Origin of the sequence: Streptomyces sp. NPDC056580, from assembly GCF_042793175.1 — a bacterium.
Taxonomy (GTDB): Bacteria; Actinomycetota; Actinomycetes; order Streptomycetales; family Streptomycetaceae; genus Streptomyces.
Genome location: NZ_JBHTVE010000003.1, coordinates 57,672 through 114,694, shown reverse-complemented (window position 1 = coordinate 114,694; position 57,023 = coordinate 57,672). Strand labels below are relative to the sequence as shown.

Here is a 57,023-nt window from a genome sequence, read left to right as displayed (position 1 = left end):
AGCCCGAGCGTGCCCATGAGCACCTGGAGCAGACCGGTGGCGAGCACGATCACGCCGAGCGCCGGCAGCCCGAACTCCTTGACCGCCTCGAAGACGAGCACGGTCAGTCCGGCGGCCGGTCCCGACACCTGCAGGCTGCTGCCGCGCATCAGCCCGGTGACGAGGCCGCCCACGATGCCGGTGACGAGCCCGAGCTCGGCCGGCGCCCCGGAGGCGACGGCCACGCCCACGCACAGCGGCAGCGCGACCAGGAAGACGACGAGGGAGGCGGCGAAGTCCCGCCGCAGATGGGGGAAGCGGGATATGAGCCATGCGTTCGTCATCGGCGCGCTCACAGGGCTTCGAAGGTGTCGGTCTGCGGGCGGTGCGTCCGTACTGCGCCGGTGTGCACCTCGTAGTACCAGGCGTGCAGGGCGATCCGGCCCTCCGCCAGCCGCCGCTCGACGCACGGGTACGAGCGCAGCCGCAGCAACTGGGTGAGGACATGGCTCTGGACGCCCTCGGCGACCTCCGGGTCCTCGGCCCCGCCCGCCGGGCGGGCGGCGGCGTGCGCCAGCCAGTCGCGCACGGCGGGTACGGCGGTCAGGTCGTCGCCGCGCACCAGCGCGCCGACGGCGCCGCAGTGCGAGTGGCCGCAGACGACGACGTCGCGGACGCCGAGCACCTCCACGGCGTACTCGATGGTGGCGGCCTCGCCGGTGGGCCGCTGCGAGGCGTAGGGCGGGACGATGTTGCCCGCGGTGCGCAGCTCGAAGAGCTCGCCGGGGCGGGCGCCCGTGATCAGGGCCGGGACGACCCGGGAGTCGGAGCAGGTGATGAACAGGACGTCCGGGGACTGGCCCGCGGCGAGGTCGGCGAACTCCTCAGGGCGCTGTCCGAACGCACGGGCGTTGTCGATGAGGGGCTGCATGTGTGTGGTCTCCTCCTGGCGCGCCGCACCGGCGCGTCGGGCTTGCACGACGGTCGTGGGGGGACGAGCCGGCTCTCAGCGGCGGAAGACCTGGAGCGCTGCCGGGGAGTGGGCTCTCGATGATCTCGTGGTGCTCAGGTGCGGGTCACCGGCCGGGGCCGGTGGCCGCGGGGCGGCCGTGCGCCGGGATATGAGCGGGTGCTCCCGCGCGCATCCGGCTGCGGGCGCGCGGTGCCGGTCCCGGATGCGCGGGGTGCCGGTGGAACCCTTCGCGGCGCCCGGCTCACGGCACGGCTCCGCCTGCTCGGCGGGCGGCTGCGCGGAGGACGAGGTTCCGGCCCAGGCCTTGGCCTCTGCCTCACCATGGGTGTGCGCGGCTGCGAAGGTTCCGGCGGCGGCGAAGAGCTGAAGGGCGAGCAGGGCGGCGGCGAGGAGGGGGAGCGCGGTCCTGGCCGTCCTGCCTCGGAACATGCGCCCCCCTCTCCGGAATTCACTCCTCTTGCGCACACCAAGCGTTGGTCAACAGATGGTCAAGAAACACGTTAACCCCGCGAAGCCCTTTGCAGGGTTAACAAGCGGTTAAGCGCGCAAGAGAGCGTGAAAAGTGCGGGTCGGATGGCGTGAACCGGTCCCTGACCCGCCGGGGTTCGAGCGGACGTTCGGCCCCGCCCCGAGGTCGCGGGCTACCGGTCGACGAGGCCCTTGGCGTCCCGGGCCAGCGCGGTGAGCCGGGATATCGCCCGGAAGTACTTCTTGCGGTAGCCGCCGTTCAGCATCTCCTCGCTGAACAGCCGGTCGAACGGCAGCCCCGAGGCCAGCACCGGCACCTCGCGGTCGTACAGCCGGTCCGCCAGCACCACCAGCCGCAGCGCCGTCGACTGGTCCGGCACCGGGCGCACGTCGGTGAGGCACACCGCGTCCAGCCCGTCCGTCAGCGCGCCGTACCGGCTCGGGTGCACCTTCGCCAGGTGCTCCAGCAGGTGCGGGAAGTCGTCCAGCGAGGCGCCCGGGGTGGCGTAGGCGGCCTTGGTCACCTGCTCGTCGGTGAACGGCGCCGGAGCCTCGGGCAGGCCCCGGTGGCGGTAGTCCTCGCCGTCGATCCGCAGCGTGCGGAAGTGGGCGGACAGGCCCTGGATCTCGCGCAGGAAGTCGGCGGCCGCGAACCGGCCCTCGCCGAGCTTGCCGGGCAGCGTGTTGGAGGTGGCGGCGAGCGCCACGCCCGCCTCGACCAGCCTGCCGAGCAGCGTGGAGACCAGCACCGTGTCGCCCGGGTCGTCCAGCTCGAACTCGTCGATGCACAGCAGGCGGTGGTTGCTGAGCGTCTGCACCGTCTGCTGGAAGCCGAGGGCGCCGACCAGGTTGGTCAGCTCCACGAAGGTGCCGAACGCCTTGAGCGCGGGCTCGGCCGGAGTGGCGTGCCACAGGGAGGCGAGCAGGTGGGTCTTGCCGACGCCGTAGCCGCCGTCCAGGTAGACCCCGCGCGGGCCGGCCGGGGCCTTGGGCGCCTTCGCCCGGCCGAGACCGAAGAAGCCCCGCCTGCCGGCGCCCGTGGCGTGTGCGCCGCCGAGCCCGGCCGCGAAGCCCTCCAGCACCCGGACCGCCTCGGTCTGGCTGGGCTGGTTCGGGTCCGGGATGTAGGTGGCGAAGCGCACCGAGTCGAAGCGCGGCGGCGGCACCATCTCGGCGACCAGCCGGTCCGCGGGGACGTGCGGCTCGCGGGCGGCGAGGGAGATCGGGCCCGCGTCGGTCAGGGGGCTGGAGCCATGGGCTGCGGTGGAGGACGACACGGTTACCCATGCTAAGCGCCGTGTCACACTGCACGGCATGCGACGCCTGTTCCCTGTGACCGACGAAACAGCAGCCCAGGCCGGGGAGTGGAGCCTCGCCGAGCTGGCCGCCGCCTACGCCTACCCGCGGCCCCCCGCCGGCGCCCCGCGGCCGTGGCTGCGCGCCAACATGGTCTCCACCCTCGACGGCGCCGCCCAGCACGAGGGGCACTCCCAGCCCATCTCCAGCGCGGCCGACATGCGTGTCTTCGGCACCCTGCGGGCGCTCGCGGACGTGGTCGTGGTCGGCGCGGAAACGGTACGGCAGGAGGGGTACCGGCCCGCACGCGCGCGTGCCGAGTTCGCGGCGGCCCGGCAGGCCGCCGGCCAGGGCCCGGCCCCGGCGGTCGCCGTCGTCACCGCCGGTCTTGAGCTGGACTTCTCCCTGCCGCTGTTCACCTCGCCGCTGGTGCCGACCCTGATCCTGACCGGCGCCGCCGCGGCCCCGGACCGGGTCGCCGCCGCCGAGAAGGCCGGCGCCAGGGTGGTCGTCGCCGGTGAGGGCATGGGCGTCGACCCCGCCCGCGCGGTCAGCGCCCTCGCCGGCCTCGGGTACACCCGGCTGCTCACCGAGGGCGGTCCCCGGCTGCTCGGTCAGTTCGTGGCCGCGGACGTCCTGGACGAGCTGTGCCTGACCGTCTCGCCGATGCTCACCGCGGGCGACGCGCAGCGCATCGCCGGGGGGCCGTCCGTCGCCGTCCCGCGCCGCTTCTCGCTGGTGTCCCTGCTGGAGGAGGAAGGGTTCCTGTTCAGCCGGTACGGCCGGTCCTGAGGCGGGGACGGCCGGTTCCGAGACGGCTGCGGTGGGCGCTGGAACGGCGGAATGCCCCGTTCTGTCCCGTCGCGTCGAGGGCAGACTGGGGCTGTCCGGTGTGATCCACCGGACAGCCCCCCAGTGCGGTCTACCCGTGCGATCACGGGGCAGGATGGTTTCCGCAGGGCCCCGCAGGGCCCACGGGAGGAGAGAGGCGCCGGGTGTTCACTAGCGTTCTGATGATCGAGAAGGCCTTGTCGTCCGTCGACGTGGAGTTCGTCACCACGCTGCACGGGGACGAGCCGGTCTCGTTCCACGTGCTGCTCCAGCCGCGCGGTGACCAGGACCGCCTGCTGCGGGCCATCGACGACATCGCGCTCGGCGAACTGGACGACGCCGTGCGCGAGGGCAGGACGCCGGAGGGCGAGGCGGCCAAGGAGCCCGCCGAGAAGGCGCTGGCGGTCTCCCTGCGCGCGCTGCGCGCCGCCGGCAGCGAGGCGCAGGGCCGGCTCGTGGAGGACCATCCGCTGGACGCGCTCAAGTCCCTCGTCGGCGAGGTGGGCGCGGACGAGGTGATCGTGCTGACCGCTCCGCACTACGTGGAGGAGTTCTTCCACCGGGACTGGGCCTCCCGGGCCCGGCACAAGGTGGGCGTGCCGGTGCTGAAGCTCTTCGCGCACGGCGAGGACTGACCCGGCGGCGGCCGGGGTCCGGCGCCCGCCTGCGCCGGGGGCCGGGCGCGAGCGCATAGGCTAGGCACGCTCAGCCCGTACCGGATCTTGGGAGAAACGCGCATGGCACCCGGACTTCCTGCCGCCATGGACCGACCGCACTTCATCGGCATCGGCGGCGCCGGGATGTCGGGGATCGCCAAGATCCTCGCCCAGCGCGGCGCCGAGGTGGCCGGCAGCGACGCCAAGGACTCGGCGACCGCCGAGGCGCTGCGGGCGCTCGGCGCGACCGTCCACATCGGGCACGCCGCCGGGCACCTCGCCGACGACGCGAGCTGCGTCGTGGTGTCGTCCGCGATCCGCGGGGACAACCCCGAGCTGGTGCGCGCCGCCGAGCTGGACATCCCGGTGGTGCACCGCTCCGACGCGCTCGCCGCGCTGATGGAGGGGCTGCGGCCGATCGCCGTCGCCGGCACCCACGGCAAGACCACCACCACGTCCATGCTGGCCGTCTCCCTCGGCGAACTGGGCCTGCGGCCGTCGTACGCCATCGGCGGCGACCTGGACGCCCCCGGCTCCAACGCGCTGCACGGCGAGGGCGACATCTTCGTCGCCGAGGCCGACGAGTCGGACCGCAGCTTCCACAAGTACGCGCCCGAGGTCGCCATCGTCCTCAACGTCGAGCTGGACCACCACGCCAACTACGCCTCGATGGAAGAGATCTACGAGTCCTTCGAGGCCTTCGCCGGTCGCATCGTGCCCGGCGGCACGCTGGTGATCTCCGCCGACCACGAGGGCGCCCGCGAACTCACCCGGCGGCTGTCCGGCACGGTGAAGTGCGTGACCTACGGCGAGGCCGCGGACGCGGACGTGCGGGTGCTCTCCGTCGTCCCGCAGGGGCTGCGCAGCCGGGTGACCGCGGTGCTCGACGGACAGGAGCTGACCTTCACCGTCTCCGTCCCCGGACGGCACTACGCCCTCAACGCCGTCGCCGCGCTCACCGCGGGCGCCGCGCTCGGCGTGCCGGCCGACGGCCTCGCGTCCGCGCTCGCCGCGTACACCGGCGTCAAGCGGCGCCTGCAGCTCAAGGGAGAGGCGGCCGGGGTGCAGGTGATCGACTCCTACGCGCACCACCCCACCGAGATGACCGCCGACCTTGAGGCCATGCGCGCCGCCGCCGGCGACGGGCGCATCCTGGTCGTCTTCCAGCCACACCTGTTCTCCCGCACCCAGGAGCTGGGCAAGGAGATGGGCCAGTCGCTGGGGCTCGCCGACGCCTCGGTCGTGCTGGACGTCTACCCGGCCCGTGAGGACCCGATCCCCGGGGTGACCAGCGAGCTGATCATCGAGGCCGCGCGCGCGGCCGACGCCGACGTCACCGCCGTCCACGACAAGGCGGAGATCCCGGCGGTGATCGCGGGAATGGCGAAGCCCGGTGATCTCGTTCTCACCATGGGCGCGGGCGACGTGACCGACCTGGGCCCGAAGATCCTGGACCGCCTGTCGCAGCAGTGAAGGGGCTGAGACTCATGTCGTACAGCGTCGAGAAGCCGGACGAGCAGTGGCGGGCGGAGCTGACCCCGGCCGAGTACGCCGTGCTGCGCCAGTCCGCCACCGAGCCGGCGTTCACCGGTGAGTACACGGACACCAAGACCGAGGGCGTCTACTCCTGCCGTGCCTGCGGCGCCGAACTGTTCACCTCGGACACCAAGTTCGCCTCGCACTGCGGCTGGCCGTCCTTCTACGACCCCAAGGACACCGACGCCGTCGAGCTGATCGAGGACCGCTCGCACGGCATGGTCCGCACCGAGGTGCGCTGCGCCCGCTGCGGCTCCCACCTCGGCCATGTCTTCGAGGGCGAGGGCTATCCGACCCCGACCGACCAGCGGTACTGCATCAACAGCATCTCGCTGCGGCTGGCGCCCGCCGAGGGCTGAGGCCACGGCCCGGCGCGCCCCCCGGCCGCCGGGCCTCGGGCGTGCCGGGCGGGCACCGCTCCGGCCGCCCGCGGTGACGCGGAACCAGCGTCACCGGACCGCCGACTGGACGGCCGGATGCAGCGCCGGGCTCCAGCAGTTCCAGGGCCAGGCCGCCGCGGCCCTGCCCGCGGCGCGCGAAGCGGGCGCGCCGCCGAACGCTGACCGCCGCGCCCTCCCGGGAGCGGACGCCACGGCGAGGACGCGAGCCGTCCCCGGCCCGCCCGGCCGGCGGACCACCGTACGGAACGCGGGCGTGGGGCCGGTTCGGGCACCGTCCGGGCGTGGCCGTATGTCGTGGTCCCGGCGTGCGGCCATCTTTCGCAACCCGTTCGATTGGGTAACCATGACAGGGGACGGGTGTGCTGTCGTCAAAAAGGGGGACGAGCCGTGGATCTGTCGGCAGCCGATGTCGAGACCGAGTTGGTGGATCTCTCGGAGGTGCCGTTGGCGGCAGTCGGCTCCCTGGCGTCCGCGGGTCTGACCATGGAGGCCCGGCGCCTGCTCGCGCTCGTCGACAACCCGCCCACGCTGGGGAGTTCGTCGAGCGCCAACTGCTAGCGCGGGCCCGGGACAATGTGTCGCCGGACGGCCGCGCGGCGAGGCGCCGTGCCGGGCGGCGCGAGCCGGTGAACCCTTTCAGGTCACAGCACCGGGCGGCACTCGTCCTGAGCCGGTCCATGGTGAGGAGAACCATGACGGACGCGGGCACCACCCTCTCCGGCGGGAGGAACGGAGCCGGATCCGGCTCGCGACCGGCCGCCGGGCCACGGCACCGGCTGCGGGGCGGGCACTTCCTGCAGCTCGCTCAGGGCGGCGGCGGCCGGGACGCCGTCGCCGCCCTCCGCTCCGCGCAGCGCAGCCGACGGCTGGTGCTGCTGCGAGCGCTGGTGGAGAGCGCGGACCGGTGCGTCCCGTGGCACGCGTCGCTGCCCGCAGCCCAGGAGGCCTGGGACCTGCTGGCCGCCGCCGAGAACGCCGACCGCGAGGCCGTGGAATCCGTCCTGCTCCACCCCAGCGTGGGCGGCTGGCTGGCCCGCACCCTGCGGGAGCTGCGCGCCGAGGGGGAGGCCGGGCCGGCGCCCTCAGCGCTGCGGGACGCCGCCCGGGTGCACGCCCTGGCCGCGGCGGCGGCCCTCCGGGCCCGCGTGCCGTTCCGCACCGCCGTCCCGCTCACGGAGCACGGCGTGGTGCTTCCCGCACTGGGGTACGTGACGCTTCCCGGGCACCCCGCGGACCCCGTCGCCGAGGTGTTCCGCGACCACCGCGGCTCCGGCGTGCGGTGTTCCTCGGGAACCGTCCCCTTACCCGCCGACCTCACCCGTGACGCCCCCGGCTGGTGGGCGCTGCGGCGGCTGGGGTCACCCGGCGCCGAGCCGGCCGGCGCACCGCTGCTGGACGATCTCGATCCCTGGCGGCACTTCCTGCGCAGACTGCCGGTCGAGCGGCTGGACGAGGACGAGGCGCGGGACTGGCGACGGCTCTACGCGGAGGCCTGGCCGCTGGTGGCCGAGCAGCGCCGGATCGATCCCGAAGGCCTGGCGGACTGCCTGCTGGCCATCACCCCGCTGCCCGACCGCAGCCCCGCGGAGGTCTTCAGCGGCAGCGACCCCGAGGCCTTCGGGGGTCTGCTGCTGACCAGACCCGCCCAGCCCGTGGACCTGGCCGTCGCCCTGGTCCACGAGGCACAGCACAGCAAGCTCAGCGCGCTGATGGACCTGGTCACGCTGGTGCGCGGCGGACGGGAGGAGACGCACTACGCGCCCTGGCGCGCGGACCCCAGACCGCTGCGCGGGATGCTGCACGGCGTCTACGCGTTCCTCGGCGTGGCCGCCTTCTGGTTCGCGCTGCGGGAGCGGCCCGGCCTCACGGACGCCGAACGCGCGACCGCGGACTTCGAGGGCGCGCTGCGCAGGGGGCAGGTGGAGGAGGGCCTGGGCACGCTGTGGGCACGGGCGGAACTGACCGAAGCCGGTGAGCGGTTCCTGCGCGCCGTGGAGGGCTCGCTCGCCGCCGTGCTGAAGGAGACGGTGCCGGCGGCGGCGGCGCGGGCCGCCGAGGAGGCCCGCGACGACCACCGGATGGTCTTCCGCCTCTCCCAGTTGCGCTGCGACGGCGCGCAGGCCGAGGCCTGGGCCGACGCCGTCGCCGACGGCACACCGGCACCGCCCGCCTTCCCCGGCGTCTCCCTGCGGACGGGACCGCTCACCCCGGACGTCCGCACCCGGCTGGTGCGGATCCGCGTCGGCGACCGCGAGCGCTTCGACCGCCTGCGCGCGGATCCGGGCAGCGTCGGCGCGTCCCCGGCGGACTACGCGTGGGCCGCGGGGGACCGCGCCGCGGCACAGGACGGATACCGCCGGCTGATCGCCGAGAACCCGGCCGACCCCGCCGCCTGGGCCGGACTGGCGCTCAGCCTGCCCGAGGGCCGGGCCCGCGGCCTCCTCCTGCACCGGCCGGAACTGGTGGCCGCCGTGCACCGGCTGCTGCTGCGCCGGGGCCGCCCACTGCCGCCGCAGACGCTCGCCGCGCTGATCGCCGAGGCGGCCGCCTCCGGCGGAACACCCGACTGAACGGCGACACGGGCGCCGAGTCGGTGGGACTTCCAGCCGAACCGGCGGACCGCCCGGCTGAACGGCGAAACGGTCGGCGAGCAGGTGGAACGCCCGGCTGAACGGCGAAGCGCCCGGCGAGCAGGTGGAACGCCCGGCTGAACCGGCCGACCCGGCGGACTGCCCGCCGACCAAGTGGAGCGTCTGGCTGAACCGGCGGACCGCCCGGCCCGAACCGGCGGGCGGCCCGGCTGAACCGGCGCAATGCCCGGCTGAGCGGCGCAGCGCCCGCCGAGCATGTGGAACGTCCGGCTGAACCGGCGGACCGCCCGGTCGGGCAGGCGGAGGGTCGCGTCGCGGGGGCGTGGCGAGGCTGCCGGGCCGCCCGGTGCGCCGGGCGGCCCCGCGGTCAGCGGTGCACCTCCACGTCGCAGTCCGCGCGCATGCCGCGGGCGCATCCCACGGTGGCCGGGTGGCTGTTGCCCAGGACGGAGCGGTAGCGCTCCAGCGTGTCCGCGTGCAGGCGCTGGGCCTCCTCGACACGGCCGAGGGCCCGCAGGTCGAGCGACAGGTTCATCGAGCACGCGAGCGTGGCCGGGTGGTCGTCCCCCAGCCGCGTCCGGCACAGGGGCAGCGTGCGCTCGTCGATCGCGAGCGCCTCGGCGTAGTCGGCGAGCGTGTAGTGGTCGCTCGCCAGGTTGATCGCGATGCCCAGCGAACCCGGGTGCTCCGCCCCCAGGGCGGCACAGTGCGCCTCGTAGGTCTCCTTGTCCGCGGCGAGCGCCTCGTCCACCTCGCCGATCAGCCGCCGCGTCACCGCCAGGTCGGCGGCGGCGGCGAGCGTGTAGGGATGCCCCGGCCCAAGCAGGTCCCGCAGCGTGTTCAGGCACTGTTCGCCCACGGCACGGGCCTGCTCCAGGTCCGCGTTCTGCCGCAGGTCCATCGAGAGGTTGAGCACGGTCGCGGCCACGTTCAGGTTGCGCTCGCCGAACTTGCTCCGGTACTGCCGCAGGGTCTCCTCGTTCAGTTCCAGCGCGCCGGCGTGGTCCCCGGCCTTGCGGCGGGCCACGGCGAGGGTGCGGGCGGCGATCAGACTCACCGGGGCGGCACGGTCCTTGATGACGCTGCGGACCCGGTGCAGGGTCTCCTCCTGCATCTCCCGGCTGCGCAGGTAGTCGCCGGACTCCCGCACGTCGATGGACAGGTTGCTGTTGATCAGCAGGGTCAGCAGGGCGTCGTACCCGAGCGACCTCAGGGCGGCGTCCCGGGCCTGGGAGTCGATGTCCCGGGCCTGCGCGTACTTCCCGACCAGCCGCAGCGCCAGGGCGTAGTCGTTGGCGGCCGCCAGCAGCGTGGGGTCGCCGTCCTCGAACACGCGGACGGCGCGGCGCCAGCGGTCCTCCTCCAGCTCCACCGAGGCGCCGAAGTCGCCGCGGATCTGCATGCTCTGGGACACCGAGCCGATGGCGGCGAGCGTGTCCGGGTGATCGTCCCCGACGCTGTCGCGCAGCAGCCGCAGACTCCTGTCGTTGAGTTCCGAGGCCTCCCTGAAGTGGCCCAGGGCACGCAGGGTGTGCCCGAGCGTCCCGGCCACGTTGAGGGTCTGCAGGTCGGTCTCGCCGCGGCGGGCGTTCCAGGCCTCGACCACCTCGCGGCCGTACTCCGCGCAGGTCAGGTTGTCGCCCGAGCGGTGCAGGTAGCGGATGATGTTGACCACCATGTCCCGCACCCAGCCGTCGTCGCACTCCAGGGCGCGCGAGAAGCGCGCGTGGACGAGCAGTTCCGCGTAGCGCGGCCAGTTGGCGGGGGCCACGTCCACCGGGTCGTAGTTGGCGAGCAGGATGTGCGCGGCGTGGCGCATGTCGGCCTGCTCCTGGAGGGACATGCGGCCCACGAGGACGGCGCGCACCAGGCGGTGCATCTGGACGGTGCCGTCGCGGTGGTTGATCCTGATCAGGGAGTACCGGTTGATCTCCCGGATCGCCTCGCCGAGTTTGACCGGGTTGCGCAGCACCTGGGTGAGTTCGGCGGGCAGTTCGACCCCGCGGACGCCGGCGAAGATCCGGCGGGGGATCGGCTCGGGCGCGAAGAAGGAGCAGACCTGCAGCAGCTGATGGGCCCCGGGATGCCGCTCGGCCAGCCGGCCGAGGGACATGTTCCAGGCGGCCGCGACCGGCTCCGGGTAGTCCACCGGCACGCCGGCGGCGAGGAGTTCGCTGCGCTGGGAGTCCAGCTCCGCGCGTTCGTCCTCGAAGATGTGCAGGTACTCGTCCGCGGGCATGCCGGTCTCCGACAGCCAGGCGGCGGCCTGCTCCAGGGCGAGGGGGAGGTTGCCGAGGGCCTGGGCGATCCGTGCCGCCTGCTCCCGCTGCAGCTCGGGGCCGCGCCGCGCGAGCAGCTCGATGCTCTCCTCGGTGGTGAACACGTCGATGTCGACCGTCCGTGCGATGCGGCCCCACTGTGCGTTGCGTGAGGTCACGAGGATCTTGCCGGCGTTCTGCGCGGGGAAGAACCGCCGTACCACGTCGGGGTCCTCGGCGTTGTCGAAGACCAGCATCCAGCGGCGGTAGGGGCGGCCGGAACCGAGCGCGGAGAGCACCGTCGCGATGGTGATCTCCTGCTCGCCGCCCGTCTCCAGGCCGAGCGCCGCGCCGAGCTGGGTGAGCGACTGGCGGATCTGCTCCGGGCGCTCGGCGGAGATCCACCAGATGACGTCGTACTCCAGCGCGTGCTGGTGCACGTACTCGATGGCGATCTGCGTCTTCCCCACGCCGCCCAGACCGTGCAGCGCCTCGGGCAGCACCGCGGTAGCGCCCTCCGTGGTCAGTCTGTGGTGGAGCGCCGCGAGTTCTCTCGACCGCCCGGTGAAGCTCGGGTTCCGGGGCTGGACGTTCCACACGGCCGGGTCTCCGGCCCGACGCTCCTCCGTCGGCGGAGAGCTCCGGACGAGGGGGACTGACACTGGTGCTCCTCTTATCGAATCATCTGACGCATCGGGCACGTCACGTATGCCGGTCGATGGCGCATCCGCCGTGCGATCGCCCGCCGCCCCGACCTGGGGTTGATCCATGCCCGAATTACGGCTGTTTGTCACGTCTATCACCTCGGACTGGTCGGTCTGAGCCGGGAATGCGGAAGCGGACTGGTCCAAACGGCGTCCGAGCACGCGCGACGATTCCAGGTAGGGACCGCTCAGCGCCCGGGTCACCTTCACCTGGACGTGCGCGTAGGGGATGAGCCGTTCGGGTAACGGGAGGTCGCCCGGGGAGGCCCGGGGGTCGTCCAGCAGGGCGCCGAGTTCCCGCAGCGGCTGCCACCTGCGGCCCAGCCGTTCCAGGGTGCTGCGCAGGAGGTAGCGGGTCTCGTCCCTCGACTCGGCTGCGGACAGCATCAACTCCCGCACGCCGTCGTGGAATTCGTAGGCCACGTCCAGCTCGTCGAGCGGGTCGGGCCCGACCCTGCGCAGCAGGCCGCCCAGCATGACCTCGGCCAGTTCGCCGGGGCCCGTCCGCGCTCCGCCGGTACGCAGCAGGTGTTCCATGGTCGGGATGTTGAGCGGGATGGCGGCCAGGCGCGCGGCCAGTTCCCAGGCGGCCGGGCTCGCGTCGGCCCGGAACCGCGACACCCGCTCCAGCGGGTCCCGGGGCGGCTCCCCGGCGGCGGCCGGGTCCGGATCGCGGCCCGCGCCGGGCGAGGTCACCCACACGTCGTGCGCGCCGGGCGCCAGCCCCGTGGCCAGCCGGGCCCAGCGGCCGAGCCACGCCGGGGCCAGTTCCAGCACCGGGACGACCGCCGTGTCCGTGCCGCCGCGCACCTGCCAGACGCTGTTGGGCGCGCCGGGCCCCGGGACACGGACCCGGGCCAGGCGCGCGGGCAGGCCGGTGCGGTGCCACAAGGCCTCGCCCAGCACGTTCACGACGGCCACCGAGGCGTGCCGGGTCCACTCTGAGAGCAGCCGGGCCGCCCGTCCGCCGCGCCAGCCGGGCCCGACGCCGTCGGTCACCAGGAACACCACCTGGCGTCCCCGGTCGGGCAGCCGCACGGTCAGCGGCGAACGCCCGACGCGCCAGGGCGGCCCGGACTCCTCCATCCGGTCCCCGTCGAGGGTGTGCACCCGGATGTCGCGGAACGCGCCGGTGTGCCGCAGGACCTGCTCGAACTCGGCCACGGTGCGCCGCCAGACGGTCATCGACGAGCTGACGTCGGCGACCAGCACGGCGTCCATCCACCGCTCCCGCAGCGGCCGGAACTGCGGCACCCAGCGCAGGCTCAGGGCCGTGGACTCCGCGGTCGCCTCCTCGTCCAGCTCGGTCCGCGTGGCCGACGCGGTGGCCCGCTTGAAGGGGCGTAACGCCCGGGTCAGCTCACGGGCCCGGATCGGGGGCCAGGCCGCCCGGTGCGCCGGCGCGTGCGGTCCGCCGCCGGACGCGACGCCGTCCGGCGCCGGTCCGGCCGGGGCGCCGAGCAGCGCGTCGGCCCGCGCGGCGCCGTCCGGGTCCGGGGCGTACGCCGGCGGGTCGCCCTCCTCCCGGGCGGCGCCCGGCTCGGGCGGCGCGGGGGAGGGCGGAGCGCCGTTCTCCTCCTCCGCTCCCCGGGCGTCGGCCGGCGGGTCGTCCGCCTCCGGTTCCGGCCGGGCCGGCGGCGGGCCGTCCGCCCCGTGCTCGCCGGTGCCCTCGCCCGCCCCGACGGCCAGCAGGATCAGCGCGTCGGCGATCTCGGACCAGGAGGCGCCGAACGGCCCCGGCTCCACGGGGGCCGGTTCGGCGCCGCCGCCTCGCGTCACGGCTCTCTCACGCCGTCGAGCCGGTGCCAGACGGCCCGCAGCAGTGCCTCCCAGTCGGCGCCACGGGAGTAGGCGCCGGACGTCGCCAGCCAGATGGAGTTGAGCAACTGGTCGGTGGCCAGGCCGTTCTCCTGCGCGCTGCGCTCGGCGAACAGGCGGATGAGCTCCGCGACCCGGGGATCGTCGTCCCGTGACCCGAGATGCGCGGTCACGATGTCGGCCAGCCGGTCCCGCTCGGGTTCCCTGACGTGCAGGTGCAGACAGCGGCGCAGGAAGGCGGGCGGGAACTCGCGTTCGTCGTTGCTGGTGATGACGACGAGCGGGAACTCCCGGCACCGGACCCGGCCGTCCCGGACCGCGACCGTGCGGTCGGGGTCGTCGGACCGCACCTGGACCACCGGCCGGTGGCCGCGCAGCCGGGCCAGCTCGGGGATCGTGAACTCGCCCGCCTCGAAGACGTCGAGGAGGTCGTTGGGCAGGTCCATGTCGCTCTTGTCGAACTCGTCGACGAGCAGCACCCGGGGAAGCGCGTGCGGCAGCAACGCGGTTCCCAGCGGGCCGAGTTCGAGGAAGGCGCCGATGTCGGACGACGGCGCGTCACCGTCGCCGGACGGCCCGCCGGCCGGCGCCGTGGCCCCGGAGTCCGACGTGGCGGCCGCGTGGATCCGGCCCACGGCGTCGTAGCGGTAGAGACCGGAGGAGAGGGTGGTCCGGGAGGTGACCGGCCAGCGCAGCACCCGTCCCAGCCCCAGCTCGCGGCTGATGCGGTAGGCCAGCGACGACTTGCCCGTGCCGGGACGCCCGGTGACCAGCAGCGGACGGCGCAGGATCAGCGCCGCGTTCACCAGGTCGACCTCGGTCGGGTCGGCCACCATGCCCTCGCGGGTCGCCCCGAGCCTGCGCCGCAGCTCGGCCTCGTCCTGCGGCGGCGCGGGCGGTTCCAGCGGCGCCCGCCCACCGCCGTCCCCGTGCCCGTCCGCGGACGCGGCGGAACCCGTGAACGTCCGCCAGGGCGGGGCCGGGGGCAGTACGTCGGCCAGCTCGATGTCGCGCAGCGGCAGGCCGGTGCCCCGGTAGATCCACCAGGGCCGCGGAAGGCGCGCCGAACCGGCCCCCGTGCCGTTCCCCTCGAATTGGGCAGCGCCGGTCATCGACCGTCCACCCCCTGGTCCGGTCCCGTCAACGGCTGAGGGTTCTCGACCGGCCTCGTCGGGTCGTCCCACAGGAGTACCAGATGGCGCCCCGGATGATCGTCGCGGCCGGTCAAGGAACCCCCGTGGGCTTCGGTTCGCAATTCTGTCACGGCCTCGCGGAGCCCTGAAAGGTCGCGGAGCAAGGCGTTGTCGTACTGCACAACGTCCGGCGGTGCGCTCAGGTCACGTGTGTCCCGCGAATCCCACAGGAGGGCGGGCACCCCGCACCGCAGGGCGACGAGTGCTTCCCGCGCCCCCTCGCCCGCGCCCTCCGGCGGCCGGGACAGCACGAGGCAGCCGACCGACCTGTCCCCCTTCAGCCGGGCGTCGAGCCCGGACACGTCCCCGCACCGCGGGTCCTCGGGCCGCCGTCCGCCCACCACGAGCGGCCGGGCCAGTTCGGGGGTGTCCCGGACCGCCGCCCAGCGCTGCCGCCAGGGGCGGGCCCAGCGGGGTGTCCTGCTGCGCTGCAGGCTGCGCACGACGACGCAGTACCCGACGCTCAGGTAGGACACCGGATCGCTGTCGAGCTCGGTGCGGAAGCGGTGCACCGGCAGCGTCAGGTCGTCCGTGCCCAGCAGGAACTCCACGTGGATGCGGTCGGCGTCCCGGGCCCAGTCCTCGTCGGCCGCGAACACCAGCCGCTCGACCTCGCGTTCCGCCTCGGCCAGCGTCACCTCCACGCTCCCCTCCTGCCGTGGACGCCAGGAGTCCGGGGCGTCCGGGTCGTAGTGGCGCCACGAGGTGAGGAGGTAGCGCCCCGGTTCCTCCCTGCGCAGCAGCCGCACCACCAGGTAGGCGTGGCCCGGCTCCGGGCTGGAGGCGTACGCGGCCTGCTGCCGCAGGCTGCGCAGTTCGGTGAGCAGGGACAGGGCCTGCGCCTGGGTGTCGTTCCAGGCCCGCAGCGCGAAGCTCCGGTCGTGCGGGGCCTCGGCGGCCACGAACTCCACGAAGGCCAGGGTGGGGGGCAGCCCGTCCGGGCGGGCGTTGAGCCGGCTCAGCCCCTCGAAGGCGCTCCAGGCGTCGGGATAGGGGGGCACCGCCCGCAGGTCGGCCACGGCCCTGCGGCACAGCGAGGGCAGGTTGGGCGGCGCGAACCCGAGGAGCAGCGGCCGCAGCGAGAGCACCTCGTCGACCGGGAGGGCGGGGTCGGCGAGCAGGTCGTCGGTCAGCGCACGGATCTCGTCGACGTCCTCGTCGAAGGCGGTGAGCGCCTCCAGCAGCGCCCGCATCGTCCTCGGGTTGTCCAGGCACACCGAGGCCAGTTCCAGGAGGAAGTAGTGCGCCACGTCGTACTCCCGGACCGGCGGAGGGGTGCCGAGCTCCTTGGCCATGAGCCGCAGGCACAGCGCCCTCGAGCCGCGCTCCTGTAAGCTCGCACACCTGCCCAAGGCTTCCGCAAACTCCCGTACGAGTCCGAGACCGCCGCCCCCGTAGGCAGTCATCTCTCATCCCTTCGTGGCCGTGCACTCTTCCACAGCCCTCGACCCGGGCCAAGCGATTCGGGTGAACGCCCGGCAACTGTTCATCTTCCCGACTCACTTGCCGTTCAAATGAGTTGACGGTCAATCAGGTACTGCCGCACCTCCTCGACCGCCGGGGTCCCGGGCCACAGCGCGTCCAGCGCCTCCATCAGCGGCTCCCACCCCCGCGCCGACTCGCAGGTCCGCAGCAGCGACAGCGCTTCCAGGCGGACGCTGTGCTGGCGGCTGGTGAGGACGCCGATGCCGGGCAGGGCGTCCAGGAGCTGCTGCCAGGCGGCGGGCGCGCCGATGCCGGGCACCTCCAGCAACAGGGTTGCGAGTTCGCCCAGCTGGCGCGTGGACAGGGCCGGCGTCCGGGGAGCTCGCACCGGGGCGTCGAGGGAGGCCAGCAGTTCGAAGGCGAACGCGGCCGCGTGGCGCGCGGCGACCGGCTGCCAGTGGCGGTCGTGGGCCGCGTCCTTGTCGCCCAGCAGGTCGGACACGCCCCGGACGACGAGGGCCTGCACCCCGGGGTTGGCCCGCGCCGCCGTGAGCAGGCCGAGCCCTTCCGTCTCCACGGCCAGCGTGTCGCCCGCCACCTCGCCGAGCAGCCTGCCGGACGCCGACTCGGCGTGCGCGACCACCTTCGAACCGGCGGCCAGCGCGCCGACGTGGGCGGCGGGCGGTTCCCCGGGCGGCGGCGCGATCCGCCGCTGCCAGCACCGGTCGGCCGCGACCAGCCGGGCCCGCTGCACCAGGGCGAGACTCGACGGCCAGGACTTGATCCGGGGCCGGAAGGCCTCCCGCTCGTCCCGGCCGCCCTCGTAGCCGTAGACGGTGTCCGCCACGACCACGTCCCCGAGCCGCGCGTCCTTGCGTCCGCCCGCGACCCCCACGAGGAGCAGTACCGAGGGACGCAGCCGGGCCACCGCGCGTTCGGCCAGCACCGCCGCCAGCTCGTTACCCGGGCCCGCGAGCTGCACCCCTACGGTGAGCCGGCCGTGCCGTCCGGCGAAGTGGCCGATCTCGTGGACGGCGCCGTCGGCGGTGCGCCTGTCGCGGCCGGGCCCGAGATGGCCGACGACGGCCCGGTACTCGCATTCGATCGCCGTCAGCACGAACGCGTCGACCTTCTCCGCCTGCACAGACCGCCCCTCCCCATGCCCGGATCCCCCATGGTGGGGTATCCGGGTGGCCAGGGGGAACCGTCCGGGAGGCGGGCGCTCGTCCGCCGACGTGGCGGAACGTCCGACGTCTAGACTCTCCCGGCAACGGCCGAGGCTCCGCCAGAAACCGAAGGGTGCGCAACGTCTTGATACGGATCGACGCAGTCACCAAGCGATATCCGGACGGCACGGTGGCCGTCGACCGGCTGTCCCTCGACGCCCCGGACCGCGCGATCACCGTCCTGGTCGGCCCCTCGGGCTGCGGAAAGACCACGACGCTGCGCATGATCAACCGGATGGTCGAGCCCACCGAGGGCAGCATCCTCCTCGACGGCGAGGACATCCGGCGGCAGCCGGTCAACACCCTGCGCCGCTCGATGGGGTACGTCATCCAGAACGCCGGTCTCTTCCAGCACCGCACCATCGTCGACAACATCGCCACCGTGCCCCGGCTGCTCGGCTGGAACAAGCGGAAGGCCCGGGACCGGGCGGCGGAACTGATGGAACGGGTCGGGCTCGACACCGCGCTCGCCAAGCGTTACCCGTACCAGCTCTCCGGCGGCCAGCAGCAGCGGGTCGGCGTGGCCCGCGCCCTCGCCGCCGATCCGCCGGTGCTGCTGATGGACGAGCCCTTCTCCGCCGTCGACCCGGTCGTGCGCAAGGGGCTGCAGGACGAACTGCTGCGCATCCAGAACGAACTGGGCAAGACCATCGTCTTCGTCACCCATGACATCGACGAGGCGATCAAGCTGGGCACGACGGTCGCCGTACTGCGCACCGGCGGCAGGCTCGCCCAGTTCGCCCCGCCCGCCGAGCTGCTCACCGCCCCCGCCGACCCGTTCGTGGAGGACTTCCTCGGTGCCGACCGGGGCATCCGCAGGCTGTCCTTCTTCTCCTCCGCCGGACTCGAGCTGCAGACCGGGCCCGTCGTCCCGCTCGACGCGGACGCCGGGCGGCTGGCCTCCGGCGGCGCCGCCCCCTACCTCCTCGTGACGGACTCCGACGGCAGACCGCTCGGCTGGGGCGCGCCGGACGAACTCACCGCCGGGCGGATCGACCGGGACCGGCTGCTGCCGCCCGGGAGGCCGTTCGTGCCCGGCGCCGACTCGCTGCGCACCGCGCTCGACGGGGCCGTCCTGTCGCCGTCCGGCTGGGCCGTGGCGGTGGACGGCGACGGCCGCGCCGTCGGCGTCGTGTCCCAGGAGGTCATCGGCGAGGCGATCCGCGCCGCCCACACGAAGGACCGCCAGGACGCGAAGGCGGCGCGGTGAACGGCTTCTTCGACATCCCGAGCGACCTCCAGTACGGCTGGTTCGGCCTGATCGGCCTGCACCTGCGCGAGGCGCTGCTGCCGGTGCTGGCCGGGCTGCTCGTGGCGCTGCCGGTGGCCCAGCTCTGCGTGCGGTTCCGCTGGCTTTACGCCCCCGTGTTCGGCGTGACCACCGTGCTCTACGCCGTCCCGTCGCTGGCGTTCTTCGTCCTCCTGATCGACTACACCGGCATGACCGAGACCACGGTGATGATCCCGCTGGCCGTGTACAGCCTGGTGGTGCTGGTGCCCGCGATCGTGGACGGCGTCCGCTCGGTGCCGCCGGAGACGCTCGCCGCCGCCACCGCCATGGGGCTCGGCCCCGTACGTCGTTATCTCCAGGTGCAGTTGCCCATCGCCGTGCCGGCCATCTTCGCGGGCCTGCGGGTCGCGGCCGTGTCGAGCATCTCCCTGGTGAGCATCGGCATGCTGATCGGCAACCAGGGCGCCCTCGGCAACCTGCTGAACGACGCGCAGATCTACCACCGGCCCCCGCTGGCCGTGAACTCCGTGCTGACCACCGCGGTCCTGGGCATCCTCGTAGACGCCGCGCTGGTCCTGGTCCGTAACCTGCTGACCCCCTGGATGCCGCGGAAGGGCGCCGCCCGGTGAACGTACTCGACTTCGCCCACGCCTTCTTCGGCGACCCCGCCCACTGGCACGGCCAGGACGGCATCCCCACCCGGGTCGGCGAGCACATCCTGTACTGCCTGGAGGCCGTCGGGGTCGCCGCCGCGATCGGGCTGCCCGTCGGCCTGGTCACGGGCCACCACGGGCGGGGCGGCAACGCCCTCGCGTCCATCGCCACCGCGGCCCGGGCGCTGCCCACCTTCGGCCTGCTGGTGCTGATGTTCACCTGGTTCGGGTTCGGTCTGCTGCCGGTGATGATCCCGCTGGTGGCGCTCGCCGTCCCGCCGATCCTCGTCACCTCCTACGAGGCGGTGCGCTCCGTCGACCCGCCCCCGGTGGACGCCGCGCGGGGCATGGGGATGGCCGAGGCGCGCATCCTGTTCCAGGTGGAACTCCCGGTGGCGCTGCCGCTGATCCTCAGCGGCCTGCGGACGGCGGCGATCCAGGTCGTCTCCACGGCCACCATCGCCGCCTACGTCAGCTTCGGCGGCCTGGGCCGGTACATCATCGACGGCCTCGCGCAGAGGGACTACGAGAAGGTGGTGGGCGGCGCCACCCTGGTCGTCGGGATGGCGCTGGCGACCCTGGGGGTGTTCTGGGGCGTGTCCCGGATCGCGGTCTCGCCGGGGGTGCGCAGGAGCGGCTGAGCCGACGGCCCGTCACCTCGCGCCGCCGGGCGGTCGCGGATCGAAGCCAATCGGTGACCCGGGATCGCTTGACTGGGTGCGAACCGGCTGGATTGGATCGGTGGGTGACTTCCACCAACCGCATCAGCAGGTCCATCCGGAGGAACCGAGGCGCGGCCGTCGTCGCCCTCGCGGCGGCGACGGCGCTGCTGGCGGGATGCAACTCCTCCGGCGGCAAGGCCGACAATCCCCTGACGGACGGCAACGCGAGTGGCGACAGCGTCGTCGTCGGATCCAACAATTTCGCCGAGAGCATCCTGCTCGCGGACATCTACGGCGAGGCACTCAAGGCCAAGGGCATCAAGGTCACTTACAAGCCGAACATCGGCAGCCGGGAGACCACCTACGGTCTGCTCAAGAACGGCTCCGTCACCGTGCTGCCCGAGTACAACGGCGCGCTGCTCGCCTACCTGGACCAGAAGGCCGCCCCGAAGACGCTGGAGGCGACCACGTCGGCCATCGAGGCCAAGCTGCACTCGAAGCTGACGCTGCTGAAGCCCTCGCCCGCCGAGACCAAGGACTCGGTCACGGTCAACGCGGCCACCGCCAAGAAGTACGGGCTCGACGGGAAGTCGTCGATCGCCGACCTGAAGGACGTGGCGAAGGACCTGGTCATCGGCGCCGCGCCGGAGTTCCAGACCCGCCGGCAGGGGCTGGTCGGCCTCAAGTCCGTCTACGGGCTCGAGTTCAAGTCCTTCAAGGCGCTGGACGCGGGAGGCCCGCTCACCCAGGCGGCGCTGAAGAAGAACGCCGTGCAGGTCGCGGACATCTTCACCACGGACCCGACCATCTCCAAGGAGAAGTTCGTCGTCCTGCAGGATCCGGAGAACCTCTTCGGCTTCCAGAACGTCCAGCCGCTCGTACGCAAGGGCGCGCTGTCGCAGAAGGGCGCCGACGCGCTGAACGCCGTCTCCGCCAAGCTGGACACGGCCACGCTGCTGGATCTGGACACCCAGGTGCAGTCGCAGAAGAAGGACCCGCTGGACGTGGCCAAGGCCTGGCTGGACTCGGCCGGCCTGAGCTGACCCCGGACGCCGGGCCCCCGCACGCTAGACGGGTTCCCCGGAAGTCCGCACCGGTTCGCCGGTGTCCTGGGCCGCCGCCGCCCGTGCCCGCGCACGGCGCAGGCGGCGGCTCACCCGGGGCGGCTGGTCGGGCAGCCAGCCGAAGGTGAGGCAACTGCCGACGGCGCCGAGGAGCAGGCCGACGAGGAAGCCGCCCAGGTTCGAGGTGAGCCAGGTCCCCAGGGACAGCAGGATCCCGGTCAGGGAGTAGAAGAGGCGCTGGCCCGGGCTGAAGAGGATCAGCAGCCCGCAGATGATCATCAGTGCCGGCAGCAGATAGCCCGCCAGGCCCTGCATGCCGGTGTGCAGGATCACCGGCAGCGGCGCCTTCATGGTCACCAGGATCTCGGCACCGCCCAGCACCAGCAGCAGGCCGCCCGCGAACGGCCGGCGCCCCCTCCACCGCCGGAAGCGGTTCACCGGGGGCAGCCGTCGCCGTCGAACCGCATGTGCAGGTTCGGCAGCTTGAACACGGCGGCGGTGGCCGCGTAGTTGTGCTGGTAGAGGCCGGTGATGACGACCTTGTCGGCCTGCTGGCCGTAGACGCCCTTGGGGCCCTGGACGTCCGCCTTGTCGAAGGTGCTGGCGTCCCGGCCGATCTCGATGCCGTTGAACGTGGCGTTGCCCTTGATGTCGTCGGAGTCGATGGCCAGGTCGGACACGCTGACCGGCTTGGCGCCGCCGCCGGCCGTGAGGACGAGCTGGATGCCGCCGAGGTCGACGCTCTGGCAGAGGTTGGTCAGGGTGCCGTCCTTCACCACCGAGGTGACGACCAGCTCCTGGCCGCCCGTGTCCCCCTGGTTCGGGCTGTCCTCGATCATGTTGTCCAGCGCGCCGAACTGCTCGAATCCGGTGCCCTCGAGCTTGTCCGCGGTGACCACGAACGGCATGCCGGAGATGGCGAACTGCACGCCCAGCGCACCCTGCGCGGTCAGGACCGCGAGGCCTGCGGCGACCAGAGTGGCCGGCACCGCCATCATCGCGGCCCGGCGTGCCCTGACCCGCCCCCGCCCGGAGGCGCCGGGCGCCTCGGGGGAACCGCTTGCGTCGTACTCGGGGGTGCTGCCGGCGGACGAGAAGTCCGGTGACGAGGCCATGTCTGCTCCCATGGGCGTGGATCGATGCGGATCGGGCTCCAGTGGTGCGGTGTCCTGGCGCGGACCGGGCTGTCGCGCGCACGCCTCCTCGCACTCCCGGCGGATGCAAGGGCTCTCTCGTTACGCGTCAGTAGCCTTCTCGGAAGTTACCGCCGGTTACTTTGAAGGGTCAAGGGAGTTGTGAAAATAGGGTGTCGGCGTCGCGATGGACCGGCAACTGCCGTTGCGGGCCTTGACGTTGACGGTTCATCAGGTCTACAACTCTGCCTGATCTCCCCTGGATCCGTGGCGCCGGATCCGCCGAGCGGCGTCGGCCGCTTTCCCGGCCCTTCCGATGCACCGCTCCGTCCGGCACCGCGCCGGGCACGGTACGCACCACCACCCTTCGCGCCCCGCCCCGTCCTGCCCCGCCGTGTCCGGGTGTTCGCCGTCCGGTCCGGCCGGCAGGCCGCTTCCCCCCGGCCCCGCGCCGGTTCCACCGGCCGGCCGCCGCTGCCGGTCCGTCACGTACGGAGAAGGCGTCACGGACCGGCAACGGCGGCCGACCGCAGGGGCGTCACGCCCCGGCAAGCCGCCCGCCCCCCAACCCACCGACGGCACCCCAACCCCCCACCCCCGCCCCACCTCACCCCCACCCGAGAAGAGAGGCACCCGCATGCGTACGCGCACCCTCCTCGCCTTAGCCGGAGCAGCCACCGCGCTCACCGTCGCCACCGCCGTCCCGTCCTCGGCGGCGGCCGGCGCCGTCCTGACCAAGGACAGCGTCGGCGGCACCGCCGTCGGGGTCGGCGACACCCTGACCGCGCCGCTGGCCTCCGGCACCACCGCCACCCTGTACTCCAGCGCGACCGGCACCAGCGGCGTGAGCTGCAAGACCTCCCAGTTCACCGCCGAGGTCACCAGCAACCCGGCCGCCCCCGGCACGGCCACCGAGTCGGTCACCGGGCACACCTTCGACGCGAGCAGCTGCACCAGCAACGTCACCGGCGTGCTCGGCGTCAGCAGCATCGTGATCGACAACCTGCCCTACACCGCGACGGTCACCTCGGCCGGCGCCCTCACCGTCACCCCGCCCAGCGGCACCACCATCCAGACCACGGTCAAGCTGAACACCCTGCTCGGCACCGTCACCTGCGTCTACCGGGCGGCGAGCCTGACCGGCACGGCCGGCAACACCGACAGCAGCATCTCCTTCACCAACCAGCAGTTCACCAAGTTCTCCGGCTCGACCCTGTGCTTCGCCAACGGGTACTTCACCGCCAAGTACGCCCCCGTCACCGACGCCGGCACCCGGGTGTACGTGAACTGAGGCCCGCCCGGCGGGCGTTCAGCGCCGCCGTAGCCGCGGGACCAGCACCGCGCCCACGACGAGCAGCAGCACCGCGGCGGCGCCGCCCGCCACCAACGGAGCCGAGGGGCCCGCGTCCGCGCGGGTCGCCTCGGCCACCGGCGTGCCGTCACCCGCGTCGGCCGGCGGTGTGCCGCCCGGGGCTCCGGCGTGAGCGGACGCCGGGGCCGGGGCCGGGGCCGAGGGCCGGTCGGCCGGCGTCCGGTCGGGCCGCGCGCTCGCCGGCGGGTGCGGGACGGCCGTGGCCGTCCGGGTGGCCGCCGCCGCGCCGGCCCGCCGCGCGAAGACCACGTCGGAGCACGAGTAGTAGGTGTCCGGAGTGCTGCTGTTCTGCCAGACCGTGTAGAGCACCTGACGCCCCGTCCGGTCCTTCGGCAGGGTGGCCCGGAGGTGGTACGCCCCGTTCGTCAGCGGTGGGTCCTTGACCTCCGCGAAGGGGCGCGAGGGTAGATCGGACCAGGTCAGCGGCTTCAGCGGGTCGTATCCGGGCCGGGTCAGGTACAGCCGGAAGGTCCCGGTGTGCGCGATCGTCGAGGCGTACGTCATCGTCAGCCGGCCGCCCGGGGCCAGCCGGGTCGCCGGCCAGTCCGGCCTGGCCAGGTCGAGCCCCCGGTAGGCGGGCAGGTTCCCGCTGCACAGCCTGCCGTCGGGGATCACCTGCCGGTCCCGGCCGGCCACGCCCGCCACGCGCAGGTCGTCCCACGCGGTGAACGGGCCGCCGTTCGCGGCGACCGCCGCCCGGCACGCCGCGGACCGGTTCGCGGCACCGCCCTCGGGGGAGCATGCGTACACCCGGCTGACCGGGTCCGTGGGGGCACCGTGCGCCTGGGCGGATCCCGCCACCCACGGCAGCAGCAGGAGCGGGGCCGCCGCGGCGGCCGCCGTGACGCTCAGGCGGGCGGTCATCCGGGTCATCGGGGAGCTCTCCTCGGCGGGCGCGGGAACGAGGTCTGCCGCGTCCAGTACGGGAGACGGCCCGGCCGCGTTCAGCACAGACCGCTCGGGCTGTTTCGGCGCGCGCTCCGCCCCCAGGGGGTACAGCGGACCGGCCGGCCCGCCGCCGGCCGGCCGACGCCTTTGCTCCCGCGTCCACTTGGCTTCCGGGAACCGTCCAAGTAGCGGAACAGTCGCCTGCCGACGGAAAACGTTTGCGGAAGGCAAGGTCCGTCCGGGGGCGCGCACGGGACGCGAACCGTCTTCGGCAAAGTTCTGTCAGGTCGACTCCCTTCGCCGCCAGGTGAGTTATCGTGTGCGTGGGGTCAAAACAAACCGCGTGTCCCGTTCGGTCGAGCGGCGAGGAGGGGTCATTCGATGGCGAGGCAGTTACGTGCTGAGCAGACACGGGCGACGATCATCACCGCCGCCGCCGACCTGTTCGACCGGCAGGGCTACGAGTGCACCAGCCTGAGCGACATCGTCGGGCACGCGAAGGTCACCAAGGGGGCGCTCTACTTCCACTTCGCCGCCAAGGAGGACCTCGCGCACGCCATCCTGGATCTGCAGTCCAGGGCCGCGCAGAAGGTGGTCGACGACGTCGAGGGCCGCGGGTACTCCTCGCTGGAGTCCCTGATGCGCGCCACGTTCGCCGTGGCCCGGCTCGCCGTCGAGGACCCGGTGCCGCGCGCCGGACTGCGCCTCGCCACCACGGACGTTCCCGTGCGGCCGCCGATGCGGCATCCGTTCAACGAGTGGCTGGAGTTCGCCGGCCGCAAGTTCACCGGCGCCGTCCGCGAGGCCGATGTGCACTCCGAGATAGACGTGGGCGTCGTCGCGCACTCCCTCGTCTGCTTCTTCATCGGCACCCGGGTCGCCGGCCGTGCCCTCGAACCGGTCGGACGGCTGCCCCGGCGGGTGGCCGAGATGTGGTACCTCATGATCCGGGGCGTGGTGCCGGTGCACCGCCGCCCCCGCTACCTCACCCTCGCCACGCAGCTCGAGCGGGAGATCAGGATCGGCTGACCCGCGGGATACGGTGGCGGGCATGCCCGAGACACCCGCCGCGCCCGTGCTCCTCGCGAACGAACCCGGCTCCTTCCCGCACAGCGTGCTGGCCGAGCGGCACCCCGCGATCATCCAGCAGGTCCGGGACGCCTTCCCCTACGGTCCCGGGCAGCACCGGGCGCTGGACGCCCTGCTGAAGAGCTGCGTCGACGGCGTGATCGAACCGCTGCCCGAGGGCGCGGGCGACCTGGAGCGGTGGCGTGCCTGGGGTCTGGACGACCACGTGGGACGGTCCTGGTTCGACGTGCCGTGGCTGTGGTCCGAGAGCTACTTCTACCGCCTGCTGCTCGAAGCCGTCGGCTACTTCGGTCCCGGCGCTTGGCAGGGCGTCGACCCCTTCCGCCCGTTCAAGCGCGCCGAACTCGACGCCCCGGAGACCGGTGAGGAACTGGCCGCGCTCGACGCGCTCCGCGACCGGCCGGAGCCGGACCGGGCCCACGCCCTGCTGCACGGCTCGCTCTGGGGCAACCGCGCCGACCTCGGCTTCCGGCTCTCCGCCGGCGGTGCCGAGACCGCCGGACCGGCGCCCGCCCTGGTCGCCGACGACAGCGGGACCCTCTGGTCACTGCTGCCGCCCTCCGGCACCGGCACGCTCTGCCTGGTCGCCGACAACGCGGGCCGCGAACTCGTCCCCGACCTGCTGCTCGTCGCCCACCTGCTCGGCGCGCGCCGGATCGGCCGGGCGGTGCTCCACGTCAAGCCGTACCCCTACTACGTCTCCGACGCCACCACCGCCGACGTGGTCGACGCCCTGCGGCGGCTCGTCGCGGCGCCCGGAGCGGCGGGGGAGTACGGGCGGCTGCTCTGGACGGCGATGGCCGACGGACGGGTCACGGTACGCGCCCACCCCTTCGCCGCCGCCCCGCTGCCGTTCGCGGACCTGCCGGACGACCTGCGGGCCGAGTTCGGCCGGGCCGCCCTGACCGTCGTCAAGGGCGACCTCAACTACCGGCGCCTGGTGGGCGACCGGCGGTGGCCGCCCACCACCTCCTTCCAGGACGTGACCGCCGGCTTCCCCGGACCGGTCGCCGCCCTGCGGACCCTGAAGTCCGACGTGATCACCGGTCTCACCGAGGCCGCCGAGGCGGCCCTGGTCGCCGCCGAGGGGCAGCGCTGGCGCACCGCAGGCACCCACGCGCTGATCCAGGTGAGCACCTCAGGCCAGGCGCACCGGCAGTGACTTGACGCCGTTGATGAAGTTGGACACCAGCCGCCGGGCCGGGCCGGCCGGCCGCGGGCACGGCAGTGCGCGCAGCACCTCCTCGTGCAGCACCCGCAGTTGCAGGCGGGCGAAGTGGGCGCCCAGGCAGACGTGCGGGCCGGCCCCGAAGGAGACGTGCGGATTGGGTGTCCGGGCCAGGTCCAGCCGCCCGGCGTCGGCGAAGACCCGCTCGTCGCGGTTGGCGGAGGCGTGGAACACCACCACCTTGTCGCCCCCGCGGATCCGGCGGCCCGCCAGCTCGGTGTCCCGCGCGGCCGTCCGCCGGAAGGTCAGCACGGGCGGGTGCCAGCGCAGCAGCTCCTCGACCGCCGGACCGAGTTCCACCTCCCCGGCGCGCAGCCGCCGGTAGGCGTCCGGGTGCTCCAGCAGCGCCAGCAGCCCGCCGGGGGCCGCGCCGCGCACGGTGTCGTTGCCCGCGACGGTGAGCAGGAAGAAGAACATCTCCAGCTCGGCCCCGGCGAGACCCTCGTCGTGCGCGAGGGTCGTCAGGATGTCGTCGGCGGGGAACCGCCGCTTGTGCGCGGCCAGTTGACGGGCGTAGGCGAACATGTCCCGCAGCGAGGCCGGTGACCGCGGGTTCACCGGCCGGCCCGTGCCGTCCAGCACCGGGGCGGCGGCCTCGTCCGGGTCCTGGTAGCCGATGACCCGCCGCGTCCAGTGCAGCAGCAGGCCCCGGTCGCCCTCCGGAACGCCCAGCAGGTCGGCCAGGTTGAGCAGCGCGTACTCGTCGGTGACGGCGGCCACCAGGTCGACCGTGCCGTCGCCCGAGCGCGCCTCCCCGGCCGCCCGCGCGAGCAGCGTGCGCGCCCGCTCACGCGCGACCGCCGCGAACCGGCCGACGCGGCCCGGCGTGAACGCCCGGCTCACCAGGCGCCGCAGCCGGCCGTGGTCCGGGGGGTCCTGGTTGAGCATCATGCCCCGGATGAACGGCAGGTCCTCCGGGTCGGGGTCCCGGATCTGGGTGGCGCCGAGGTGCGAGGAGAAGACCGCCGCGTCCTTGAGCACGCGCACCACGTCGGCGTGCCGGGTCACCGCCCAGAAGCCGGGACCGGCCGGCCAGCCCAGCACCTCGGGCTCCTCCTGCCAGGCCACCGGGTGGTGGTCGCGCAGCACCCGGTAGTCGGCGTACGGCACCCCGTCGGCGTACCGGCGCGGGTCGAAGACGTCGGGCACCGGGGCCTCGCGCACGCTCACGCCGGCCCGCCCCCGTCCGCTCGCGGCAAGGTGGTCACGCTCCTACCGTGGCCCGCGCGCGGGCGTCCGGCAAGAGCGCCGGCGGGCGCGACGGCGCACACCGGGACCGGGGAGGCCAACACCACCGCCGTCCGCGCCAGTTGCCCCCTTCCATGGCATTTCACGCGATGGTGTGATCATGCGCCGCATCCCGGATGGCCCCCACGGGCGCCGGGTAGGGCCCCGCCATGACGCAGCCGTTCGAACTCCCGCACTTCTACATGCCGTATCCGGCGCGGCTCAACCCGCACCTCGACGAGGCACGCGCCCACTCGACCGGGTGGGCGCGCGAGATGGGCATGCTGGAGGGCTCCGGGGTCTGGGACCAGGCCGACCTGGAGGCGCACGACTACGGGCTCCTGTGCGCCTACACCCACCCCGACTGCGACGGACCGGCCCTCTCGCTGGTCACCGACTGGTACGTGTGGGTGTTCTTCTTCGACGACCACTTCCTGGACATGTACAAACGCACCCAGGACCGCGTCGCCGGCAAGGCCCACCTGGACCGCCTGCCCCTGTTCATGCCGCTCGACCCGGCCGCGCCCGTGCCGGAGCCGGAGAACCCGGTCGAGGCGGGCCTGGCGGACCTGTGGCGGCGCACGGTTCCGTCGATGTCCGTCGACTGGCGCCGGCGCTTCTCCGTGGCCACCGAGCACCTGCTCAACGAGTCCCTGTGGGAGCTGTCCAACATCAACGAGGGGCGGATCGCCAACCCGGTCGAGTACATCGAGATGCGCCGCAAGGTGGGCGGCGCCCCCTGGTCGGCGGGCCTGGTGGAGTACGCCACCGCCGAGGTGCCCGCCGCGGTCGCCGGCACCCGGCCGCTCAGGGTGCTCATGGAGACCTTCTCCGACGCGGTCCACCTGCGCAACGACCTCTTCTCCTACCAGCGGGAGGTCGAGGACGAGGGCGAGAACAGCAACGGCGTCCTCGTGCTGGAGACCTTCTTCGGCTGCACCACCCAGGAGGCCGCCGACACCGTCAACGACATCCTCACCTCCCGGCTGCACCAGTTCGAGCACACCGCGCTCACCGAAGTGCCCGCCGTGGCCCTGGAGAAGGGACTCACGCCCGGCGAGGTCGCCGCGGTCGCCGCCTACGCCAAGGGCCTGCAGGACTGGCAGTCCGGCGGCCACGAATGGCACCTGCGCTCCAGCCGCTACATGAACGAGGGCGCCCGCTCCACCTCCCCCTGGCAGCCGCCGAGCGGCCCCGGCGCCTTCGCCGCCGACGTCGGCGCGCTGCTCGCCGCGGCCGCCGCGGAACGCCTGCGCGCGTACTCGCACGTGCCCTACCAGAGGGTCGGCCCGTCCCTGCTGCCCGACTTCCACATGCCGTACGAGCTGGCGCTGAGCCCCCATCTGGACACCGCCCGCCGCAACCTCGTGACCTGGTCGCACCGTATGGGCATCCTCGGCGAGGGCGTCTGGGACGAGGACAAGCTCGCCGCCTACGACCTCGCGCTCTGCTCGGCCGGGCTCGATCCGGACGCCACCCCGGAGGCCCTCGACCTCAGCGCCCAGTGGCTCGCCTGGGGCACCTACGGCGACGACTACTACCCCCTGGTGTACGGCCACCGCCGGGACCTGGCCGCAGCCCGGCTGACCACGGCCCGGCTCTCCGCGTGCATGCCGGTCGAGGGCGGACCCGACGTCGTCCCGGCGAGCGCCATGGAGCGCGCTCTGACCGACCTGTGGGCGCGCACGACCGCGTCCATGGCGCCCGACCAGCGGCGCACCTTCAAGGCGGCGGTGGACGCGATGACCGAGAGCTGGGTGTGGGAGCTGTCCAACCAGGCGCAGCACCGCGTTCCCGACCCGGTCGACTACCTGGAGATGCGGCGCTCGACCTTCGGCTCGGACCTCACCCTGAGCCTGTGCCGCATGGGCCACGGCCCGGTGATCCCGCCCGAGGTCTACCGCAGCGGGCCGGTGCGCTCACTGGAGAACGCCGCCGTCGACTACGCCTGCCTCCTCAACGACGTCTTCTCGTACCAGAAGGAGATCGAGTACGAGGGCGAGATCCACAACGCGGTGCTCGTCGTGCAGAACTTCTTCGGCGTCGGCTACCCGGCCGCGCTCGGCGTCGTCCACGACCTGACGACGCAGCGCATGCGGCAGTTCGAGCACGTCGTCGCACACGAACTGCCGGTCCTCTACGAGGACTTCGAACTGTCCGGCGAGGCGCGCGCGGCCGTGGACGGCTATGTCCTGGACCTGCAGAACTGGATGGCGGGCATCCTGAACTGGCACCGGGAGGTCGACCGTTACAAGGCCGAGTGGCTCGGCCGCCGCGCCCACGGCTTCCTGCCGGGCCGGGCCCCGGGCGTGCCGGCGCTGTCCCGGGGCTGACCGGCCGGGTGTGACGGCGCGCCGGCCCGGCCCGCCGTCACACCGTCCGGACGGCCGTCCGTGCGGCCCGCGCGCCCGCCGGGCGGACGTCCGGGCACCGGTCCGTCCGGGCACCGGTCCCCGAGGCTGCCACGCGCCGGGCAGTCTCACTCTTTCGTGGCTCGTCACGGCCGGGCGCCCCGGGTAGGCACCATCGGGAGGCGAGTGAACCATGGAACAGACAGCGTTGCGGCCCAAGCCGATGCCCGGCCGGGAGCGGCGGGCGGACACCGCGGCGGACCCCGCCGTCAGGCGGCCGCACGCCGGGAACCGGCGCGGCCGGCGGCGCAGGACCCTGCTGCTCGGACTGCCGGCCGGGACCGTCCTGCTGCTCTGCGGGGCGGTCATCGGCACGGTGGGCGCCACCGTGGCCGGCCTGGGCCGGCCGGCCGAGCCGCGCCGGCAGGCCGCCCCGGAGCCCGGTCGGCAGGCCGCCCGGGCCCCCGACGGCCGCCCAGCGACCTCCGCCCCGCCGGGCCCCGCCGACTTCCGGACCGGTGCGACGCTGGGCGTGGAGGCCGTGGACGCCGAGAAGGCGGGCGCGCTCGTGACCGGCGTCCATGTGCCCGGCCCCGGCTACACGGCGGGTCTGGTCCGCGGCGACGTCCTGCTGCGGGTCGGCGCCGAGCGCGTGGACACCGCCGCCGACCTGGCGCACGCGGTGGCCCGGACCCGGCCCGGGACCACGGTCATCCTCACCGTGCGCCACAGCGGCGGCGGCTACCAGCGGCTCACCGCGGCACCCGGAGTGGTGACCTGACGGGGCGCACGTTAGGCGGACTTCGCGATCGGCTCGCGCCGCCCGGTCCGGCCGGGCAGGATGCTGCCCGGAACCGCTTCGCACCGTCACCTCGACCGCGCTCGGAGGCCCGGATGACCGGCAGTACGCCCGCGCCCTTCACCGCCGACGACTACAGGGCCCGCATGGAGCGCGCCACGCGCTCCGCCGCCGGCGCCGGCCTCGCCGGACTGCTCGTGGCACCCGGCCCGGACATGGTCTGGCTGACCGGCTACACGCCCACCGCGGTCACCGAGCGGCTCACCGTGCTGGTACTCACCCCCGGACGCGACCCCGTGCTCGTCGTGCCCGCCCTGGAGGCGCCGGACGCCGAGCGGGCGCCCGCCGCGTCCGTGCTCACCCTGCGCGACTGGACCGACGCCAAGGACCCGTACGCCGTCACCGCCGGCCTCCTCGAGGACCACGGCCGCCTCGGCATCAGCGACAACACCTGGGCGATGCACCTGCTGGGCCTGCAGCGCATCCTGCCCGGCACCTCCTACGCCGCCCTCACCGACGCCCTGCCCATGCTGCGCGCCGTCAAGGACGCCGCCGAGCTGGAACTCCTGGCGGCCGCCGGAGCCGCCGCGGACCAGGCGTTCGAGGAGATCCGGAACGTGCCGTTCGCCGGCCGCCGCGAGTCCGACGTCGGCCACGACCTCGCCGGTCTGCTGCGCCGCTTCGGGCACTCCCAGGTCGACTTCACCATCGTCGGCTCCGGCCCCAACGGCGCCAACCCCCACCACGAGGTCGGCGACCGCGTCATCCAGCGGGGCGACATGGTCGTCCTCGACTTCGGCGGCCTCAAGGACGGCTACGGCTCGGACACCACCCGCACGGTGCACGTCGGCGAGCCGACCGAGGAGGAGCGCCGGGTCCACGACATCGTCCGCGCCGCGCAGGAGGCCGGCTTCCGTGCCGTGCGGCCGGGGGCGGCCTGCCAGGAGGTCGACCGCGCCGCCCGGGCGGTCATCGCCGACGCCGGGTACGGCGAGTACTTCATCCACCGCACCGGGCACGGCATCGGCGTCACCACGCACGAACCGCCGTACATGATCGAGGGCGAGGAGCAGCCCCTGGTGCCCGGCATGTGCTTCTCCGTGGAGCCCGGCGTCTACCTGCCCGGCCGCTTCGGCGTGCGCATCGAGGACATCGTCACGGTGACCGAGGACGGCGGCCGGCGCCTCAACAACACCACCCGCGAGATGGTCGTGGTGGACTGAGGCCACCGGGAGACACACCCTCGACGACGGATCGGAAACGGCTGCGCGCGACCCATGACCCAGGCACCCACACCCACCGCGGACACCGTCCGCCGACTGGTCCGTTCACTGCTCCACGACAGCGACGGCGGGGACGGCGACATGACCGGGGGACCGGACGTCCGTCCCGTCGGCGAAGGCCACGAGCACACCTGGTGGGTCGGCACCCGCCACGTGCTGCGCCTCGCCCCCGACCGGGAGGCCACCGAGCGCCGCCGCCGGGAACTGCGCCTGCGCGACCTGGTCCGCCCGCACGTGCCGGTCACCGTTCCGGTCAGCGTCGCCCACGGCGACTGGGCGCCCGGCCTCGCCTACACCCTCGACACGGTGGTGCCCGGCGGCACCGCCGACGAGCACGACGTCTCCGCCGTCGGCGAGGCCGACCTCGCCGGGCTGCTCGGCGGCCTGCGCGAGGTGCCGGTACGGCGGGCCGAGGCGCTCGGGGTGCCGCGCGGCGCCCCGCGCTCGCTGGACGCGCTGCGCCGCATGGCCGTGCGGGCGGCCGCGCGGCTCGCCGCCGCCGACGAGTTCGACGCCACCCGGCTCCACCTCACCCCGCCCGGCGCCGCCCAGCTCGCCGCACGGCACGGCACCGAGGTGCTGACCCACCACGGCCTCGTCGGCGAGCACGTGGTGGTCAGCGCCGACGGCCGGGTGCGCGGCGTCCTGGACTGGACCGAGGCGGTTCTCGGCGACCCCGCCGAGGACATCGCCGGGCTCGCCGTGGCCGTCGGCGCCCCGGCCGCCGTGCGCGCCGCCACCCTCGCCGGCTACGGCCCCCATCCCTGTCTGCGGGGCCTGTGGCTCGCCCGCTGCGACACCGTCCTGCGGCTCGCCGGCCACCTGCAGGGCCGCGCCCCCGGCGACCTGCCCCTGCTGCGCAGCCGGCTGCGGCGCGCCTGGGAGCCGATCCTGCTGGAGCGGGTGACCGAGTTCAAGGACGACGGCACCGCGTCGTAGCCCCGGCCTCAGGGCTGGATCAGCACCACGCACGACTCGCCGGGCACCTGCAGCAGCCCGTCCGGGCCCGGGGCCCGGACCGGGTCCCACGCGGCGAGGACCTCCACCCGGCCGGTGCCCAGCGGTATCGCGGCCGGCTCCTTGCCCAGGTTCACCGCCACCCGGACGTCCCCGCGCCGGAACGCCAGCCAGCGGGCCTCGGCGTCGTGGGCCACCTTGGTGTCGGCGAGGTCGGGGTCGGTCAGGTCCGGCTGCTCCCGGCGCAGCGCGATCAGCCGCCGGTACCAGGCGAGCACGCGCGCGTGGGATTCGCGGTCCGGCTCCGACCAGTCGAGGCAGGACCGCTCCCGGGTCGCCGGGTCCTGCGGGTCCGGCACGTCCTCCTCGGCCCAGCCGTGCTGCGCGAACTCCCGGCGCCTGCCCCGGCGTACCGCCTCGGCCAGCTCCGGGTCCGTGTGGTCGGTGAAGAACTGCCAGGGGGTGCCCGCCGCCCACTCCTCGCCCATGAACAGCATCGGCGTGAACGGCGCGGTCAGCGTGAGGGCGGCCGCGCAGGCCAGCAGGCCGGGGGAGAGGCGGGCGGCAAGCCGGTCCCCCTGGGCCCGGTTGCCGATCTGGTCGTGGGTCTGGCTGTAGCCCAGCAGCCGGTGCCCGGCCACCCGGGCGCGGTCCAGCGGCCGGCCGTGGACCCGCCCGCGGAAGCTCGAGTACGTCCCGTCGTGGAAGTATCCGCCGGTGAGCGTCTTGGCGAGCGCCGCGAAGGGGTCCCGCGCGAAGTCGGCGTAGTAGGCCTGGGACTCACCGGTCAGCGCGGTGTGCACGGCGTGGTGGAAGTCGTCGTTCCACTGCGCGTGCAGCCCGAGGCCGTTCTCCGTGCGCGGGGTGATGAACCGCGGGTCGTTCAGGTCCGACTCGGCGATCAGCGACAGCGGGCGGCCCAGCTCGTCCGCGAGGCCGTCGACGGCGGCGGACAGCTCCTCCAGGAAGTGCCGCGCGCGCGTGTCGTGCAGCGCGTGCACGGCGTCCAGCCGGAGCCCGTCGATCCGGTAGTCCCGCAGCCACGCCAGCGCGCTGCCCACCAGGAACGCGCGCACCTCGTCCGAGCCGGGCGCGTCGAGGTTCACCGCCGAGCCCCACGGCGTGTGGTGCGTGTCGGTGAAGTACGGCCCGAACAGCGGCAGGTAGTTGCCGGACGGGCCCAGGTGGTTGTGCACGACGTCCAGGACCACGGCCAGACCGAGTTCGTGCGCCCGGTCCACGAACCGCTTCAGCGCCTCCGGGCCGCCGTACGGCTCGTGCACCGCCCACAGCGACACCCCCTCGTACCCCCAGCCGTGCCGCCCCGGGAACGGGCACAGGGGCATCAACTCCACATGACTGACGCCCAGTTCCACCAGGTGCTCCAGCCGGGCCGCGGCCGCGTCCAGGGTGCCCTCGCGGGTGAACGTGCCCACGTGCAGCTCGTAGAGGACCGCCCCCGGCAGCCCCCGCCCCGCCCACGCGGCACGCCACGCGTACCGTCCGTGGTCGACGACCGCGCTCAGACCGTCCGGGCCGTCCGGTTGCCGGCGCGAGCGCGGGTCGGGCAGCACCGGACCGTCGTCCAGCGCGAACCCGTACCGCGAGCCGTCCCGGGCCCTCGCCTGCCCCGACCACCAGCCGGCCCGCTGCGGATCGCGCTCCAACGCGCCTGTCGCGCCGTCGCAATGGAGCGTCACACGGTCTGCCTGCGGTGCCCACACCTCGAACTGCACGGACGGTTCCCCTTCGTCTGCTCACCGTGATGGAGTGCGTCCATCGTGCCGCTAAAGCGATCAATCCGCTTTCGAATCAGGGCTTTCCCGGCGGGTGTCGCGCGGGTACGCGTGCCTCGGCACCGTTTTCCCCGATTCTGGACACCGGGGGTTCACACCCCTGACAATCACCAGCGTGACGTCGTCCTTCGAGTTCCCCCTGCAGCCCGCGCGGCTGTCCGACGCGGAGCGCGACAAGGCGCTGCGGGTGCTGCGGGACGGCGCCGCCATGGGCCGCCTGTCGCACGACACCTTCGTGCGCCGCATGGAACTGGCGCTCGCCGCCCGGGGCGCGGACGAACTCGCCGCCCTCACCGCCGACCTGCCCACCGAGAACCGCTTCTCGCGCGCGCTGTTCGGCACCGTCGAGGCCGTCTCCGGCTTCACCGTACGGCTGCGCCGGGCCTGGCAGGCCGAGCGGCTGCCCAAGCTGCTGCTGCCGCACCCGGCGGGCGGCCACCCGCTGCGCATAGGCCGCGATCCCGCGAACGGGCTGCGCCTGAACCACGACACCGTCTCCCGGGTGCACGCCGAGCTGCGCCACCAGGGCGGGGTGTGGATCCTCCGCGACCTCGGCTCCACCAACGGCACCACCGTCAACGGCCGCCGGGTGGTCGGCGCCGTCGTGGTCCGCGAGGGCGACCAGGTCGCCTTCGGCCGGACCGCGTTCCGCCTGGCGGCGCACCGGGAGGCCTGACCGGCCCCCGCCCGCGTCGTCCGCCCGCGCGGTTCCGTTCGGGTGAGGGGGGTGGGGAACACCGGCCGCCGTGCCGATGCACCTGACATGACGTACATCACCCGAGCGACCGCGGCGGCCGCCGCCGTGCTGGCCGCCGCATGCCTCATCGCCGCGGGACCGGCCCAGGCCGCCTCCCGCGCCACACCGCCCGGCGACTGGCTCCACCTCACCGTCACCCGCGGCGAGAGCCCGTCCCTCGACTCCCACGGCACCCTGCTGCTGTGCGACCCGCCCCAGGGGCACCCGCACGCGGCCGACGCCTGTGCCGAACTGGCCGCCGCCGGCGGGGACATCGCGCGCATCCCGCAGAAGAACGTGTTCTGCCCGATGATCTTCGCCCCGGTGACCGCCCGGGCGCACGGGGAGTGGAAGGGGCGGCCTGTGCAGTTCCAGGAGACCTACACCAGCATGTGCGTCATGAACGCGCGCACGGGTGCGGTCTTCGCCCTGGACGGCTGACCCGGACGGCAACCCGTCCGGCGGACCGCCGGGGCGCGGTCCGGCCCGCACGCCCCCGCCCGCGCCCGGGCGGTGCCTCAGCCCGCCCGCGCCCGGGCGGTGCCTCACCCGGCCCGCTCCCGGGCCTGCCGGGCCGCCACCAGAACTGTCCGCGACTGGTGCTCCACCTGATGCGCCAACGGCACCCAGCGGGCCTGGAAGCGCGCCGCGTAGGCCTCGCACCAGCAGGCGACGAGCCGCTCCAGGACGGGCGCCGCCCGGTCGTCCGTCTGCCGCAGCACCCGCAGCAGCATCGCGGCCGCCCGCAGCGGCAGCCGCCGCCCGAAGGCGTCCACACTGCCGACGTAGGCCATCGTCGTGCCGGCCGGCCGGGTCTGGACCCAGTCGGCCGCCAGCCCCGGCATCAGCTCCAGCACCCAGCGCGCGGCCCGCAGCAGCGGCCCGTCGGTGTCCCGCAGCCGGGGCAGCGCGTCCTCGAACACCCGCTCGATCTCCAGCGCGTCCCGCAGCAGCCGTGCCGCCAGCCGCCGCATCGCCGCGGCCGGCGCCGGGTGCGGCGCCGGGTCGCCCACCAGGTCGCTCGCCCACATCGGCACCTCCACCACGGCGGTCAGACCGCCGTAGCGGTGCGCGTGGTACCAGGTGCTGTGCCGGGCGTCGTCCGGCAGGCTCGGGTAGGCGACACCGCTCCCGGGGCCGGGCATCACATGCACCCCGGGCCCCGAGGCCGGCCAGCCCGCCGCGTCCGAGGCGCCCGTCTCCACCGGTATGTGCAGCTCGGCCGCCGACTTGGCGAACGGCTCGGCGAGTCCGGGCACGTCCCTCGTCAACTGCACCCAGCTGCCGCCCAGATCGGTGCCGTGCAGCGTCGCCTGGAGGTAGGGGCGCAGCTCGTCGATCACTCCGGTCAGGGCCCGCGTCTCGGGCGGCAGCCGGTCCGGCGGCAGCACCGCGGGCGACCACTCGGGCTGCTCGGCGCCCGTGGGCCGGTAGAAGCCCCTGTGGTAGTCGAGCAGGCTGCGCGGCGCCGGGGTCACGTGCAGGCTGGCGCCGTCCGGATCCGCGCAGAGCAGGAAGTGCCAGGAGGTGTCCGCCCGCAACTCCGGCGCGGCCAGCACCCGTTCGGCCAGCGCCCGCAGGGTGCTGCCGCCGGTGGGCTCGTTGGCGTGCGCGCCGGCCACCACCAGCACCGCCCGGCGGGCGTGTCCCACCGACAGCAGGTGCAGGGGCCGGCCGGCCCGCGAGGCGCCCACCTGCCTGAGCGCGCACAGCCGGGGCTCCGTGGCGGCCAGCGCCCGGGCGGAGGCGACCAATTGGGGAACGCTGGGATAGCGCAACTCCGGCAGGAGACTCACCCCCGACTTGTCCAACCGGCTTCGCCCTCCCAGTGCCGCACGGCACGGGGGAACTGTCAAGAACGTCGCCGGTGGCCGCACGCGGGCGCCCGGACACCCCCACCGGAGGGCCTCAGCCCTCGCCCGACCGCTCCAGCAGGGCCACCGGGAACCGGTCGAGGAGGTCCGCCACGCGCGCGTGCCCGGTGAACTCCCGTCCCGGGGTCAGCGCGTCCGCCCACCGCCCGGGCGGCAGCTCAAGCCGGGTGTCCCGCCAGCCGCCCGACTCAGCCAGCCGCAGCGACAGCCGGGTCACCGCCGTGACCACCTCACCCGAACGAGTGAACGCCAGGCAGTGCTCCGCCGCGGGCCCGTCCGCCGCCAGCGGGGCGTAGGCCGCCGCCGTGCCGAACGCGCCGGGCCGGCGGGCGCGCAGCCGCAGCGCCGCCGCCGTCAGCGCGTCCTTCTCGCCCGGCACCGGCGGCGGGAACGGCACCGGCCGCCGGTTGTCGGGGTCGACCAGCGCCCGGTACTCGCTCTCCGTGCCCTGGTACACGTCCGGCACCCCCGGCATCGTGAGCTGGACCAGCGCGGTGCCCAGGACGTTCGCCCGGATGTGCGGCTCCAGCGACTTGCGCAGGGCGGCCACCCGCTCGCCGGGCGGCCCGCACGGTCCCGCCGTGAGGAAGGCGGCCACAGCCTCCTCGTACGACGGCTCCTGCTCGGTCCAGCTCGTGTACATCCCCGCCTCGCGGACGTGCTTGAGCAGCGCCTGCCGGACCCGTTCCTCCTCCGCCGGGCCGAGCCCGAACACGGTCTGCCAGGCCGCCCAGGCGAGCTGTCCGTCCGGGGCGCCCGCCTCGGCCCGGGACACCTCCGCGAGCACCTTCGCCCAGCGGTCCGGGCACTCGGTGAGCACGGCCAGCGCGGCGCGCACGTCCGCGCTGCGCTTGGTGTCGTGGGTGGTGACGACGGTGCCGGTGGCGGGCCAGTCGCGCTGCACGCGCGCGCAGTACGCGTGGAAGTCCTCCGGGTACACCCCGGGCGAGCCCGGGTCGCCGCCCACCTCGGCCGCCGACAGCAGCGGCACGTAGCGGTAGAACGCGGTGTCCTCCACGGCCTTGGCGCGCAGCGCCGAGGCGGTCTGGGCGAACCGGGTGCGGAACTCGACCCGGTCGGCGTGGTCCGGCGCCGAGGCGTCGCCCGGCTCCCCGACGAGGAGCCGCCGCACGATGCCGACGGCGTCCGCCTCCTCGGGCACCACGAAGGCCAGCCGGGCCTCCTCGGCGGCCTGCTCGGTGATGACGGCGGAGGCGTCCTCGCAGCCGTAGGGCCGGTAGACCCGCATCCGCACCAGCAGCTCCTCCACGGCCGTGCGCAGCGCCCACGGCGCACGGTCGCGCAGCGAGGGGTCCGGCGAGGCGGCGCACAGCCGGGCGGCCACCCGGGTGAGCCGGTCGGTCTCGGTGGCCAGCTCGTGCGTGAGCACCTTGTAGGCGGCGCGCCGGACGGTGGCGTCCCAGTTGCCGCCCCGGTCGGTCTGCGGCGCCGCGAACGCCCGGTAGCGCCCGAGCAGCTCGTAGGCCCCGGTGCGGTCGGTGAACAGGCCGTCGACGTGGCGCAGGGCGTCGTAGCCCGTGGTGCCCGCCACCGGCCAGTCGGCGGGCAAGTGCTCGCCGTCGGCGAGGATCTTCTCCACGACGGTCCAGCGCCCGCCGGTCGCCTCGTTCAGCCGCCGCAGATAGCCGCCCGGGTCCGCGAGCCCGTCGGGGTGGTCGACGCGCAGCCCGTCGACCACGCCCTCGTGGAGCAGCTGGAGGATCTTGGCGTGGGTGGCGCCGAACACCTCCGGGTCCTCCACGCGCACTCCGATCAGCTCGGAGATGCTGAAGAAGCGCCGGTAGTTCAGCTCGGTGCGGGCCAGCCGCCACCACACCGGGCGGTACCACTGCGCGTCCAGCAGCCGGGGCAGCGGGAGGCCCGCGGTGCCCTCGCGCAGCGGGAAGGCGTGGTCGTGGTAGCGCAGCACGTCCCCGTCCACCACCAGCCGGTCCAGCTCGGAGCCGACCGGGCCGCCGAGCACCGGCAGCAGCACCCTGCCGTCCTGCGCCTCCCAGTCGATGTCGAACCAGCGCGCGTACGGCGATTCGGGCCCCTCGCGCAGCACCTCCCACAGGGCCCGGTTGTACCGGGGCGCCATGGCCATGTGGTTCGGGACGATGTCCACCACCAGGCCGAGGCCGTGCTCCCGTGCGGTCCGGGCCAGCGCGCGCAGCCCGTCCTCGCCGCCCAGCTCCTCGCGCACCCGCGTGTGGTCCACGACGTCGTAGCCGTGCGCGGACCCCGGGACGGACTCGAGGACGGGGGACAGGTGCAGGTGCGAGACGCCCAGCGACGCCAGGTAGGGGACCGCCGCGGCGGCGGCGGCGAACGGGAACGAGGGCTGGAGTTGCAGGCGGTAGGTGGCGGTGGGTACCTCGGGTCCGGGTCGCGCAGCAGTCATGGAACCCTACGTACCCAGCGCACCGGATTTCGTGTCATCCCCTCCGCACGCGGGGGGCGCACGCCGGAGCGTGCACGCCCCCCGGCCGGCCTAGGCGGGCCGCTGCAGCACGGTCAGGCTGCGGTCCGGCAGGGTGATGCGGTCGCCGGCCGCCACCTTCGGGCCCGTGCCCGGCGGCACCCCGTCCGGGCGGGCCGTGTCGACGACCACCTGCCACTGCCGGCCGTGGTCGACCGGCACCTGGAAGTCCAGCGGCTCGGGGGAGGCGTTGAACATCAGCAGGAAGGAGTCGTCGGCGATCCGCTCCCCGCGCGGACCGGGCTCGGAGATGGCGTTGCCGTTCAGGAACACGGTCAGCGCGGACGCCGGCACCGAGTCCCAGTCCTGCTGGGTCATCTCGCTGCCCTCGGGGGTGAACCAGGCGATGTCGGACAGCTCGTCGTGGGTGCCCTCCACCGGACGCCCGTGGAAGAAGCGCCGCCGCCGGAAGACCGGGTGGTCCCGGCGCAGCCACACCATCGCGCGGACGAACTCCAGCAGGTCCCCCTCCGGGGACGCCCCCTGCGGCGAGTCCCCTTCCGGGACCTGCGGCCACCGGAGCCAGGAGACCTCGTTGTCCTGGCAGTAGGCGTTGTTGTTGCCGCCCTGCGTGCGGGCGAACTCGTCCCCGTGGCTGATCATCGGCACACCCTGGGACAGCATCAGGGTGGCGAAGAAGTTCCGCATCTGCCGGGCGCGCAGCTCCAGCACCTTCGGGTCCTCGGTCTCGCCCTCCGCCCCGCAGTTCCAGGACCGGTTGTGGCTCTCGCCGTCGCGGTTCTCCTCCCCGTTGGCCTCGTTGTGCTTGTCGTTGTAGGCGACGAGGTCGTGCAGCGTGAACCCGTCGTGACAGGTGACGAAGTTGATCGAGGCGAGCGGCCGCCGGCCGTCGTCCTGGTAGAGGTCGGAGGAGCCGGTCAGCCGGGAGGCGAACTCCGCGAGCGCCCGCGGCTCGCCCCGCCACAGGTCGCGGACCGTGTCGCGGTACTTGCCGTTCCACTCGGTCCACAGCGGCGGGAAGTTGCCCACCTGGTAGCCGCCCTCACCCACGTCCCACGGCTCGGCGATCAGCTTCACCTGGGAGACCACCGGGTCCTGCTGGACCAGGTCGAAGAACGACGAAAGCCGGTCCACCTCGTGGAACTGCCGGGCCAGGGTCGCGGCCAGGTCGAAGCGGAAGCCGTCCACGTGCATCTCGGTGACCCAGTACCGCAGCGAGTCCATGATGAGCTGGAGCACGTGCGGGGACCGCATGAGCAGCGAGTTCCCGGTGCCCGTGGTGTCCATGTAGTAGCGCGGATCGTCGGTGAGCCGGTAGTACGAGGGGTTGTCGATGCCCTTGAAGGACAGCGTCGGGCCCAGGTGGTTGCCCTCGGCCGTGTGGTTGTAGACGACGTCCAGGATCACCTCGATCCCGGCCTCGTGCAGCGCCCGTACCGCCGACTTGAACTCGAGCACCTGCTGGCCCCGGTCGCCCCAGGACGCGTACGCGTTGTGCGGGGCGAAGAAGCCGATGGTGTTGTAGCCCCAGTAGTTGTTCAGGCCCATGTCGACCAACCGGTGGTCGTTCACGAACTGGTGCACGGGCATCAGCTCGAGCGCCGTCACCCCGAGCTTGGTCAGGTGCTCGATGACCGCCGGATGGGCGAGCGCCGCGTACGTGCCGCGCAGTTCCTCCGGGAGCCCCGGGTGGGTCATGGTCAGGCCCTTCACATGGGCCTCGTAGATCACCGTGTGGTGGTAGTCGGTGTGCGGCGGCCGGTCGTCGCCCCAGTCGAAGTAGGGGTTGATCACCACCGAGGTCATGGTGTGCGGCGCCGAGTCCAGGTCGTTGCGCCGGTCCGGGGCGCCGAAGTGGTAGCCGTACACCTCCTCGCCCCACGACACGGCCCCGCTGACCGCCTTCGCGTACGGGTCGAGCAGCAGCTTCGCCGAGTTGCAGCGCAGCCCGCGCGCGGGGTCGTACGGGCCGTGCATCCGGAACCCGTACCGCTGCCCCGGCATCACCCCCGGCACGTACGCGTGCCGCACGAACGCGTCGCTCTCGCGCAGTTCCACCGCCGTCTCCGAGCCGTCGTCGTGCAGCAGACACAGCTCTACTCGGTGCGCGGCCTCCGTGAAGACCGCGAAGTTGGTTCCGGCGCCGTCGTACGTGGCGCCGAGCGGATACGCCTCTCCAGGCCAGACCTGCATGACCACGACTCTTCCAGGTGTGCGGCCCCGCTGGGGGGCGCGATGGCTTCGAGTCTCCCCGAAAGTGAGGGAACCTCCCGAGACTTACTGCCCTCTTACCGGCCGACCAGTGCATACGGCGACTCGTGTACCCGCCGTGTGCCGAATCAGTGGGGATACACGTACCCCCGGGGATCTTGGGGGAGCAGGGGGAAGATGTGCGCGAGACAGTGCACCGGCATCTCGGCAAGGTCGTGGCCGGCGCGGCGCTGGCGGTGGCCGGGACCGCGGTGATGGTGGGAGTCACCCTGCCCGGCACGGCGGGGGCCGGCGAAACGGGCGGTAGCGATGGCGGCGGCGGCACGCCGGCCGCCCGGCAGGCGGGGCGGGGACCGGGCGAGGTCCCGCCGGGCGTCGTACGGCAGGCGCCGGCCGAGGGGAAGAAGGGCACGGGCCGCGACCCGCTGACCGACGACGAGATCCGGCGCGTCGAGAGCATCGCCCTGAGCGGACGGACTCTCGGCGCCGGCGAGAACGTGGACGGGCACCCGGGCCCGCAGCGACTGAGCGTAGACCTGGCCGATCCGGAGGCGGACGAACTCGACGACCCGAAAGCGCCGCGCCGGGCCGACGTGAGCTTCTACGACTACCGGAGCGATGCGCTCATCACCAGGACGGTCGACCTGGCGACCGGCAAGGTCGTCGCCTCCGTCACCAGCAAGGGGGTCCAGCCGCCGCTGAGCCGGGCGGAGAACGCCGAGGCGGCCCGGCTGCTGATCGCCGACCCGCTGGGCGCGGGCCTCAAGGCGGACTACCGGGACGCCACCGGCCACGAGCTGACCTCCCCGGACCAGTTGCAGCTCAACGGCGCCGTCTACCGCGCCACTCCGGGCGGGCAGCCGGCCGTGCTCGGCAAGTGCGGCGAACACCGCTGTGTGCGGTTGTTCCCCAAGGTCAAGAACGGCCCGTGGATCGACGCCAGGTGGCTGGTCGTCGATCTCAGCGCCCGCAAGGCGGGCCGGCTCGAACGCCACTGAGCCCCGCGCCCCGTCCACGTCTTCCGGTTCTTCCGAACCGCATCTCCTGCGAGGGAGCAACTTCGTCATGCGTGTACACAGTTCGACCGGCGGCCACGGGCCGCGGGTGACCAGCCATGCCCGCACGCGGGCGGCCGTCGGCCTCACCGTGGCCGCGCTGGCCGCCGGCGTGGCGGCCGGAGCCGGCCCGGCCGCCGCCCGGCCGCAGGCCGCCCCGGCGGCCGCCGCCGCCGACTGCAGCGCCGCCTACCGGATCGAGCAGAAGCTCTCCAGCGGCACCACCTGGCGGATGTGCTGGCGCTACGACAGCAAGGCCGGCCTGGTCCTGGAGAACGTCTCCTACCAGCCCAAGGGTGAGCCGAAGCCGATCAAGGTGCTCAACAGCGCCCGCCTCGCCCAGATCGACGTCCCCTACGACGACGGCAGCGTCGAGTACGACGACCTGACGGGCTTCGGCTTCGCCCAGGGCCTGGTGAACCTGGCGCCCGGCGAGTGCCCCGGCGGCACCATCACCACCGTCCGGGTGCCCGACTCCTGGGACCCGGACCACCCGGACGTCAAGGGCCTGTGCACCACCACGCGTTCGCGCGGCCACGCCTACCGCATGCAGGGCGACGCGGCCAACAAGGTCTTCCAGGCACAGGGCAAGGACCTGCTCGTCTACACGGTCAACCAGGTCGGCTGGTACGAGTACATGACCGAGTGGCGCTTCCAGGACGACGGCACCGTCAACATGAACGTCGGCGCCACCGGCAGTCTCTCCTACGAGGACTACGACGCAGGCGACGGCCGCGGCTGGCCCATCGGCAAGGGCGCCAAGGCCTACGCCACCAGCCACAGCCACAACGTGTTCTGGCGGCTGGACTTCGGCCTCGACGGCTCCTCGAAGACGAAGGTCGAGCAGTACGACTCGGCCGTCACCGCGGCCGCCCCCGGCCGGCAGGCGCCCACCGCCAAGACCACCCGCACCAAGATCACCAAGGAGCTCGCGGGCGACGCCAAGACCTACCGCTGGTGGCGGGTGGTCAGCGCGACCGGCAAGAACAAGGACGGGCACGCCCGTTCGTACGAGATCGTCCCCGGCCCCACCACGAAGTACCCGGGCCGCAGCTTCACCAAGCACGACGTGTACTTCACCGAGTACGACAAGTGCGAGCGGTTCGCGAGCAACAACCCCGGCTGCGCGAGCGGCCACCCGAAGTCCGTGGACAAGTGGGTCAACGGGCAGACCCTCACTCACCCGGTGGTCTGGATGAACGTCGGCTTCCACCACATAGCCCGGGACGAGGACCAGCAGCCCATGCCGGTCCACTGGCAGGGTTTCGCCATCGCCCCACGTGACGTGACGGCTATGAATCCGCTCACTCCGGACGAGCTCGCATGGCAGAACGGCCACTGGCGTCCGCGTAGTTGAGGAACCGACCTGTCCATCCGGCTGCATCGCCGACCGCTCCCGGAGTACCCTTCCTTGATCGTTGAGGTGGGGTAGGCCCGGGGTGGCGGAAGGCGGTGCGCGGGTGGGCGCGGGAGGGCTGGAGCTGCCCCCTGGTGGCGAGGGTCACGAGGGGAACTCCACGGAGGTCCCGCCCGGCGCGGTGTCCCTGGCCCGCCCGATGGACGCCACGGGGTCCATCGGGCCGGAACTGGACTGGGACACCGACGCCTGGCTCGAGGTGCGCGTCCGCGCCCAGCGGGCGGGCCGGGCCTACATCTGGCTGAACCTGGTCGAGCAGCGGCTGCGCGCGGTGGTGGCCGCCGTGCTGCGGCCCGTGTACGAACCCGTCCACGGCGACGACTGGGTGGTGGCCGCGGCCGGGCCCGCCGGGCAGGAGTGGGTGCAGCGGGCGGTCGCCGTCCGCGAGGTCAGCCGCCGCAAGGGCTACCTGCTCGACCCGGCAGACGACAACGTGCTCAGCTTCCTCACGCTGCCCCAGCTGCGCGAGCTGATGGTGCAGCACTGGCCGTGCTTCGAGCCGTACTTCGACGAGCGCCGGGACGTCGAACTCGCCCTGGACGAACTCGAGGTGACCCGCAACGTCGTCTCGCGCAACCGGGCCCTGTCCGAGGCGGTGCTGAACCAGGCCGAGCGGGCCTCGGCCCGGCTGCTGGAGATGCTCGGCGCGGGCGGTGACGTGCCCTCCGCTCGCCGGCTGCCGGTCGACGCGGTGGAGGACCTGGTCGGCGACCGGTACGCGGACGTGGTCGCCGTCCACCCCGACCGGGTGCGGCTGATGCGGCAGTTCCCGGCCGAGGACCTGTTCGGGGGCGCCCGCCGCCTCGACGCCATCGGCATAGGGCTGAACCTGCTGGTGCAGAACTTCTCCGGCCGCCGGCTGGTCCGGCTCGCCGAGTCCGGCTGCCGGGTGCGGCTGCTCTTCCTCAACCCGGCCTCCAGCGCGGTCAAGCGCCGGGAGCGCGAACTGGGGATGAAACGGGGCGAACTGAGCCGGTCCGTCGAGATGAACATCCTGCACATGCGCCGGGTGCGGTCCCGGCTGCGCGACCCGGGCGCCTTCGAGATCCAGGTCTACGACGAGACGCCCCGCTTCACCGCCTACCTGGTGGACGGCGACGGCGCGGACGGCATCGGCGTGGTGCAGTCCTATCTGCGCGGGGCCCGTGGCATGGAGTCGCCGGTGCTGGTGCTGCGGGGCGGCGGCAAGGTGCTCAAGTCGGGCGACGCCGACGATGCCGGAATCTTCCCGACATACCGCGAGGAGTTCGAGCTGTCCTGGGCGGATTCGCGCCCGGTGTCCTGAACTGTCCGCGCGGGCAAGCGGAACGCGGTCGCCGGGTTGTCAGTGCCGCGTGCGATGGTGGGAGCCACTGGGGGAAAGCACCACCAAGAAGGGGGGCCGCCCATGGGCTGGCACCGGGAGCTGCTGATCGGCTTCGACCTGGAAACCACCGGCACGGACCCGCACGAGGCGCGCATCGTCACCGGCGCGGTCATCGAGGTGAGGGCCGGCGAACCGATGGGGCGCCGGGAGTGGCTGGCGGATCCGGGCGTGGAGATTCCGGCCGACGCGGTCGCCGTGCACGGCATCAGCAACGAACGCGCCACGGCCGAGGGCAGCCCGGCCGACCGGGTGGCCGACGCCATGGCGGACGTGCTGGTGTCCTATTGGCGCGGCGGCGTCCCGGTGGTCGCCTACAACGCGGCCTTCGACCTCACCCTGCTCTCCGCCGAACTGCGCCGCCACGGTCTGCCGTCGCTCTCGGACCGCCTCGGCGGCGCGGCCCCCGCCCCGGTGATCGACCCCTACACGATCGACCGCCGGGCCGACCGCTACCGCCGCGGCAAGCGGAACCTGGAAGCGGTCTGCGCGGAGTACGGCATAGTCCTCGACTCGGCCCACGACGCCTGCGCGGACGCCCTCGCGGCGGCCCGCCTCGCCTCCGCGATAGCCGACCGCCACCCCAAGATCGCCGCCCTCGGCGCGGCGGAGCTCCACACCCGCCAGATCGACTGGTACGCCGAGTGGGCGGCCGACTTCCAGTCCTTCCTCCGCCGCAAGGGCGACGAGACAGCGGTGATCGACGGCACCTGGCCCATCCGCCCGGTCCGGGACAACACCCCGGCGTGACCGCGGCCGGCCGGGCCCCGCCCAGCCGTCCACGCCCCGACCCGGCAGCGGGGAAGGCACCCCGTGAGCGCCGGGCCACCGCGACCCTGTGACCCGGGCACCAGCACGGGGCCCCGGCACGGCACCCGCCCCCTCAGAACGGATACCACCGCACAGCCTCGTCCCCGTCCCGCAAAGACCCCACCCGGCGCCGGAACTCGGCCAGCGCCTTCGGATTGCCGGCCGCGTGCTGAGCCACCCACGCACAGCTCGCCGTCTCCCGGGCCCCCCGCAGCACCGAGCACCCCTCCCACTCCCGCACATCCCATCCGTACGCCGAGACGAAGGAGTCGTACGCCTCCGCGGGCAGCCCGTAGCGGTCCCGGGACAGGGCCATCACCACCAGGTCGTGCTCGCGCAGGTCCGACGAGAAGGTCTCCAGGTCGACCAGCACCGGCCCGTCGGGTCCCACGTGCACATTGCGCGGCAGCGCGTCCCCGTGGATCGGCCCGGGCGTCAGACGGGGCGTCAGCGCCGCGGCGGCGGCCGCGAACCCGTCCCGGCGCTCGCGCAGGTACGCGGCGTCCTCCGGGTCGACCGCCTCACCCGCGAGCCGCAGCCAGCGCTCCACACCGCCCAGCAGTTCCCGGGGCGGCAGCGCGAAGCCCGGCGCGTCGAGCTCGTGCACGGTCCGCAGCAGCCGGGCCAGGTCGCGGGGTTCGGCCGGCCGCACGGCATCGGGCAGCCGGTGCCACACCGTCACCGGGTGCCCCTCCACCAGCAGCGGCTCCGGCTCGGCCGCCCGCACCGCGGGCACGTCCGCCCCGGCCAGCCAGGCGGCGATGTCCAGCTCGCGCCGGGCCCGGTCCAGCAGCTCGGCGTCACGGCCCACCTTGACCACCAGCTCACCGGCGGCGAACACCGCGTTCTCACCGAGGGCGAGGAGCCGTGCGTCCCCGGCCGGGACCGGCAGGACCTTCGCCGCGCCCAGTACGTCTCGCGCCCGTGCCTCGTCCATCGTCCGCCTCCGTGCCCTCTGCGTACCGTCCTGGCCGTCGTGGCCTCCGGCCAGTCTCCCATTCGCACAGGTCGGAGCCGCTGCGCGGTCCCTTGACGACGGCCCGCGCCTTCACGAACATGAACACGCCAAGGTGGGCGGGCGAAGGAGCTGGTCGCATGACGGCAGTGGCCGGAGCACGGCGGCCGGCCGATCGCGGTCACGGCGCCTGGTTCCTGGTCCTGCCCGCCCTGATCCCCGTCCTCCTGCTGAGCGTGGGCCCACTGCTCTACGGCATCGTGCTGGCGTTCACCGACGCCCAGTCCGGCCGGACGACGGCCACCGCCTGGATCGGCGCGCTCAACTTCCGCGACCTGCTGCACGACACGCTGTTCTGGGAGTCGTTCCGGATCGGGCTGGTGTGGGCGGCCGGGGTGACCGTGCCGCAGTTCCTGCTGGCGCTCGGCCTCGCCCTCCTGCTCGACCAGGAACTGCGGCTGCGGCGCTTCGCCCGCGCCCTGGCGATCGTCCCGTGGGCCATGCCCGAGGTCGTGGTCGGCATCATGTGGCGCCTGGTCTACAGCCCCGACGCCGGCATCCTCAACGAGACCCTGCGCGACCTCGGTCTGGGCGGCGGCCGGGACTGGCTGAGCGGCCTGGCCACCGCGCTGCCCGCGGTCATCGTCGTCGGCGTCTGGGCGGGCCTGCCGCAGACGACCGTCGCCCTGCTCGCCGGCCTGCAGAACACCCCGCGCGAACTGCGCGAGGCCGCCGAGGTGGACGGCGCCGGCGCCTGGCGCCGGTTCCGCGCGGTCACGTGGCCCGCCCTGAGACCGGTGGCCCTCGCCATCACCGCGCTCAACCTCATCTGGAACGTCAACTCCTTCGCCCTGGTGTACGTGCTCACCAGTGGCGGACCCGGCGGGAAGACCCGGCTGCCCATGCTGTTCGCCTACGAGGAGGCCTTCCGCTACGGCCAGTTCGGCTACGCGGCGGCCATGGGGTGCGTCCTGGTCGCGGTCGTCTCAGTCCTGCTGGCGGTGTTCCTCGTGGGCCGGCTGCGGGGAGGCGAGGACGCATGAGGAGGACCCGGCCCGCGGCCCGCGCCGGCCAGTACGCGGCCCTGCTCGCCTATCTCGTCTTCCTCGCGTTCCCGCTGCTGTGGCTGCTGTCCACAGCCTTCAAGCCGCCCCGCGAGCTGGGCAGCCTCCACCCCACCTGGATCCCGCGCCACCCGACCCTCGCCAACTTCCGGCAGGCCTTCGACGAGCAGCCGCTGCTGCACGCCGCGCTGAACTCCCTGCTGGTGGCGCTCGGGTCCGCCGTCGTCGCCGTACTGGTCGCCACCCCGATGGCGTACGTCGTGGCGCGGCACCGCTCGGCGCTGTCGCGGGCGGCCACCGGATGGGTGGTGGTCAGCCAGGCGTTCCCGTTCGTCCTGGTGATCATCCCGCTGTTCCTGCTGCTGAAGCACCTGCGGCTGATCGACTCCCTGGTGGGGCTGGTGCTGGTGTACGTGGTGTGGGCGCTGCCGTTCGCGCTGTGGATGCTCGTCGGGCACGTCCGGGCGGTGCCGGCCGAGCTGGAGGAGGCGGCGGCCGTCGACGGCGCGGGCCGGCTGCGGACGCTGGTCTCGGTGACCGCGCCGCTGCTGGCCCCGGGGATCGCGGCGACGGCCCTGTTCGCGTTCGTCACCGCGTGGAACGAGTTCTTCTTCGCGCTGGTCCTGCTGAAGAGCCCCGGCAGACAGACCCTCCCGGTCGTGCTCACCCACTTCATCGGCGCCGAGGGCGTCGCCGACCTCGGCCCGCTGGCCGCCGCCGCGTTCCTGGCCACGCTGCCCTCCCTGCTCGTCTTCGCCCTCGTCCAGCGCCGGATCACGGGCGGCCTGCTCGAAGGGGCGGTGAAGAGCTGATGCGGCACCCGCGCGGAACCGGCCGGGGGGCGGCCGCGGCACTGCTCGTCCTGCTGCTCCTCCTCGCGGGCTGCGCCCCGTCGAAGAGCGGCCACGGCGGGCCCGTCACCCTGCGCTTCCAGTCCCTGGCCTGGCAGCGGGAGTCGGTGGCCGCCAACAAGGAACTGGTCGAGGAGTGGAACGCCGCCCATCCCGACGTCAGGGTCGAGTACGTGCAGGGAAGCTGGGACAGCGTGCACGACCAGCTGCTCACCTCCTTCGAGGGCGGCGAGGCCCCTGACGTCATCCACGACGCCTCCGACGACCTGGCCGACTTCGCCTACGGCGGCTACCTCGCCGACCTCACCGGTCTGCTGCCGGCCCGGCTCAGGTCGGACATCCCCCGGCGCAGCTGGCGGGCGGCCGCCTTCGGGGACGGCGTCTACGGGGTGCCGTTCCTCCAGGAACCCCGGGTGCTGGTCGCCAACCGCGCCTGGCTGCGCTCGGCGGGAGTGCGCATACCGACCGCCGGGCACCCGTGGAGCTGGGCGGAGTTCCGGCGCATAACCAAGCGACTCAGCGGCCCCGGCAAGTACGGCGTGGCCTGGCCGCTGAAGGAACCCGTCTCCGCCACGCTGAACCTGTCCCTCTCGGCGGGCGGCCGGCTCTTCCACCGGGGCGCCGACGGCAAGGTGACGGTGCGGTTCGGCGCCGGTGACGCGGTCGTGCCGCGCACGGTCCACGACCAGGTCGCCACCGACCACAGCGCCCCCGCCTCGACGCTGGGCAGCGGCGGCTCGGACACCCTGCCCGGCTTCTTCGGCGGCCGGTACGCGATGGTCCCGCTGGGCTTCTCCTACCGTCAGCAGATCGTCCAGCAGGCGCCCGAGGGCTTCGACTGGCAGGTGCTGCCCGCTCCCGCGGGCGCCGGGGGACTCGCCCAGGGCGTCAGCCCGCAGACCCTGTCCGTCGCCGCCGACTGCCCGCACAAGCGGGAGGCCGCCGAGTTCATCGGCTTCCTGCTCCGCCCCCGGAACATGGTCCGGCTCGCCCTCGGCGACTGGATGCTGCCCACCGGCACCGAGGCCCTGAAGGACCCCGCCCTGCACACCGCCGAGTACGGCTGGGCCACCGGCACCGCGCTCGCGGCCCACCTCCGCCCGGCACCCGCCCAGTCCGTGCGCGGCTACCCGGAGTGGAAGGACAAGGTCGCCACCCCCGCCTTCCAGGAGTACTACAGCGGCTCGATCGGCCTGGCCGGCCTGCGGGAACGCCTGGAGCGGGACGGCAACCTGGTGCTGGCCCGCTACCAGCGCTGAGCCGGCCGCCGTAATCCGTTTGAACGAGACGTCTCGTCTCGCCTAGCCTCGTCGGCATGACCGCTCCCGCCCACATCGCCATGTTCTCCGTCGCCGCACACGGCCACGTGAACCCCAGCCTCGAGGTGATCCGCGAACTCGTCGCCCGCGGCCACCGGGTCACCTACGCCATCCCGCCGGCCTTCGCCGAGAAGGTGGCCGCGACCGGAGCCCGGCCCGTGCTCTACGACTCCACGCTGCCCGGCCCCGACGCCGACCCCGAAGCCTGGGGGAGCAGCCTGCCGGATCACGTGGAGCTCTTCCTGAACGACGCCGTCCAGGCGCTCCCGCAGCTCGGCGCGGCCTACGAGGGTGACGAACCGGACCTGGTGCTCCACGACATCACCTCCTACCCGGCCCGCGTGCTCGCCCACCGCTGGGGCGTCCCCGCGGTCTCCCTCTCGCCGAACCTGGTCGCCTGGGACGGCTACGAGGAGGAGGTCGCCGAACCCCTGTGGGCGGAGCCCCGGAAGACCGAGCGCGGCAGGGCCTACTACGCCCGGTTCGGGGACTGGCTCACCCGGAACGGGATCACCCGGCACCCGGACAGGTTCGTCGGGCACCCCGACCGCTCGCTCGTCCTCATCCCGAGGGCGCTCCAGCCGCACGCCGACCGCGTCGACGAGCGGGTGTACACCTTCGTCGGCGCCTGCCAGGGCGACCGGTCCGACCAGGGCGACTGGCGGCGGCCCGCGGACGCCGAGAAGGTGGTCCTCGTCTCCCTCGGCTCGGCGTTCACCAAGCGGCCCGCGTTCTACCGCGAGTGCGTCCGCGCCTTCGGCGACCTGCCCGGCTGGCACCTGGTCCTGCAGATCGGCCGCCGGGTGACCCCGGCCGAGCTGGGCGACGTGCCCGCGAACGTGGAAGTGCACCACTGGGTGCCGCAACTGGCGATCCTGCGGCAGGCCGACCTGTTCGTCACCCACGCCGGCGCCGGCGGCAGCCAGGAGGGGCTGGCCACCGCCACCCCGATGATCGCCGTACCGCAGGCCGTCGACCAGTTCGGCAACGCCGACGTGCTGCAGTCCCTCGGCGTGGCCCGGCACCTGCCCACCGAGGAGGCCACCGCCGACCGCCTGCGCGCCACCGCCCTGGCCCTCACCGGCGACCCGGAGGTGGCCCGGCGGCTGAAGGAGATCCAGGCGGAAATGGCCGAGGAGGGCGGCGCGCGGCGCGCCGCCGACCTGATCGAGGCGGAGCTGCCCGCGCGCTGACCCCGCACCCGTACGTCAGGCGCGGACGAGGGCCCGCCGGTTCCCCAGGACCGGCTGGCCCCCCGTCCGCGTGCCGGATCAGACGGTCAGCCGCTCGCCCTCCTCGCGCACGGGGGCCGGTGCGGCCGGCTCCGGGGACTCGTCATGGGTGAGGTCCGGCAGGCGGTGCAGCCACTTCGGCAGGTACCAGTTGCGCTCGCCGAGCAGCGCCATCACGGCCGGCAGCAGCACCCCGCGGATGACCGTCGCGTCGATCAGCACCGCGGCGGCCAGGCCCACGCCCATCTGCTTCATCGACTGCATGGACAGGGTGCCGAAGATCGCGAACACCGCGACCATGATGACGGCGGCGCTGGTGACGACGCCGGCCGTGGTGACCACGCCGTGCTGGATGGCGTCCTTGGTGCTGCGGCCGCGCAGCCGGGCCTCGCGGATCCGGGAGACCACGAACACGTGGTAGTCCATGGATAGGCCGAACAGGATCACGAAGAGGAACAGCGGCAGCCAGGTGACGATCGCGCCGACGCCCTCCGCGCCCACCAGCGAGGCGCCCCAGCCGTGCTGGAAGACGGCGACGAGGATGCCGTATGCGGCGCCCACCGACAGCAGGTTGAGCACGATGGAGGTGATCGCGACGGTCAGCGAGCGGAACGACAGCAGCATCAGCAGGAAGGCGAAGACGACCACGAACACGAAGACCGGGAGGACGGAGCCGACGAGCTGGTCGTTGAAGTCGTGGTTGCCCGCGACCTGTCCGGTGATCGGCGCCCGGACGCCCGCCACCTTGCCGAGGGTGGCGGGCCGCACCTCGTCGCGCAGCTTGTCCAGGCTCCGGACCGCGCGGTCCATGTCCGAGCCGCCGACCAGGGGTACGGAGACCAGGGCGACGTTCTGCGCCCGGTGCACCTGGATGTCGACTGGGCCGCGCGAGGCGCCCGAGGAGATGGCCCGCTGCTTGAAGTCGGCCAGCGCCCGCCGCATCTCCGGCGCGCCGATGTCCTTGGCGCTGACGACCACCTGGGCGGGCTCGGAGCCGCCGGGGAAGGCCTCGTTGAGCCGGTCGTAGGTCTGCACGATCGGCAGCGAGTCGCCGAACTCCTGGTCCAGCGTGAGCTGCTGGGTCTTCATGCCGAGCGCGGGCGCGGCGACGGCGAGCAGCGCGCCGGCCGCGACGGCCACGGCGACCAGCGGCCTGGCCAGCACCCCGCGCAGCACGGCGGTCCAGAACCGGCTCTCGCCGCCGCCACCACGCCGGCGCCGGCGGCCCAGGAACGGGATGCGCCCCTTCTCCACCCGCTCGCCCAGCAGGGAGAGCAGCGCGGGCAGCACGGTCACCGAGCCGACCATGGCGACGGCGACCACCATCAGCGAGGCCAGGCCCATCGCCTCGAACTCGGCCAGCCCGGTGAACAGCATGCCCGCCATCGCCACGCACACCGTGACCCCGGAGACGATGATCGCGCGACCGCTGGTGGCGGCCGCGATGCGAAGGGCGGCGCCCGCGTCCCGTCCGGCGTCCCGCTCCTCGCGCTCGCGGCGCAGGTAGAACAGGCAGTAGTCGACGCCGACGGCCATACCGACCAGCAGCATCACGGAGTTGGCGGTGTCGCTCATCGGCTGGACGTGGCTGACGATGCCCATCAGGCCCATCGTCGCCATGATCGCGGTGATCGCCAGGGCCACCGGCAGCAGCGCGGCCACCAGGGCGCCGAACGCGATCAGCAGGATGCCGAGGGCCACCGGCACGGCCGAGTACTCGGCCTTCTGGAAGTCGTCCCCGAAGGCGTCCTTGTACTGCTTGTTCATGCTGGCGCCGCCGATCTCCTCGATCCGCAGGCCGTCGTGCGCCTTCTGCACCCCGGCGACGGCGGTCAGCACCGGCTCGACCCGGTCGGCGGCGGTCTCCGCGTCGCCGCGCATGTCGAACTGCACGAGCGCGGTACGTCCGTCCCGGGAGATGGTGTGCGTGTCGTACGGGGAGGTCACGTGGGTGACCTTCCCGGTGCCGCCGACGGCCCGGACCACGTCGGCGACGGCGGTCCGGAACTCGCCGCTCGTGGCCTTGAGGGCGCCGTCCCGGGACTGGATCAGCACGGTCTCGCCGGCCGGCTGCTCGATGCCCGCGTCCTCGATGATCTTCGCCGCGGTGTGTGTCTCGCCCTTGAGCTGGTCGCTCTCGTCCACGTCGACCCGGCCGGCCGCCGAGCCGAACCCCATGGCCAGGACGACGAACAGCACCCATATGCCGACGGCGGCCCAGCGGTGCCGGGCGCTCCAGCCGCCGGCGCGGGCGGCCAGTCCCCGCACGCGCACGTCCGTGTTCCCCATGACGGGTTTTCCCCCTCGTATGCGGTGACGACCCCCTGCCGCCACGTCCCTTCTCGTTCCGTCTCGACGGTATGGGCCGCGCGGGAGGGTCTCGTCGTACTGCCCGGTGAACCGGCGCGGGCCAGGGTCACCGCTGGGGAGGACACCGGGCCCTTACATCTTTCGGGGCTTCCCGGGGGCGCGTCTCGGGGTGGGGGCCGCCGGCGCCGGGCCGTGTCCGATCCGCCGTCGTAGATCCACTTTGTGATTACGGAACCTTGTTGAACAAGTCACAGGTGCGTGTAGAGGTTGAACCGCGGGCCGTCGATCGGCCAGAGTCTCACGCAACCCGGTTCGTCCGGGCCCGGCCGTCGTGCCCGCCCCCACGGGGCACGACGGCCGTTCTAGTCTGTCCGGGTGACGACATACGCGGCGCTGCTGCGCGGGATCAACGTCGGCGGCAGCAGGAAACTCCCGATGGCCGATCTGCGCGCGCTCCTGACGGAACTCGGCCACGGCGGCGTGCGGACCCATCTGCAGAGCGGCCAGGCCGTGTTCACCGCCGGACGGGGCGACCAGGAGTCCCTGGCGGCGGAGCTGACCGGGGCGATCGAGGAGCGGTTCGGCTTCCGGGTCGAGGTGATCGTGCGCGACCACGCCTACCTGCGGGCGGTGGCCGAGGCGTGCCCGTTCCCGGCCGCCGAACTGACCGGGAAGCAGCTGCACATCACCTACTTCTCCGCACCGGTCACCCAGGAGCGCTTCGCGGCGGTCGACGCCGCCGCCCACCTCCCCGAGGCGTTCCGCCTCGGCGACCGCTGCCTCTACCTGTACGCCCCGGACGGCCTGGGCCGCTCCAAGCTCGCCGAGGCGCTCTCCCGCCGTCCCGCCAAGGGCCTGATCGCCACCAGCCGCAACTGGAACACGGTGCTGAAACTCGTCGAGATGACCGCTGACGGGGCGTGAGGCGCGCCGGCCGGGCCGGCCGGTCCGCGGAAAGTGGCCCAGGGAACGGGGCCGTGATTGGACCGGGATTCCGAGCCACCGGCTGACTAGCGTGACCGGCATGACACACGCCGACCACAGCCGCGACGCCGGTTCCGGCCCCACCCGGGTCGACTTCTGGTTCGACTCCGCCTGCCCCTTCGCCTGGATCACCTCCCGCTGGCTGCTGGAGGTCGAGCGCCTGCGCCCGCTCGACCTCCGCTTCCGCCCCATGAGCCTCTACCTGCACAACGTCGGCAACGCACTCCCGGACTGGTACCGGGACCTGGTCGACCGGTCGATCGGACCGGCCCGGGTCGCGGTGGCCGCCGCCGAACGGCACGGCGAGAAGGTGCTGCGCGACCTGTACACCGCGTTCGGCACCCGCATCCACGAACGCGAGGCCGCGGACTTCGACGTGGTGATCGCCGAGTCGCTGGCCGAACTCGGCCTGCCGGCCGACCTGTCGGACGCCGCCCACGACCCCGCGTACGACGCCGCGGTGCGCCGCGGTCACGACGCGGGCGTCGAGCCCGGGTCGGGCGGCTACGTGGGCACGCCCACCGTCCACGTCGACGGCACGGTGTGGTTCGGCCCCGTCCTGCGGGCCGTGCCGCGCGGCGCCGAGGCCGCGGAACTCTTCGACAGCTTCCGGGTGCTGGCCCGCCACCCCGACTTCTTCGAACTCAAGCGCACCCGCACCGGAGCGCTCCGCTTCGACTGATTCCGGGGGGACCGCGAGGGTGCCGGAGGACCCACGAGGTCCCGGTCGGCGGGAGGCGGGTGGCCGATAAGCGCCCCTCGGGCGCGGCGGGCCGTGGGACCCGGTGACGCATCCGCCGGGCCGGACGCAGAACGGAGTGCCGGCCGCGGTCCGACGTCACAGGGGAACGCCGGACCGTGGCCGGCGGTCGCGCGGCGCCCGTCCCGCCGCGGCCCCGGGGAGGCGCACCGCGCTCCCCGCAGCGGCCCCCTGTCCGTTCCGTCGGGAGTGTCCGCCCTGGTCAATGGGCGCGGGTCACTCGTACGGGTGACTGTTTTCGGCCCTTCCGCACGTGTGGGCGCAACGGCACCAGACTCCTGGACATGGCCGGAGCCACGACATCGGCGACGTCGGCGCTCCCGGACCCCAGCCCGGTACGGCCCCTCCAGACCAGCAGTCAGGACAGGACGATGAGCACGTACTACCACGGGAACATCAACGGCCCCGGTCACCTGGGCGCCCACGGCCGGACCGGCGGTGACGACGGACCGGACCCGGAGACCGTCTTCCGGCTCGCCGAGGGGCTCCTGGCGGCGCTGCGCGCCGAGCTGCCGGGGCTCGCCGTCCACGGGGAGGTCATCATGGCCGCG

48 protein-coding genes (2 of these 48 cut by a window edge) are annotated in these 57,023 nt (G+C 73.7%); 30 read left to right on the top strand and 18 right to left on the bottom strand.

What is annotated here, in order from left to right:
• The 4 genes from ACFQ9Z_RS07240 to zapE form a co-directional block, all read right to left on the bottom strand.
• Window positions 1–323 carry the beginning of a SulP family inorganic anion transporter gene (locus tag ACFQ9Z_RS07240; RefSeq protein WP_383012146.1) on the bottom strand. It extends 1,195 nt beyond the left edge of the window, so 323 of the gene's 1,518 nt are visible here — the first part of the coding sequence; the start codon lies at window positions 321–323; the stop codon falls past the left edge of the window.
• A gap of 8 nt (window positions 324–331) precedes the next feature.
• On the bottom strand, window positions 332–910 hold the full coding sequence (locus ACFQ9Z_RS07235; RefSeq protein WP_383012143.1) for a carbonic anhydrase: 579 nt from the start codon (window positions 908–910) through the stop codon (window positions 332–334).
• 75 nt (window positions 911–985) lie between these two features.
• Complete coding sequence (locus ACFQ9Z_RS07230; RefSeq protein ID WP_383012140.1) at window positions 986–1,381, bottom strand: hypothetical protein; 396 nt, start codon at window positions 1,379–1,381, stop codon at window positions 986–988.
• Between the two features lie 212 nt (window positions 1,382–1,593).
• Complete coding sequence (zapE, locus tag ACFQ9Z_RS07225) at window positions 1,594–2,697, bottom strand: cell division protein ZapE (protein WP_383012137.1); 1,104 nt, start codon at window positions 2,695–2,697, stop codon at window positions 1,594–1,596.
• Window positions 2,698–2,734: 37 nt separating this feature from the next.
• Here zapE and ACFQ9Z_RS07220 point away from each other — a divergent pair, with 37 nt between their 5' ends.
• The 6 genes from ACFQ9Z_RS07220 (at window position 2,735) to ACFQ9Z_RS07195 (ending at window position 8,710) form a co-directional block, all read left to right on the top strand.
• Complete coding sequence (locus tag ACFQ9Z_RS07220) at window positions 2,735–3,508, top strand: pyrimidine reductase family protein (protein WP_383012134.1); 774 nt, start codon at window positions 2,735–2,737, stop codon at window positions 3,506–3,508.
• A gap of 203 nt (window positions 3,509–3,711) precedes the next feature.
• A complete protein-coding gene (locus ACFQ9Z_RS07215; protein WP_383012131.1) occupies window positions 3,712–4,182 on the top strand; it encodes an indole-3-glycerol phosphate synthase in 471 nt (156 codons plus the stop codon).
• A gap of 102 nt (window positions 4,183–4,284) precedes the next feature.
• Window positions 4,285–5,676: a UDP-N-acetylmuramate--L-alanine ligase gene (murC, locus tag ACFQ9Z_RS07210; RefSeq protein ID WP_383012128.1), complete on the top strand. Its 1,392-nt coding sequence runs from the start codon at window positions 4,285–4,287 to the stop codon at window positions 5,674–5,676.
• A gap of 14 nt (window positions 5,677–5,690) precedes the next feature.
• Window positions 5,691–6,098, top strand: a complete 408-nt coding sequence (gene msrB, locus ACFQ9Z_RS07205; RefSeq protein ID WP_383012125.1) for a peptide-methionine (R)-S-oxide reductase MsrB — start codon at window positions 5,691–5,693, stop codon at window positions 6,096–6,098.
• Window positions 6,099–6,527: 429 nt separating this feature from the next.
• On the top strand, window positions 6,528–6,698 hold the full coding sequence (locus ACFQ9Z_RS07200; RefSeq protein WP_383012122.1) for a hypothetical protein: 171 nt from the start codon (window positions 6,528–6,530) through the stop codon (window positions 6,696–6,698).
• Window positions 6,699–6,832: 134 nt separating this feature from the next.
• Window positions 6,833–8,710: an HEXXH motif domain-containing protein gene (locus tag ACFQ9Z_RS07195; RefSeq protein ID WP_383012119.1), complete on the top strand. Its 1,878-nt coding sequence runs from the start codon at window positions 6,833–6,835 to the stop codon at window positions 8,708–8,710.
• A gap of 388 nt (window positions 8,711–9,098) precedes the next feature.
• On the opposite strand, the gene fxsT is transcribed toward ACFQ9Z_RS07195, so the two are convergent.
• From fxsT to ACFQ9Z_RS07175, 4 genes are all read right to left on the bottom strand, one after another.
• The gene (fxsT, locus tag ACFQ9Z_RS07190) at window positions 9,099–13,472 is read right to left on the bottom strand and encodes an FxSxx-COOH system tetratricopeptide repeat protein (RefSeq protein WP_383012116.1); all 4,374 of its coding nucleotides are present in this window, start codon (window positions 13,470–13,472) and stop codon (window positions 9,099–9,101) included.
• On the bottom strand, window positions 13,469–14,623 hold the full coding sequence (locus tag ACFQ9Z_RS07185) for an AAA family ATPase (RefSeq protein ID WP_383012113.1): 1,155 nt from the start codon (window positions 14,621–14,623) through the stop codon (window positions 13,469–13,471). The genes fxsT and ACFQ9Z_RS07185 overlap by 4 nt, the downstream gene beginning before the upstream one ends.
• A complete protein-coding gene (locus ACFQ9Z_RS07180) occupies window positions 14,620–16,110 on the bottom strand; it encodes a hypothetical protein (protein ID WP_383012110.1) in 1,491 nt (496 codons plus the stop codon). The genes ACFQ9Z_RS07185 and ACFQ9Z_RS07180 overlap by 4 nt, the downstream gene beginning before the upstream one ends.
• Before the next feature lie 104 nt (window positions 16,111–16,214).
• A complete protein-coding gene (locus tag ACFQ9Z_RS07175; RefSeq protein ID WP_383012107.1) occupies window positions 16,215–17,273 on the bottom strand; it encodes a hypothetical protein in 1,059 nt (352 codons plus the stop codon).
• 167 nt (window positions 17,274–17,440) lie between these two features.
• Between ACFQ9Z_RS07175 and ACFQ9Z_RS07170 the strand changes: the two genes are divergently transcribed.
• From ACFQ9Z_RS07170 to ACFQ9Z_RS07155, 4 genes are all read left to right on the top strand, one after another.
• Entirely contained in the window at window positions 17,441–18,565 is a 1,125-nt protein-coding gene (locus ACFQ9Z_RS07170) for an ABC transporter ATP-binding protein (RefSeq protein ID WP_383013102.1), read from the top strand.
• Entirely contained in the window at window positions 18,562–19,215 is a 654-nt protein-coding gene (locus ACFQ9Z_RS07165; protein WP_383012104.1) for an ABC transporter permease, read from the top strand. Before ACFQ9Z_RS07170 ends, ACFQ9Z_RS07165 begins: the two co-directional genes overlap by 4 nt.
• Window positions 19,212–19,880, top strand: coding sequence for an ABC transporter permease (locus ACFQ9Z_RS07160; RefSeq protein WP_383012101.1), 669 nt, complete (start codon window positions 19,212–19,214; stop codon window positions 19,878–19,880). Before ACFQ9Z_RS07165 ends, ACFQ9Z_RS07160 begins: the two co-directional genes overlap by 4 nt.
• 104 nt (window positions 19,881–19,984) lie before the next feature.
• Window positions 19,985–20,944: an ABC transporter substrate-binding protein gene (locus tag ACFQ9Z_RS07155; RefSeq protein WP_383012097.1), complete on the top strand. Its 960-nt coding sequence runs from the start codon at window positions 19,985–19,987 to the stop codon at window positions 20,942–20,944.
• Window positions 20,945–20,968: 24 nt separating this feature from the next.
• Here the strand turns inward: ACFQ9Z_RS07155 and ACFQ9Z_RS07150 are convergent, their stop codons facing one another.
• Window positions 20,969–21,403, bottom strand: a complete 435-nt coding sequence (locus ACFQ9Z_RS07150) for a DUF6114 domain-containing protein (RefSeq protein WP_383012094.1) — start codon at window positions 21,401–21,403, stop codon at window positions 20,969–20,971.
• Window positions 21,400–22,080, bottom strand: coding sequence for a DUF6230 family protein (locus tag ACFQ9Z_RS07145; RefSeq protein ID WP_383012091.1), 681 nt, complete (start codon window positions 22,078–22,080; stop codon window positions 21,400–21,402). Before ACFQ9Z_RS07145 ends, ACFQ9Z_RS07150 begins: the two co-directional genes overlap by 4 nt.
• Before the next feature lie 655 nt (window positions 22,081–22,735).
• Between ACFQ9Z_RS07145 and ACFQ9Z_RS07140 the strand changes: the two genes are divergently transcribed.
• Entirely contained in the window at window positions 22,736–23,389 is a 654-nt protein-coding gene (locus ACFQ9Z_RS07140; protein ID WP_383012086.1) for a Tat pathway signal sequence domain protein, read from the top strand.
• An 18-nt stretch (window positions 23,390–23,407) separates the two neighbouring features.
• On the opposite strand, the gene ACFQ9Z_RS07135 is transcribed toward ACFQ9Z_RS07140, so the two are convergent.
• On the bottom strand, window positions 23,408–24,343 hold the full coding sequence (locus ACFQ9Z_RS07135; protein WP_383012083.1) for a lytic polysaccharide monooxygenase: 936 nt from the start codon (window positions 24,341–24,343) through the stop codon (window positions 23,408–23,410).
• A 396-nt stretch (window positions 24,344–24,739) separates the two neighbouring features.
• Here ACFQ9Z_RS07135 and ACFQ9Z_RS07130 point away from each other — a divergent pair, with 396 nt between their 5' ends.
• Entirely contained in the window at window positions 24,740–25,387 is a 648-nt protein-coding gene (locus ACFQ9Z_RS07130) for a ScbR family autoregulator-binding transcription factor (RefSeq protein WP_383012080.1), read from the top strand.
• A gap of 22 nt (window positions 25,388–25,409) precedes the next feature.
• The gene (locus ACFQ9Z_RS07125; RefSeq protein WP_383012077.1) at window positions 25,410–26,609 is read left to right on the top strand and encodes a damage-control phosphatase ARMT1 family protein; all 1,200 of its coding nucleotides are present in this window, start codon (window positions 25,410–25,412) and stop codon (window positions 26,607–26,609) included.
• On the opposite strand, the gene ACFQ9Z_RS07120 is transcribed toward ACFQ9Z_RS07125, so the two are convergent.
• Window positions 26,586–27,845, bottom strand: coding sequence for a cytochrome P450 (locus ACFQ9Z_RS07120; protein WP_383012074.1), 1,260 nt, complete (start codon window positions 27,843–27,845; stop codon window positions 26,586–26,588). The two genes, ACFQ9Z_RS07125 and ACFQ9Z_RS07120, sit on opposite strands and share 24 nt — an antisense overlap.
• A gap of 227 nt (window positions 27,846–28,072) precedes the next feature.
• On the opposite strand from ACFQ9Z_RS07120, the gene cyc2 reads away from it, so the two are divergent.
• From cyc2 to ACFQ9Z_RS07100, 4 genes are all read left to right on the top strand, one after another.
• Window positions 28,073–30,235: a germacradienol/geosmin synthase Cyc2 gene (gene cyc2 / locus ACFQ9Z_RS07115; protein ID WP_383012071.1), complete on the top strand. Its 2,163-nt coding sequence runs from the start codon at window positions 28,073–28,075 to the stop codon at window positions 30,233–30,235.
• Window positions 30,236–30,446: 211 nt separating this feature from the next.
• Window positions 30,447–31,034, top strand: coding sequence for a PDZ domain-containing protein (locus ACFQ9Z_RS07110; RefSeq protein ID WP_383012068.1), 588 nt, complete (start codon window positions 30,447–30,449; stop codon window positions 31,032–31,034).
• 113 nt (window positions 31,035–31,147) lie between these two features.
• The gene (locus tag ACFQ9Z_RS07105) at window positions 31,148–32,275 is read left to right on the top strand and encodes an aminopeptidase P family protein (RefSeq protein WP_383012065.1); all 1,128 of its coding nucleotides are present in this window, start codon (window positions 31,148–31,150) and stop codon (window positions 32,273–32,275) included.
• A 54-nt stretch (window positions 32,276–32,329) separates the two neighbouring features.
• Window positions 32,330–33,274, top strand: a complete 945-nt coding sequence (locus ACFQ9Z_RS07100) for an aminoglycoside phosphotransferase family protein (RefSeq protein WP_383012063.1) — start codon at window positions 32,330–32,332, stop codon at window positions 33,272–33,274.
• Between the two features lie 8 nt (window positions 33,275–33,282).
• Here the strand turns inward: ACFQ9Z_RS07100 and treZ are convergent, their stop codons facing one another.
• A complete protein-coding gene (gene treZ / locus ACFQ9Z_RS07095) occupies window positions 33,283–35,028 on the bottom strand; it encodes a malto-oligosyltrehalose trehalohydrolase (protein WP_383012061.1) in 1,746 nt (581 codons plus the stop codon).
• A gap of 175 nt (window positions 35,029–35,203) precedes the next feature.
• Between treZ and ACFQ9Z_RS07090 the strand changes: the two genes are divergently transcribed.
• Window positions 35,204–35,764: an FHA domain-containing protein gene (locus tag ACFQ9Z_RS07090; protein ID WP_383012058.1), complete on the top strand. Its 561-nt coding sequence runs from the start codon at window positions 35,204–35,206 to the stop codon at window positions 35,762–35,764.
• Between the two features lie 87 nt (window positions 35,765–35,851).
• Window positions 35,852–36,265 (top strand): SSI family serine proteinase inhibitor, encoded by a 414-nt coding sequence (locus ACFQ9Z_RS07085; protein ID WP_383012055.1) that lies wholly within the window; start codon window positions 35,852–35,854, stop codon window positions 36,263–36,265.
• Window positions 36,266–36,369: 104 nt separating this feature from the next.
• On the opposite strand, the gene ACFQ9Z_RS07080 is transcribed toward ACFQ9Z_RS07085, so the two are convergent.
• The 3 genes from ACFQ9Z_RS07080 to glgX form a co-directional block, all read right to left on the bottom strand.
• Entirely contained in the window at window positions 36,370–37,620 is a 1,251-nt protein-coding gene (locus ACFQ9Z_RS07080; protein WP_383012052.1) for a M14 family zinc carboxypeptidase, read from the bottom strand.
• A gap of 112 nt (window positions 37,621–37,732) precedes the next feature.
• Complete coding sequence (gene treY / locus ACFQ9Z_RS07075; protein ID WP_383012049.1) at window positions 37,733–40,102, bottom strand: malto-oligosyltrehalose synthase; 2,370 nt, start codon at window positions 40,100–40,102, stop codon at window positions 37,733–37,735.
• Between the two features lie 90 nt (window positions 40,103–40,192).
• Window positions 40,193–42,334: a glycogen debranching protein GlgX gene (gene glgX, locus ACFQ9Z_RS07070; protein ID WP_383012046.1), complete on the bottom strand. Its 2,142-nt coding sequence runs from the start codon at window positions 42,332–42,334 to the stop codon at window positions 40,193–40,195.
• A gap of 197 nt (window positions 42,335–42,531) precedes the next feature.
• On the opposite strand from glgX, the gene ACFQ9Z_RS07065 reads away from it, so the two are divergent.
• The 4 genes from ACFQ9Z_RS07065 to ACFQ9Z_RS07050 all read left to right on the top strand — a co-directional run bounded on the left by ACFQ9Z_RS07065 (window position 42,532) and on the right by ACFQ9Z_RS07050 (window position 46,937).
• Entirely contained in the window at window positions 42,532–43,350 is an 819-nt protein-coding gene (locus tag ACFQ9Z_RS07065) for a Tat pathway signal sequence domain protein (protein WP_383012043.1), read from the top strand.
• Window positions 43,351–43,417: 67 nt separating this feature from the next.
• On the top strand, window positions 43,418–44,764 hold the full coding sequence (locus ACFQ9Z_RS07060; protein WP_383012040.1) for a copper amine oxidase: 1,347 nt from the start codon (window positions 43,418–43,420) through the stop codon (window positions 44,762–44,764).
• A gap of 103 nt (window positions 44,765–44,867) precedes the next feature.
• Complete coding sequence (locus tag ACFQ9Z_RS07055; protein WP_383012037.1) at window positions 44,868–46,109, top strand: SAV2148 family HEPN domain-containing protein; 1,242 nt, start codon at window positions 44,868–44,870, stop codon at window positions 46,107–46,109.
• A 102-nt stretch (window positions 46,110–46,211) separates the two neighbouring features.
• Entirely contained in the window at window positions 46,212–46,937 is a 726-nt protein-coding gene (locus ACFQ9Z_RS07050; RefSeq protein ID WP_383012034.1) for a 3'-5' exonuclease, read from the top strand.
• 133 nt (window positions 46,938–47,070) lie between these two features.
• On the opposite strand, the gene ACFQ9Z_RS07045 is transcribed toward ACFQ9Z_RS07050, so the two are convergent.
• A complete protein-coding gene (locus ACFQ9Z_RS07045; RefSeq protein WP_383012031.1) occupies window positions 47,071–47,934 on the bottom strand; it encodes a phosphotransferase enzyme family protein in 864 nt (287 codons plus the stop codon).
• Between the two features lie 158 nt (window positions 47,935–48,092).
• On the opposite strand from ACFQ9Z_RS07045, the gene ACFQ9Z_RS07040 reads away from it, so the two are divergent.
• The 4 genes from ACFQ9Z_RS07040 to mgt are packed head-to-tail and all read left to right on the top strand — an operon-like array spanning window position 48,093 to window position 52,379.
• Window positions 48,093–48,995 carry a carbohydrate ABC transporter permease gene (locus ACFQ9Z_RS07040; RefSeq protein WP_383012028.1) on the top strand — a complete coding sequence of 301 codons (903 nt, stop codon included), beginning with the start codon at window positions 48,093–48,095 and terminating at the stop codon, window positions 48,993–48,995.
• Window positions 48,992–49,828, top strand: coding sequence for a carbohydrate ABC transporter permease (locus tag ACFQ9Z_RS07035; RefSeq protein ID WP_383012025.1), 837 nt, complete (start codon window positions 48,992–48,994; stop codon window positions 49,826–49,828). The genes ACFQ9Z_RS07040 and ACFQ9Z_RS07035 overlap by 4 nt, the downstream gene beginning before the upstream one ends.
• Window positions 49,828–51,126, top strand: coding sequence for an ABC transporter substrate-binding protein (locus ACFQ9Z_RS07030; RefSeq protein WP_383012022.1), 1,299 nt, complete (start codon window positions 49,828–49,830; stop codon window positions 51,124–51,126). Before ACFQ9Z_RS07035 ends, ACFQ9Z_RS07030 begins: the two co-directional genes overlap by 1 nt.
• Before the next feature lie 56 nt (window positions 51,127–51,182).
• Window positions 51,183–52,379: a macrolide-inactivating glycosyltransferase gene (gene mgt, locus ACFQ9Z_RS07025; RefSeq protein WP_383012019.1), complete on the top strand. Its 1,197-nt coding sequence runs from the start codon at window positions 51,183–51,185 to the stop codon at window positions 52,377–52,379.
• Window positions 52,380–52,457: 78 nt separating this feature from the next.
• Here mgt and ACFQ9Z_RS07020 read toward each other — a convergent pair whose 3' ends face one another.
• Window positions 52,458–54,707 (bottom strand): MMPL family transporter, encoded by a 2,250-nt coding sequence (locus ACFQ9Z_RS07020; RefSeq protein ID WP_383012016.1) that lies wholly within the window; start codon window positions 54,705–54,707, stop codon window positions 52,458–52,460.
• A gap of 396 nt (window positions 54,708–55,103) precedes the next feature.
• On the opposite strand from ACFQ9Z_RS07020, the gene ACFQ9Z_RS07015 reads away from it, so the two are divergent.
• The 3 genes from ACFQ9Z_RS07015 to ACFQ9Z_RS07005 form a co-directional block, all read left to right on the top strand.
• Window positions 55,104–55,652 carry a DUF1697 domain-containing protein gene (locus ACFQ9Z_RS07015; protein WP_383012013.1) on the top strand — a complete coding sequence of 183 codons (549 nt, stop codon included), beginning with the start codon at window positions 55,104–55,106 and terminating at the stop codon, window positions 55,650–55,652.
• Between the two features lie 100 nt (window positions 55,653–55,752).
• Window positions 55,753–56,394, top strand: a complete 642-nt coding sequence (locus tag ACFQ9Z_RS07010; protein ID WP_383012010.1) for a DsbA family protein — start codon at window positions 55,753–55,755, stop codon at window positions 56,392–56,394.
• 362 nt (window positions 56,395–56,756) lie between these two features.
• Window positions 56,757–57,023: the 5' portion of a hypothetical protein gene (locus ACFQ9Z_RS07005; RefSeq protein WP_383012007.1), read on the top strand. Its footprint extends 141 nt past the window's final position; only the first 267 of its 408 coding nucleotides appear in the window; the start codon lies at window positions 56,757–56,759; the stop codon falls past the right edge of the window.

Bases quoted from the DNA above. Each gene is read 5' to 3' on its own strand.
- ACFQ9Z_RS07235 (WP_383012143.1), bottom strand. From the start codon at position 910: ATGCAGCCCCTCATCGACAACGCCCGTGCGTTCGGACAGCGCCCTGAG.
- ACFQ9Z_RS07230 (WP_383012140.1), bottom strand. From the start codon at position 1,381: ATGTTCCGAGGCAGGACGGCCAGGACCGCGCTCCCCCTCCTCGCCGCC.
- ACFQ9Z_RS07220 (WP_383012134.1), top strand. From the start codon at position 2,735: ATGCGACGCCTGTTCCCTGTGACCGACGAAACAGCAGCCCAGGCCGGG.
- murC (WP_383012128.1), top strand. From the start codon at position 4,285: ATGGCACCCGGACTTCCTGCCGCCATGGACCGACCGCACTTCATCGGC.
- msrB (WP_383012125.1), top strand. From the start codon at position 5,691: ATGTCGTACAGCGTCGAGAAGCCGGACGAGCAGTGGCGGGCGGAGCTG.
- ACFQ9Z_RS07195 (WP_383012119.1), top strand. From the start codon at position 6,833: ATGACGGACGCGGGCACCACCCTCTCCGGCGGGAGGAACGGAGCCGGA.
- ACFQ9Z_RS07185 (WP_383012113.1), bottom strand. From the start codon at position 14,623: ATGACCGGCGCTGCCCAATTCGAGGGGAACGGCACGGGGGCCGGTTCG.
- ACFQ9Z_RS07180 (WP_383012110.1), bottom strand. From the start codon at position 16,110: ATGACTGCCTACGGGGGCGGCGGTCTCGGACTCGTACGGGAGTTTGCG.
- ACFQ9Z_RS07145 (WP_383012091.1), bottom strand. From the start codon at position 22,080: ATGGCCTCGTCACCGGACTTCTCGTCCGCCGGCAGCACCCCCGAGTAC.
- ACFQ9Z_RS07140 (WP_383012086.1), top strand. From the start codon at position 22,736: ATGCGTACGCGCACCCTCCTCGCCTTAGCCGGAGCAGCCACCGCGCTC.
- ACFQ9Z_RS07135 (WP_383012083.1), bottom strand. From the start codon at position 24,343: ATGACCCGGATGACCGCCCGCCTGAGCGTCACGGCGGCCGCCGCGGCG.
- ACFQ9Z_RS07130 (WP_383012080.1), top strand. From the start codon at position 24,740: ATGGCGAGGCAGTTACGTGCTGAGCAGACACGGGCGACGATCATCACC.
- ACFQ9Z_RS07125 (WP_383012077.1), top strand. From the start codon at position 25,410: ATGCCCGAGACACCCGCCGCGCCCGTGCTCCTCGCGAACGAACCCGGC.
- cyc2 (WP_383012071.1), top strand. From the start codon at position 28,073: ATGACGCAGCCGTTCGAACTCCCGCACTTCTACATGCCGTATCCGGCG.
- ACFQ9Z_RS07110 (WP_383012068.1), top strand. From the start codon at position 30,447: ATGGAACAGACAGCGTTGCGGCCCAAGCCGATGCCCGGCCGGGAGCGG.
- ACFQ9Z_RS07105 (WP_383012065.1), top strand. From the start codon at position 31,148: ATGACCGGCAGTACGCCCGCGCCCTTCACCGCCGACGACTACAGGGCC.
- ACFQ9Z_RS07100 (WP_383012063.1), top strand. From the start codon at position 32,330: ATGACCCAGGCACCCACACCCACCGCGGACACCGTCCGCCGACTGGTC.
- ACFQ9Z_RS07085 (WP_383012055.1), top strand. From the start codon at position 35,852: ATGACGTACATCACCCGAGCGACCGCGGCGGCCGCCGCCGTGCTGGCC.
- treY (WP_383012049.1), bottom strand. From the start codon at position 40,102: ATGACTGCTGCGCGACCCGGACCCGAGGTACCCACCGCCACCTACCGC.
- glgX (WP_383012046.1), bottom strand. From the start codon at position 42,334: ATGCAGGTCTGGCCTGGAGAGGCGTATCCGCTCGGCGCCACGTACGAC.
- ACFQ9Z_RS07060 (WP_383012040.1), top strand. From the start codon at position 43,418: ATGCGTGTACACAGTTCGACCGGCGGCCACGGGCCGCGGGTGACCAGC.
- ACFQ9Z_RS07050 (WP_383012034.1), top strand. From the start codon at position 46,212: ATGGGCTGGCACCGGGAGCTGCTGATCGGCTTCGACCTGGAAACCACC.
- ACFQ9Z_RS07045 (WP_383012031.1), bottom strand. From the start codon at position 47,934: ATGGACGAGGCACGGGCGCGAGACGTACTGGGCGCGGCGAAGGTCCTG.
- ACFQ9Z_RS07040 (WP_383012028.1), top strand. From the start codon at position 48,093: ATGACGGCAGTGGCCGGAGCACGGCGGCCGGCCGATCGCGGTCACGGC.
- ACFQ9Z_RS07035 (WP_383012025.1), top strand. From the start codon at position 48,992: ATGAGGAGGACCCGGCCCGCGGCCCGCGCCGGCCAGTACGCGGCCCTG.
- ACFQ9Z_RS07030 (WP_383012022.1), top strand. From the start codon at position 49,828: ATGCGGCACCCGCGCGGAACCGGCCGGGGGGCGGCCGCGGCACTGCTC.
- mgt (WP_383012019.1), top strand. From the start codon at position 51,183: ATGACCGCTCCCGCCCACATCGCCATGTTCTCCGTCGCCGCACACGGC.
- ACFQ9Z_RS07020 (WP_383012016.1), bottom strand. From the start codon at position 54,707: ATGGGGAACACGGACGTGCGCGTGCGGGGACTGGCCGCCCGCGCCGGC.
- ACFQ9Z_RS07010 (WP_383012010.1), top strand. From the start codon at position 55,753: ATGACACACGCCGACCACAGCCGCGACGCCGGTTCCGGCCCCACCCGG.